This window comes from Vibrio sp. 10N.222.54.A3 (assembly GCF_041474095.1).
Lineage (GTDB): Bacteria > Pseudomonadota > Gammaproteobacteria > Enterobacterales > Vibrionaceae > Vibrio > Vibrio crassostreae_C.
In genome coordinates this window covers 1-41,949 of record NZ_JBFRTN010000059.1, presented here as the reverse complement: position 1 = coordinate 41,949, position 41,949 = coordinate 1, and the positions used below count along the sequence as shown (strand labels likewise).

The 41,949-nt window shown below is 41.9% G+C and carries 33 protein-coding genes and 1 pseudogene; 16 read left to right on the top strand and 18 right to left on the bottom strand.

Annotation, left to right across the window (positions count from 1 at the left end; all coding sequences use genetic code 11):
• Positions 1 to 45: 45 nt before the first annotated feature.
• Positions 46 to 561, bottom strand: a complete 516-nt coding sequence (locus AB4507_RS13180; protein ID WP_372182815.1) for a cytochrome b — start codon at positions 559 to 561, stop codon at positions 46 to 48.
• 276 nt (positions 562 to 837) lie between these two features.
• Between AB4507_RS13180 and AB4507_RS13175 the strand changes: the two genes are divergently transcribed.
• Positions 838 to 1,677, top strand: coding sequence for a tetratricopeptide repeat protein (locus AB4507_RS13175; protein WP_017069419.1), 840 nt, complete (start codon positions 838 to 840; stop codon positions 1,675 to 1,677).
• A 161-nt stretch (positions 1,678 to 1,838) separates the two neighbouring features.
• Positions 1,839 to 3,095, top strand: coding sequence for a peptidoglycan DD-metalloendopeptidase family protein (locus AB4507_RS13170; RefSeq protein WP_372051136.1), 1,257 nt, complete (start codon positions 1,839 to 1,841; stop codon positions 3,093 to 3,095).
• 106 nt (positions 3,096 to 3,201) lie between these two features.
• Here the strand turns inward: AB4507_RS13170 and AB4507_RS13165 are convergent, their stop codons facing one another.
• Positions 3,202 to 3,522 carry a heavy metal-binding domain-containing protein gene (locus AB4507_RS13165; protein WP_004730185.1) on the bottom strand — a complete coding sequence of 107 codons (321 nt, stop codon included), beginning with the start codon at positions 3,520 to 3,522 and terminating at the stop codon, positions 3,202 to 3,204.
• 36 nt (positions 3,523 to 3,558) lie between these two features.
• Positions 3,559 to 4,506 (bottom strand): LysR substrate-binding domain-containing protein, encoded by a 948-nt coding sequence (locus AB4507_RS13160; protein ID WP_017064800.1) that lies wholly within the window; start codon positions 4,504 to 4,506, stop codon positions 3,559 to 3,561.
• 91 nt (positions 4,507 to 4,597) lie between these two features.
• On the opposite strand from AB4507_RS13160, the gene AB4507_RS13155 reads away from it, so the two are divergent.
• Positions 4,598 to 5,623 (top strand): DMT family transporter, encoded by a 1,026-nt coding sequence (locus AB4507_RS13155; RefSeq protein WP_017059531.1) that lies wholly within the window; start codon positions 4,598 to 4,600, stop codon positions 5,621 to 5,623.
• 42 nt (positions 5,624 to 5,665) lie between these two features.
• Here AB4507_RS13155 and AB4507_RS13150 read toward each other — a convergent pair whose 3' ends face one another.
• Complete coding sequence (locus tag AB4507_RS13150; protein ID WP_372182814.1) at positions 5,666 to 8,689, bottom strand: HD domain-containing phosphohydrolase; 3,024 nt, start codon at positions 8,687 to 8,689, stop codon at positions 5,666 to 5,668.
• A 321-nt stretch (positions 8,690 to 9,010) separates the two neighbouring features.
• Here AB4507_RS13150 and AB4507_RS13145 point away from each other — a divergent pair, with 321 nt between their 5' ends.
• The 4 genes from AB4507_RS13145 to AB4507_RS13130 all read left to right on the top strand — a co-directional run bounded on the left by AB4507_RS13145 (position 9,011) and on the right by AB4507_RS13130 (position 12,596).
• Positions 9,011 to 9,757, top strand: coding sequence for a phosphatase (locus AB4507_RS13145; protein ID WP_017059533.1), 747 nt, complete (start codon positions 9,011 to 9,013; stop codon positions 9,755 to 9,757).
• 144 nt (positions 9,758 to 9,901) lie between these two features.
• Positions 9,902 to 10,297, top strand: coding sequence for a cytochrome b562 (locus AB4507_RS13140; protein ID WP_017059534.1), 396 nt, complete (start codon positions 9,902 to 9,904; stop codon positions 10,295 to 10,297).
• 301 nt (positions 10,298 to 10,598) lie between these two features.
• Positions 10,599 to 10,949 (top strand): hypothetical protein, encoded by a 351-nt coding sequence (locus tag AB4507_RS13135; RefSeq protein WP_372182813.1) that lies wholly within the window; start codon positions 10,599 to 10,601, stop codon positions 10,947 to 10,949.
• A gap of 111 nt (positions 10,950 to 11,060) precedes the next feature.
• Positions 11,061 to 12,596 (top strand): PepSY-associated TM helix domain-containing protein, encoded by a 1,536-nt coding sequence (locus AB4507_RS13130; RefSeq protein WP_372182812.1) that lies wholly within the window; start codon positions 11,061 to 11,063, stop codon positions 12,594 to 12,596.
• A gap of 78 nt (positions 12,597 to 12,674) precedes the next feature.
• Here the strand turns inward: AB4507_RS13130 and AB4507_RS13125 are convergent, their stop codons facing one another.
• Together AB4507_RS13125 and AB4507_RS13120 are read right to left on the bottom strand one after the other, a co-directional pair.
• Positions 12,675 to 13,058, bottom strand: coding sequence for a VOC family protein (locus AB4507_RS13125; RefSeq protein WP_136978002.1), 384 nt, complete (start codon positions 13,056 to 13,058; stop codon positions 12,675 to 12,677).
• On the bottom strand, positions 13,058 to 13,990 hold the full coding sequence (locus AB4507_RS13120; protein WP_372182811.1) for a LysR family transcriptional regulator: 933 nt from the start codon (positions 13,988 to 13,990) through the stop codon (positions 13,058 to 13,060). Before AB4507_RS13120 ends, AB4507_RS13125 begins: the two co-directional genes overlap by 1 nt.
• Before the next feature lie 455 nt (positions 13,991 to 14,445).
• Here AB4507_RS13120 and AB4507_RS13115 point away from each other — a divergent pair, with 455 nt between their 5' ends.
• From AB4507_RS13115 to AB4507_RS13105, 3 genes are all read left to right on the top strand, one after another.
• Entirely contained in the window at positions 14,446 to 15,639 is a 1,194-nt protein-coding gene (locus AB4507_RS13115) for a glycine C-acetyltransferase (RefSeq protein WP_372182810.1), read from the top strand.
• 110 nt (positions 15,640 to 15,749) lie between these two features.
• The gene (gene tdh, locus AB4507_RS13110) at positions 15,750 to 16,781 is read left to right on the top strand and encodes an L-threonine 3-dehydrogenase (RefSeq protein WP_017059546.1); all 1,032 of its coding nucleotides are present in this window, start codon (positions 15,750 to 15,752) and stop codon (positions 16,779 to 16,781) included.
• A 196-nt stretch (positions 16,782 to 16,977) separates the two neighbouring features.
• Positions 16,978 to 17,838 carry a hypothetical protein gene (locus tag AB4507_RS13105; RefSeq protein ID WP_372182809.1) on the top strand — a complete coding sequence of 287 codons (861 nt, stop codon included), beginning with the start codon at positions 16,978 to 16,980 and terminating at the stop codon, positions 17,836 to 17,838.
• 86 nt (positions 17,839 to 17,924) lie between these two features.
• Here the strand turns inward: AB4507_RS13105 and AB4507_RS13100 are convergent, their stop codons facing one another.
• The 3 genes from AB4507_RS13100 to AB4507_RS13090 form a co-directional block, all read right to left on the bottom strand.
• Positions 17,925 to 19,148 carry a DUF819 domain-containing protein gene (locus AB4507_RS13100; protein WP_372182808.1) on the bottom strand — a complete coding sequence of 408 codons (1,224 nt, stop codon included), beginning with the start codon at positions 19,146 to 19,148 and terminating at the stop codon, positions 17,925 to 17,927.
• Positions 19,149 to 19,688: 540 nt separating this feature from the next.
• Entirely contained in the window at positions 19,689 to 21,611 is a 1,923-nt protein-coding gene (locus AB4507_RS13095; protein ID WP_136982967.1) for a monovalent cation:proton antiporter-2 (CPA2) family protein, read from the bottom strand.
• Positions 21,611 to 22,228: an NAD(P)H-dependent oxidoreductase gene (locus AB4507_RS13090; protein WP_102319831.1), complete on the bottom strand. Its 618-nt coding sequence runs from the start codon at positions 22,226 to 22,228 to the stop codon at positions 21,611 to 21,613. The genes AB4507_RS13095 and AB4507_RS13090 overlap by 1 nt, the downstream gene beginning before the upstream one ends.
• A 302-nt stretch (positions 22,229 to 22,530) precedes the next feature.
• On the opposite strand from AB4507_RS13090, the gene AB4507_RS13085 reads away from it, so the two are divergent.
• Positions 22,531 to 23,607, top strand: a complete 1,077-nt coding sequence (locus AB4507_RS13085) for a low specificity L-threonine aldolase (protein WP_102319832.1) — start codon at positions 22,531 to 22,533, stop codon at positions 23,605 to 23,607.
• A 136-nt stretch (positions 23,608 to 23,743) separates the two neighbouring features.
• Here the strand turns inward: AB4507_RS13085 and AB4507_RS13080 are convergent, their stop codons facing one another.
• On the bottom strand, positions 23,744 to 23,869 hold the full coding sequence (locus AB4507_RS13080) for a hypothetical protein (protein ID WP_017075772.1): 126 nt from the start codon (positions 23,867 to 23,869) through the stop codon (positions 23,744 to 23,746).
• A gap of 247 nt (positions 23,870 to 24,116) precedes the next feature.
• Here AB4507_RS13080 and AB4507_RS13075 point away from each other — a divergent pair, with 247 nt between their 5' ends.
• Entirely contained in the window at positions 24,117 to 24,551 is a 435-nt protein-coding gene (locus AB4507_RS13075; RefSeq protein WP_004730224.1) for a YccF domain-containing protein, read from the top strand.
• A 367-nt stretch (positions 24,552 to 24,918) separates the two neighbouring features.
• Here AB4507_RS13075 and AB4507_RS13070 read toward each other — a convergent pair whose 3' ends face one another.
• From AB4507_RS13070 to AB4507_RS13040, 7 genes and pseudogenes are all read right to left on the bottom strand, one after another.
• Complete coding sequence (locus AB4507_RS13070) at positions 24,919 to 25,842, bottom strand: hypothetical protein (protein WP_372114241.1); 924 nt, start codon at positions 25,840 to 25,842, stop codon at positions 24,919 to 24,921.
• A 195-nt stretch (positions 25,843 to 26,037) separates the two neighbouring features.
• Positions 26,038 to 26,754: pseudogene (locus AB4507_RS13065) on the bottom strand (iron-containing alcohol dehydrogenase); the annotation flags it as partial.
• A 189-nt stretch (positions 26,755 to 26,943) separates the two neighbouring features.
• Positions 26,944 to 27,468, bottom strand: a complete 525-nt coding sequence (locus AB4507_RS13060; RefSeq protein WP_372182807.1) for a hypothetical protein — start codon at positions 27,466 to 27,468, stop codon at positions 26,944 to 26,946.
• A complete protein-coding gene (locus AB4507_RS13055) occupies positions 27,468 to 29,489 on the bottom strand; it encodes a hypothetical protein (protein WP_372182806.1) in 2,022 nt (673 codons plus the stop codon). Before AB4507_RS13055 ends, AB4507_RS13060 begins: the two co-directional genes overlap by 1 nt.
• The gene (locus tag AB4507_RS13050; protein ID WP_372182805.1) at positions 29,438 to 29,689 is read right to left on the bottom strand and encodes a hypothetical protein; all 252 of its coding nucleotides are present in this window, start codon (positions 29,687 to 29,689) and stop codon (positions 29,438 to 29,440) included. Before AB4507_RS13050 ends, AB4507_RS13055 begins: the two co-directional genes overlap by 52 nt.
• Before the next feature lie 7 nt (positions 29,690 to 29,696).
• On the bottom strand, positions 29,697 to 32,036 hold the full coding sequence (locus AB4507_RS13045) for a hypothetical protein (RefSeq protein ID WP_372182804.1): 2,340 nt from the start codon (positions 32,034 to 32,036) through the stop codon (positions 29,697 to 29,699).
• A gap of 15 nt (positions 32,037 to 32,051) precedes the next feature.
• Positions 32,052 to 33,686, bottom strand: coding sequence for a site-specific integrase (locus AB4507_RS13040; RefSeq protein ID WP_136982841.1), 1,635 nt, complete (start codon positions 33,684 to 33,686; stop codon positions 32,052 to 32,054).
• A gap of 354 nt (positions 33,687 to 34,040) precedes the next feature.
• On the opposite strand from AB4507_RS13040, the gene AB4507_RS13035 reads away from it, so the two are divergent.
• The 3 genes from AB4507_RS13035 to AB4507_RS13025 all read left to right on the top strand — a co-directional run bounded on the left by AB4507_RS13035 (position 34,041) and on the right by AB4507_RS13025 (position 38,744).
• Positions 34,041 to 35,534, top strand: coding sequence for a hypothetical protein (locus tag AB4507_RS13035; protein ID WP_372149667.1), 1,494 nt, complete (start codon positions 34,041 to 34,043; stop codon positions 35,532 to 35,534).
• A gap of 426 nt (positions 35,535 to 35,960) precedes the next feature.
• Positions 35,961 to 37,166, top strand: coding sequence for a hypothetical protein (locus tag AB4507_RS13030; RefSeq protein ID WP_372182803.1), 1,206 nt, complete (start codon positions 35,961 to 35,963; stop codon positions 37,164 to 37,166).
• A gap of 555 nt (positions 37,167 to 37,721) precedes the next feature.
• Positions 37,722 to 38,744, top strand: a complete 1,023-nt coding sequence (locus AB4507_RS13025) for a calcium/sodium antiporter (RefSeq protein WP_372182802.1) — start codon at positions 37,722 to 37,724, stop codon at positions 38,742 to 38,744.
• A gap of 415 nt (positions 38,745 to 39,159) precedes the next feature.
• Here the strand turns inward: AB4507_RS13025 and AB4507_RS13020 are convergent, their stop codons facing one another.
• Complete coding sequence (locus AB4507_RS13020) at positions 39,160 to 40,326, bottom strand: DNA sulfur modification protein DndB (protein WP_372182801.1); 1,167 nt, start codon at positions 40,324 to 40,326, stop codon at positions 39,160 to 39,162.
• 137 nt (positions 40,327 to 40,463) lie between these two features.
• Between AB4507_RS13020 and AB4507_RS13015 the strand changes: the two genes are divergently transcribed.
• Positions 40,464 to 41,702 (top strand): hypothetical protein, encoded by a 1,239-nt coding sequence (locus AB4507_RS13015; protein ID WP_372182816.1) that lies wholly within the window; start codon positions 40,464 to 40,466, stop codon positions 41,700 to 41,702.
• Positions 41,703 to 41,949 lie beyond the last annotated feature (247 nt).

The following is a 41,949-nucleotide window of genomic DNA, read 5'->3' as shown; positions in this document are numbered from 1 at the left end:
CTCCTCCTACTCGATTTTGTGCAAATTGTCTTGAATTCTTTGAATCTAGAGCATCATCTTCAATACATAGTTCCTAGAGACAAAGTGGTGTTTAAGCGCGGCACTGATATGCAGCACAATTAAACAGGCTAGGGCAATACAACTGGCACGATGTAAATAGAAAAAGAAGCCGTTGATTGCAGAGTCGGTAATTAGATTATTTACGCTCACTAACCAAAATAAAGAGTACGGTTCTTTTAGCATTAAGTAGCCGGTGCTGAAAACCATAAACATCACAAGATACATCAAAGAGTGTGCAAGCTTGGCAACGCATTTTTGCCCTTCAGGCACAGAGGTTGGCATGCTTGGCGACGAGCGAAAGTGACTCCAGATATAACGAACCACAAGCAATGGTGTCGCAACGGTCGCCAATGACATGTTGAGCATTGACAGAAAAGAAAACAGCTCTGGATGATTGGTGACATAGTGCATCACATACCCTGCGATTGTTGCATAGATGATTACAGAAGCCATTACCCAGTGCAGTACACGGCTTACTAAATCGTATCGTGGATTATTCAAATTAACCTCGTTCTGATCGTTATTAATATAAGATTCATCTCGATGCAATAAATCAATTCTCGGTATATTCGCATCGCGAATTAATTATATAGAACAGTATTACGCGGTATTTTTATAATTTAGAAATTAATGATGTTGCTTCAGGTGTTTTATAATTATCAATGATGTTTTAGAGTGTTAATTCCAATATGGACATAGCAAACTTGTCGACTTCCTAGCTTGTATGCCTATTACGAGATACAGTTAGTCTAAAGATAAATATATAAGGAATGTATAATGCTTCGAATCTTATTGATTGCAGTTATCTCGGTGTTCAGCACGATGAGTTTTGCAAGCGAAGAGGTTAAGTACTCGGAACAAGAGTATTTGGATAGACCGCTGATGGAACGCTATATCTTGGATGAGTTGAAGCAGCTTCGAATGGAACAGCAGGATCTTGAAAGACGCTTGACCATTCAGATGACTGACCGGGAACTGACTGTGGCAGACAAGTCTCTGAATTACGCCAATGTAACCGTAACCTACTTCTTCTACATTATTGCTGGTGTGGCCTCTCTTATCGCGCTGGTGGGTTGGCAATCCATCAAAGAGCTTAAACACACAACTCAAGACATGGCTGATAAGCGACTTAATTCTATCGCTCAAGACTATGAGAAGAAGTTTAATGTTCTTGAACGGGATCTTAAGCGCAAGACCAGAATCATTTCCGACAACAACCGCGAAATTGAAATTATCAATGAGATTCATAACCTATGGTTGAGAGCACAGAACGCACAAACGGCAGAGCAAAAAATTGAAATCTACGATGAAATACTGAAGGTTCGTCCTGGAGATTTAGAAGCACTTACTGCCAAAGCTGACGCTGCTATGGATATACAGGAATACCACTGGGCAATGAGTCTTTGTAACCGTGTATTAGAAGTCGATGACCAAAATGCTCATGCCTTGTATCAACGTGCTTGCGCCTATGCTCGATTAGGGGCAGAAGGTCAAGCTATCGATGACTTAGAGCGCGCTATTGAAGCCAGTGGGTCCATGAGAGAGCTGCTAACTGAAGAGCCGGACTTTGAGATGCTGCGAGGCTTAGAACGCTTCGAAGTACTTCGTGAAGAGTAATATGAGGTAAAGATCCGTGTTAACTAAGGTGGTGGGCTTTGCATGCTCACCATACTTTCACACCTATCGCGCTATGGTTTCTTACATTTCATTTATTTTTTTGATTTAATTGTTATGTTATAACACTTTCTAAGTTCCTCGTTATAACCGCTAAGTATTTTATGAAGTTCCTCCGTATTGGTCTGATCGTTACTGCGATCAGCGCATTTTCCCTTGCTGCTTTGCTCTCTTTTCACTCCAAACCAGCACCAGAAATCTCTATCAAAATAACACCTTACCAAGGTTCTCAACCTAATGATAAGGAAGTCATCGACTCGCAAGCGACTCCCAACTCTTTGGTTAAGGTCCATTATTTTGTGAAAGTTGGCGATACGCTAAGCAACATCTTTTCGTCATGGCAACTGCCATATGGAACCGTTCAAAAGGTGATGGAAGCTGATCTGGAGTCTTTGAAACTCGACACAATAAAACCTGGTGACCATCTAGAGTTGCTTTTGGATAGTGACTCAAAACAGCTTGTGGAGCTGATTTATCACGAGAGTTTGGTTGAGCAAGCAGCCTTTACTCGAAACGATGATGGTAGCTTCACCTATAAATTCCACGAGATCCCAGGCGAATGGAAAGAAAAACTCTATGCGGGTAGTGTTCACGGTAGCTTTTCAACGTCAGCCTACAAAGCGGGGTTAACTACTAACCAGATAGCCAATATCACCCGCACACTAAAAGACAAAGTCAACTTCGCTCGAGAGCTGAGAGCTGGTGATAGCTTCAATGTATTGGTCAAAGAGCAGTACACGGATGATCACCTAACGGGTAAAACAGAAATTCAAGGTATCTCAATTCAATTAAGAAACCGAGAAGTCTCAGCTTTTCTAGCACCAGATGGTCTTTTTTATGACAGAGAGGGAAATAGTCTAGAGCAAGCCTTTGATAGATACCCAGTCGACAGAAAATTCCGAAGAATCACTTCTTCGTTTAATCCGACACGAAGACACCCAGTAACTGGGCGAATCTCACCGCACAATGGTACCGACTTTGCGACACCTGTTGGTTCACCTATCTACTCAACTGGTGATGGTCGTGTGGTGGCACTTCGTGACCACCCGTATGCTGGTAAATATTTGGTGATTGAACACAACAGCGTATATACGACGCGTTATCTTCACTTGAGCCGCTTCTTAGTTAAGAAAGGTCAGCAAATTAAACGAGGTCAGAAAATTGCGCTATCGGGTGCTACTGGCCGTATTACTGGCCCGCACTTGCACTTTGAGGTATTGGTTCGTGGTCGCGCCGTCGATGCGATGAAGGCGAACTTACCAATGGCAAGCTCAATTATGCCTAAAGATAGAAAAGAGTTTTTGGCTCGAATTGCCTCTTTTGATGCCATGATTTCTGAGCCAGAAGATCGTGCGAGTTAGAGATATTCAAGCCTAGTTTGGCAGCGAATACAATAACGCCCCTTAGCTAGCGATTCAGCTAAGGGGCGTTTTTCTAGGTAATCGCATGATTTAGCGAGTGATTCAGTTAAGCAACCACCACTGCCGTGCCACTAGCAGAGACCATCAACATGCCATTACCTGTTCCCAAGACTTCGTAATCAATATCTACGCCTACCACCGCGTTGGCACCCGCTTCAATCGCTTTCTGTTCTAACTCTTTGAACGCGTAGTTACGTGCTTTTTCCAGTTCTTTCTCGTAGGTGCCAGAACGTCCACCCACAAAGTCACGAATTCCTGAAAACATATCTTTGAAAACGTTCACCCCTAGAATGGCTTCTCCGGCAATAACCCCTTTGTAATCGACAATGCGCTTGCCTTCGACTGATTGTGTGGTGGTAATAATCATAATGGCCTCTTGTAAGCTTGCTGAGCTGTCACTCGCTTATTGATTGATAGTTTGGTCTTGCTCTTGAATGTCATCGTTCAGTGCTGTCTCTGAGCGTGTGAATTCATGTCTTAACCATGTTCTCAGTTTTAGCACACTTTCTTGTTTTAATTTGTTTTTTGGGCAAACAAAGTAAAAATCTTGGTGCGGGTTAGCAACCGGTTTACCCAGTTCGACAAGCATCCCATGGCTGATATCATCTTTCACAAACAAGCGATGCGTTACTAGTACGCCTAACGAACGAATTGAAGCTTGCACCGCTTGAATGGAGACATCGAATGTCAGGTTGCTATGGAATGTGGGCATTGGGATTTGGTAATTGTCGCACCACACTTGCCAGTCGTGTTGTCGCCTGAGGTTAAAAACGCCAATGGTCGGGTTTTGTTTGACGAGTTGTTCGACGCTCAATCCGGTCTGGTTTTTTAATATCGTAGGGCTACACACCAAGACTAGGTCATCGTCGCCCAGTTTCTCGCTGTAATATTGTTCCCACTCGTTGGGTTTGCCATGTACAAGCGCAACATCGACCCCTTCCTGCTCGATATCGAAAGGGCCAGTTAGCGTCGAAATGCGGATATCAAGTGAGGGAGCGAAGGCTTGGAAGTCGGGAACTCGTGGGATCCACCAGTGCATCGCTAGCGAATTGACCATGTTGAGGGTAATGCGGTGGTCGTTAGGCGTTCTGGCAAGCTCTTCGGTCGCCTCTATCACTTGCTCAAGTGCGGGAGCAACTTTGCGGTAATATCGCTTACCTGCGGCATTAAGAACAACACGACGACCGACTCGTTGAAACAGAGGCTTGTTGACCAGTTGTTCTAACGACTTTATCGCTTGGCTTACCGCAGAGTGACTGACGTACAATACCCGCGCGGCGTCGGTCATGCTGCCAGTCTCAGCAACAGCAATGAAAGCATAAACGGATTTAAGCGGAACGAGTTTTTTCATTGGTAAGTTTTCCTTACAGTTATAGTTAATATTACTCGCTATTTTTCATTACGTCACGCCTCTAAAATAGATGTCATAGGAGGTGATAATTATGTCTGATATTACCAAGGCGACGACTTTCATGTTGTTGTCGACGTTCAGTTTGTCTTTAAGTGGCTTGATGGCCAAGTATCTATCTGAAGTGATGCCCACTTCGTTACTCAGTTTTGTGCGTTTTTTGTTACCCAGTCTGTTTTTATTTCTTTTCCTGACCTTTTACAAAATCAGCAAGCCGACACGAGAAATGTGGAAACCTTTGGTGATGCGGGCGATCTTTATGGTGGCGTGTCAGTGGTGTTTCCTTACTTCACTGCAAACCTTAACGCTTGTTGAAGGGGTTGTGTTGTTCAGTACGGGGCCTCTGTTTATTCCATTGTTAGAAAAGTTAATATTTAGAACCAAGATTCATACAACGACGATAGTGTGTTTAGCTGTCACCTTTGTTGGCGTAGTGATGATGGCGGGGGATTGGTCGCAGTTTGAGTTGGGTTCGGAGTTCTTTAGACCTGCGCTTCTGCTTGGGCTTCTCGCGGGGGTTTTTAATTCTGGCTCGCAAGTGAGTTTGTACCGAGCGTCTAAAACCAGCCTGACTCCGGCAGAGCTTAACGCGTGGACCTTTTTAGTTGCGGCAATTATTGTGATACCAATGGTGGTGTTTACTTCTGTTTCTGCGGTGCCTGATGTACTTGAAAGTGCAGAGAAAGGAACCTTGTCGGCGTTGCTGTCTTTTGACGATTTACGCTGGATTGTTCTCGGATCACTTGGTCTTGCACTGTTTACCATCAATACCCAAATCTTCCGTTCCAAGGCGTATAAGCTTGCAGACAGTGGCTCCCAGTTGGCACCTCTGATTTTTACTAACATGCTGTTTAGCGCGCTTTGGCAGGGCTTGTTCTTTGATGATGTGTTTTCTACACAGCAGATGATTGGCATTAACCTGATTGTCGTGGCGAGCATCACCAATACATTGCTGGCAAAAAGACACAGCAAGGCGAAAGCCAAACAAAAACCGCACACCACAGTGGCTGTAGCGACTGTAGTGGACGTTGCGGTATTGGACTCGGCAGCTAAAAGCTAACCATTGAGTTATGGCTTATCCTCTGAATGGTTAATTTAAAACTTAGAACAATGAGCGTATGTATTCTTTTACTCGGTCGATGTGTTCGTGCGGGTCAATCTCGCAGCGTTGGTTCATTTCTAGGAATCGCTCAGCGTATTTATCGTAGATTTTGTTTTCCAAAAACAGTAAATACAACTTGGGATCGATATGACCGCTGGTGGCCATGTCGGTCATGATGTTGAGTGATTCGCTTAAGAGTTTACCTTTCTTATAAGGGCGATCACTAGAGGTGAGTGCTTCAAAGACATCAGCAATTGCCATTGCTCTAGACGGCAGAGGTAACTGGTCTTCGTTTAAGCCTCTTGGGTATCCCTTACCGTCGATACGTTCGTGGTGTCCGCTGGCGATATCCGGAATGTTTTGAAGGTAAGGCGGGTAAGGCAACTTGTTGAGCATGGTGAAGGTTTGGATAATATGATCGTTGATCATGAAACGTTCTTCATCGTTTAGCGTACCACGGCGTACTTTCAAATTGTGCAGTTCACCTTGGTTGTATTTAACTTCTCCGGGCTTAAGTACAAACGCTTCTTGCCATACATCGGCAGGGTTAAAGCCATTGTCCCAAGGTACTTTATGCTCCGGTTTGTCTGCAAGCAGAGGCTCCATGACAGGCAAACCCTTTTCCTGACTTGTTGGCTCAGTTCTCTCTTTCTCAACCGACTCTTTTTGGGTGTTAAATCTCTCTTTTTCAGACCAAGACAAACCCAATTGATCATCCAGTGTACGTTTCCATTGGCGTTTGGCTATTTGATCTAAGCGTTCTAGCTGCTCTTCCGTCATAGATTCGCCGCCAAGATTACACTCAGCAACGAAGGCAAACTCCTCATCCAGTTCAGACAGGCTTTGTTCGAGTATTTTGAGTTGTTCTTCTTGTAGTGCACCGTTCGCCATCGCTTTCCAGTAATCGGTTTCCGCTTGCTGTTTCAACAACTCAAAACGCATTCGCACTTCGTGGATTCGGTCGTAAATGGTTTCCAGTTTTGTTGCCTTATCTACCACATATTCAGGCGTGGTCACCTTGCCGCAGTCATGAAGCCAAGCGGCGAGCATCAACTCTTCCCACTGTTTACTGTCCAATGAGAATTGCGGGTAATAGCGGTCATCATCTATGGTTGCTTGAGTTAGCCATTTGGTGAGCTCAGGCACTCGTTGGCAATGCCCGCCCGTATTAGGTGACTTGGTATCAATCGCCGATGCAATCAGCTCAATAAAGGCATTAAGCATGTCTTTTTGTTGCTGCATTTGGTCGATGTTGTCTTTCGCTATTTCCGCAAAGCTGAGCAACTCTCTTAAAAAGGCGTGCTTGTCTGCCTGCATCTTGGTAATTGGTCTCTCATAGCCAATTGCCACAATCCCTACCAACAGTTTCTCTCGGTTTAATAGTGGAAATAGGTACAGGTCTGAATTGAAGATCGAATCTTGGTAATAGTTGAGAACATTGTCTTTTCGGTTCAAATGGATCGTCTCACCAGACTTAAGCTGACACAGCAACCAAGGCGTGTGTTTGATGAAGTCATTGATGTCGGCTTTAAAAGGGAGAATGGCAAGGTTAGCTGCCGTATCAAACACGTCTTTCTCTTTGGACTGAGTGAAAAGGACAATGGTTTCTGCTTTGGTGATTAAATAGCTTTGATGAGCAATGTTCTTGGCTAAGATCGAAAACTCCTGATTCCCGGCGGTGTCTCGAAGTAGGGTAATCAGATCATGAAGCGTGTGTTCCATTAGCTCAATCGAGTGGGCAAGGTTAGCCACTTCTTGAATCATGCTTTTGGGATAATGAGTACGCCTGAAGTCAAATCGAGCGATGTTGTCGGTGAGTTGCATCAGCGTATTGAGTGGCTGAGACAGTCGATTAGCAACAAACCATACGATAGCGAAGCAGATGAACAACATCCCAATCGCGACCGCAACTTGCTTGTCTCGCATCGAGATAAGATCAGCGAGCAGCTCATTGTGTGGCGTCGCTTCTGCCAAGTGTAAGGTGACATTTTGAGTCAGTTGAACCGGCGTTAGCGTTAGTGCCCAAGTGTTTAAGTTGTACTCAACGTTTTTTAGATTGAGGTTAAACTTCTCTTCATCAGAGATAAGCGGCGCAATAACGGACGCTTTCAATGCTTCCATCTGTTCACGTTTGGGCACATTAAAGAAGCTTTGGTCTTGCTCACTGCCAGAGAGATTCCCCGTCGTTTGGTTGTTCGTTTGCTCAGTTTTACTTGTGTCATCAGATTGGGAGTCAGGCTTGGGTACTGATAGCTCAAGTTGATGCTGACCGAGAAGATTAAAATGTTGATCGAACAAGGCGAGTCGGGTTTGCGGAGAATAAGCTAATTCACTGATCTGAGAAGAGAGGGAACTCAACGTAAAGTCGGCACCAACCACATGCTTGCCATCGGCAGAACGCCTAGAGAGTGTAATGCCATTGGTTTGCAGGAAATAGAATAGATAGGGCTCAGAGAGTTGTATTGAGCCATCAGGCTTTGCGTTACGAAACCAAGGACGAGTGGTGGGGTTGAACTTACTCTCTGCTTGTCGAGTACTGATCACTTGATGTGCGCCATCAAGATAGGTAATAAAGTTTTCACCGTCTAGATTGGTGCTGCTAACCATCATGGTCGCTTTAGCGGGCGCGCTGTTTTCGGCTCTCTGTTTATTGGTGCTTAATGGACGAAAGATTCTGAAGTCACCATCTTCAGAACCATAAAATAGAGCGACCAAATTGGTGTTTTGCTTGAAGATGATATCGACCGAAGCAAGCCAAGAGTCTTTTTCGACAGCGGAAGCTTGATGAGCAACAAACGGGCTCACCGCCATCACATTTAAGGTTGTGATAACAGGGGCAATGGCTTGTTTAAATACTGATTCCAGTTTGTCGCGGTGCTCATTACTGATCTCGCGCACTGTGCCTAGCAGCAGCTCTTGGGAGTGCCGATAACTAATCGAAATCAATACCGCACCGACAAGTGTTGTCAAAATTAGGAAAAGGCTAGTGATGTGGATACTCAGCGGATATCGTCTTCTTCTCATCTAACACTCCAGTTTGTAGGCTGGTTTAAGTATTGACGAACTTGGGTAGGTTGCAAAAAATTGGCGCAATTACCGAGTGTGTGCGGTTCGACTTAGATAAGACCAAGCGCTGGCTGGCTCTGGTTAGCCACGTATTCCCGTGTCGTGTAAATGAACCAGTAATAAACCTTTATGTTTGGGTGCTAATTGTCACTTTCAGCTGATAAACTGGCCGAATTGTTGCCATTAGGCATTCATTTTCTGAAGTATTCTTTTCCTGAAAGAGATTCAGAGTTACTTTCTGAAAAACGTATTTTGACCGAGCGAAGAGGGCATTGATTCATGGAACTCAAAGTAGATACTCACACCCACACATACGCAAGTGGTCATGCTTACAGCACATTGATCGAAAACGCCAAGTCGGCAAAGCAAAATGGTTTAGCCATGTTTTGTACTACTGATCATTCAGAATCAATGCCGGGCGCGCCACACTATTGGTTCTTCAGCAATCAGCGTGTGCTCCCTCGTTTTATTGAAGATGTCGCAATTATTCGAGGTGTTGAGTCAAACATCATGAACACACAGGGTGAAATCGACATTCATCCGAGTGTGGATAAGAACTTGGATTGGGTGATCGCGAGTTTTCACGAGCCAGTATTTCGCCCATCGGATGTCGCTACCCATACAGAAGCATTGTTGAATGTGATTAAGGGCGGTCGAATTGATGCGCTTGGTCACTTAGGCAATCCTAATTTTGATTTCGATTTCGAAGCCGTTATTCAATGTGCGGTTGAGAACAACGTGGCGATTGAGATCAACAACACCACACTCAAAGGCAATAGCCGAGTTGGCAGTGTTGACCGCTGCTATGAGATTGCAAGAATAGCGAAAGCGAAGGGTGCATTTATTACAACAGGCAGCGATGCGCATTTCTGTTTAGATGTCGGTGGCTTAGACTTAGTCGCAGCATTGTTAGATGAAGTGGGCGTAGATTCGAGTAAAGTGATTACCCATTCGCCAAAGCAGTTCCTAGCCTTTTTGGCCTTGCGCGGTCGTAATGAAATCCCAGAATATTCAGATCTTGTTTAAGAGAATATCGGCGGGTTTGCATTTCGACACAATCAATTTTTGTGCCTGAAAGATTTTTGTATACACTAGCCGAAAATAATAAAGTCGAAGTGCCACAGTAATGACGGCTCTAACTTCAAAGACACCGCTTCACTTGGAGAAACAATGAAAACTCGCTCAATCCTTTTATCTGGCTTAATCGCTGCTTCAGTATTGTCTGGCAACGCATTTGCTAATGTAGACCTTAAGAAAAACATGCAAGAAATGAAGCTTGCGTTCAAACAAGCGGCAGAAGCTCAAAGCATTGAAGAGATGCAAAAGCCTATCGTTCGTTTAGATACGCTAGTGGCAGAGCTGAAAACGGGTGTTTACCCAGTCGAGAAAGAAGACAACTTCATGGAAGGCTTCAAAAAGATCAGTGCATCACTGGATAGCATTGAGCAGAAGCTAGACCAAGGTGACTTAGCGTCGGCACAGCAAGAACTTCGTACTATTGATGGCCTTCGTGAAGAGTACCATGAGAAGCGTAACCCAAGCATCTGGAGCAAGATCTTCGGTTAATTCGTTAATCATGAACGTTTGCTAGATAGGTAACAAAGAGCAAACCTCAAGATTCGATTTCTAAAACGCCGCCTTACATTACCCTCTTTCGAGGAAGGTGTAAGGCGGCGTTTTTATTGTCTCTTTTATCGAAAGCCTGCTGCAAAGAGATGAGTATTACTTTCTTAGTTTTAGTGTTGTAACCAGTATTTAACGAAAAAGAGTGTGCGTTAGCTTCAATTTTTTAACTTGCTGTTAATCTTTACGTTTACCTATATTCCAAGTCCCTCATAATAAGGGAAATTTATAAAGACTTGGAATAATGCGCCGAACCTCGTTCAACTTCTTCATGTTACTTGCAACAGCATTAAGCTGGGCGCTAGTGACATTAATGCCTGTTATCAATGCTCATGGTAATAGTGCGGGAGTATGGGCGTCGTTATGTACGGTCAATGGCTTTGAATTGGTTCAAATCGAAGAAGGCGAACCTAATACTCATAAAGGAAAGCCGTGTCCGTTTAGCCATTTTTCCACGTTTCACCAAGATGAACTTCCCACTACACCACTGACAACTCGACTGAGTTCTATTGTCTCCGACAGCTACGCTTTTTTGGCTCTAAGCGAACGCTACACGAGGCAAGCCCCGCGCGGCCCTCCCTTTGTTATTGCTTAAACCTAACCCATTAAAATAATTAAAAAATAAAGTATTAAGTAAAGTTAAACATGCTCAGATTACTTTCTGATTTTTCAGAAGGTATGTTTGCGTGTGTCAAAGGAAATTATAATGTTGAGAAATGAATCTCAAACCCCTGCGAAAGCACAAGCAACTTCGCAGTCTAAAAGCAGTGCAACAACCGGTTCGGAAACCAATATAAAAAGCAAAGACCGCAATAAAACCCTCTATTTCCTCACATGGCGCTGGCACTTCTATGCTGGGCTATTTGTTATCCCGTTTATGTTAATGCTGAGCATTACAGGTTTGGTGATGCTGTTTGATGATGAAATCGAGTTAGCTTTTCATCACGAAGCCATTGAGATTGTTGCATCGGGCGATCCGATTAAAGTGTCACAACAGTTAACTGCAGTGCAGAATCAATACCCACAAGGCTCGGTGACGCAGTTTGTTCCGAGTAAAGCCCCTGATCTCGCTAACCGCTTTTCGCTATCACTTGAAGACGGAACATCTGTTTTCGCCACTGTGAATCAGTACACTGGCGAAGTGGTCGGAGAAATTCCACGCAGCGATAGCCTGTACCAACTAGCGAATGATATTCACGGCACTTTGTTGATTGGTGATTGGGGTGATTATCTAATTGAAGTCGCAATAAGCTTGTCTATTCTGTTGCTCGTCAGTGGCATTTACTTATGGCTACCGAGAGACAACGCAAGCCGCGCTGGTTTTCTCAAGCTGAGAGTGTCATCCGGGCCACGTGTTCTCATGCGTGATCTGCATGCGAACATCGGTGGTACCTTATCGCTTATTCTGTTGTTGTTTATTCTATCTGGATTGGCATGGACAGGTTTTTGGGGCGGTAAGCTTGTTCAAGCATGGAGTACTTTCCCTGCTCAAATGTGGGACGATATTCCATTGTCTGATAAGACGCACGCTTCCCTCAACCATGGATCAGAAGAAGAGCTCCATTGGAACTTGGAGCAAACACCACTGCCTTTGTCTCAAGATAAGCCAGCAGAGCACGTTCATCATGTGGAAGAGGCTACTGAACCTCACGACCATTCTAAGATGGGTGAAGATCACTCTCAACATATGTTGTCAGCAAGCAACTTCGACATTGATGACGTTACTGAAAAAGCATACTCACTTGGCTTTACGCAATACAAGGTCAATTTCCCGCGTTCAGAAACGGGCGTTTACACGGTCACAGCCAATACAATGGGTGGCGATATCATCGATCCAACGCAGGATCGTACCACGCACCTCGACCAATATTCTGGTCGTATACTGGGTGAGGTGACATGGCAAGATTATAACTTCATTGCCAAGACGTTAGCGGTTGGTATTTCATTGCACCAAGGTGACATCAGTATCATCAATAAGCTTCTAAATGCCTTGTTTTGCTTGGCGTTCATTGTTGTGTCTGTGACTGGCGGTGTGATGTGGTGGATGCGCAGACCTTCAGGTCAACGAAAGCTTGGCACGCCACCGAAGTTTGGTGATGCAGGGCTTTGGAAAGCAGGCTTAGTGACGGTGATAGTTATTTCAGCGCTGTTTCCACTGGCGGGTGCGACGATCGTGACAGCCATGCTATTGGATTGGTTACTGTTCTCGCGTGTCGAGAAATTCAAGACAGCATTGAGTTAATTGATACACAAACTGACCTTCTGTTTGAGGAGGTCAGTTTCATTAATCAGATGACATGCTCTGTTTATTAAGAAGACGTTAGACTTGATAAAGCTCTAACGGAAGCCCGTCAGGATCGGCAAAAAAGGTAAATGCTTTACCTGTAAACTCATCAACTCGGATCGGTTCGACTTCGATTCCTTGTCCTTCCAAATAGCTTTTGACTTGTTGAACTTCATCGACACAAAAGGCTAAATGTCTCAGCCCTTGGGCTTCTGGAAAGCTAGGTCTTTCTGGTGCGTTAGGGAAGCTGAATAGCTCTATCTGAGCACCATTAGGTAGCGCTAAATCAAGTTTGTACGACTGGCGAGCCTCTCGATAGTTTTCGGCAATTATCTCGAGTTTCAAAATCTCAGTGTAAAAGTGTTTCGACGCGTCGTAGTCTGAACAGATTATGGCCGCGTGGTGTATTCCTTTCAGCATCAGTTTATTTCTCCTGCCAACTTGTCACCTAAGTGCTTCATGGCGTAATCAATGAATACACGCAGTCGAGCGGGCATGTACTTGGTTTGAGCAAACTGCATCGCAATCGCACCATGGTAATTACTCTTGATGGTCCAATCTTCCAACACTTGTACTACAGACCCTTCAGCCAACGCATCTTGAATCACGAAGTCATGGAAAATACCGACGCCTAGACCTTCTTTCACACCTTTCAGTCGCATCTGCGAGTGGTTAACTGCGTAACGTCCACTGACGGGTACTGTGTGAAATTCATCATCTTTAAGAAAATCCCAAATGTGATCTTTGTCTGTCTCTGCAAGATACAAACAGTCGTGTTCAGACAGCTCGGTAGGGTGGTGAGGAATCCCCTTGGCATCTAAATAGTCAGGGCTTGCACACAACACGAGGTTTGTTTTTCCTAACTCTTTCAATACTAAGCTTTCGTCGGGCTTATCAGTCAGGCGGAAAGCAATGTCGATGCCTTGACGTAAAATATCGATGTCGCCGTCAGCCGCTCTCAATTTAAGTTGGATTTCTGGATACTGATTTAAGAATGGAACAACGAAAGGCTGCAATACCGAATTCAAGAAGGCTTCAGGCGCCGCTACCGTTATCGAGCCTGCAGGTTCGGTATGGTCGGAGGTAGACAGTTCAACGGCTTGTTGCGCTGCGTTGATCATCACCACACTCTGATCATAAGCCAATTGACCCGCTTGCGTAATGATAAGGGTACGAGTGGTACGCTCAAACAGTTTCACCGATAGCGCTTTTTCCAAGCGGGTGATGAGCTTACTCAAGGCTGATGGTGTCACGCCTAACTGTTTTGCTGCAGCCGTAAAACTACCTTCGTTAACCACCAAAATGAACGAGGCGAGATCCGGAAGCAGGGCGATGAGTTTTGGGTTAATCATAAGTATCCAGTTAAGCTAGTTTCAACGATGAACTTAATGGTAATTGTGAGCGATTTACTTTGATTTGTGAATCAATTTCATTAATTGATTGACGTGATTGCTCTGATAGGTTGTTGTGTTTGAAGCTCATCTGTATAGCGGCGTTGCTGCTGCGCATTCTGAGATGAAAAATTGAGATTTGATATGAAAGCGAAATTAGACGGAAATTATAGCTAATTTGGCGTTTAAAAAAGCAGGTGAAGGGCGTTAATGTGCCCTATGTCACTGGGATGAACTATTATTAGTGCCTGTGATTCATTAATGTTTTTCCAACTAAAGGGATAATCGGAACGGGGATGTTCAACTAGAATATAGGCATAAGTTTTACAGTGTAAATGATCGTGTTGAGATCGTTTACATCCCTACATAAAGCGGCGCGCGATGCTGCTAAATAATAACTAGGAAGGAATGAGACAATGTCTTCTGCATTTTACCAACAGATTCAAACTCAAATCGAAGAAGTTAAAGAAGAAGGTCTTTACAAGTCTGAGCGCATTATTACTTCTGCACAAAAAGCAGCGGTTTCTATCTCGACTGGTGAAGAAGTACTAAACTTCTGTGCAAACAACTACTTAGGTCTTGCTAACCACCCAGCTCTTATCGAAGCAGCTAAAGATGGTATGGATCAGCACGGTTTTGGTATGGCTTCAGTACGTTTCATTTGTGGTACTCAAGATTCTCACAAAGAACTAGAGCAAAAGCTTTCTACGTTCCTAGGTAAAGAAGACACTATCCTTTACACATCTTGTTTTGATGCAAACGCTGGTTTGTTCGAAACAATTCTAGGTAAAGAAGACGCAATCATCTCTGACGCACTAAACCACGCATCTATTATCGATGGCGTTCGTCTGTGTAAAGCAATGCGTTTCCGTTACTCGAACAACAACATGGAAGAGCTAGAGCAGCAACTTATCGCTGCTAAAGAAGCTGGCGCTCGTCACACACTAATAGTAACTGACGGTGTGTTCTCAATGGACGGCGTAGTGGCTAACCTTCCTGCTATCTGTGACCTTGCTGACAAGTACGGCGCACTAGTTATGGTTGATGACTCTCACGCAGTGGGCTTCATGGGCGAAAACGGCGCGGGCACTCACGAGTTCCACAACGTTGTACACCGTATCGATATCATCACTGGCACGCTAGGTAAAGCAATGGGTGGCGCTTCAGGCGGTTACACTTCTGGTAAGAAAGAAGTGATCGACTGGCTACGTCAGCGTTCTCGTCCATACCTATTCTCTAACTCTGTTGCACCTGCAATCGTATCTGCGTCTATCCGCGTTTTAGATCTTCTAGCGGAATCTGGCGACCTACGTACTCAACTATGGGAAAACTCTGCTCACTTCCGTACTCGCATGGAAGAAGCGGGCTTCACTATGGGTGGTGCTGACCATGCAATCATCCCAATCATGCTGGGTGATGCAAAAATAGCGGCTGAGTTCGCAGAGCGCGCACTAGAGAAAGGCATCTACGTTGTAGGTTTCTCTTTCCCTGTAGTACCAAAAGGTCAAGCTCGTATCCGTACGCAAATGTCTGCTGCACACTCTCGTGAGCAACTAGACCGCGCAATCGATGCGTTCATTCAAGTTGGTAAAGACATGGGTATCATCTAATTTTAAAGGGATGCCACGAGCATCCTTTAATTAGATAGAGCAACACCCAGTAGAATATATAGATTTTTGATTCTCGCCTTACAGTTAGGCGAGATGAACTAGGTAACATTATGAAAATTAAAGCACTTTCTAAGCTAAAGCCTGAAGAAGGCATTTGGATGACCGAGGTTGAAAAACCTGAAATGGGTCATAATGATCTTCTTATTCGTATTAAGAAAACCGCAATTTGTGGTACTGACGTACATATCTACAACTGGGATGAGTGGTCACAAAACACAATCCCAGTACCTATGGTAGTAGGTCACGAATACGTGGGTGAAGTTGTTGGCATTGGCCAAGAAGTTCGTGGTTTTGAAATCGGCGACCGTGTATCTGGCGAAGGTCACATCACATGTGGTCACTGTCGTAACTGTCGTGGCGGCCGTACTCACCTTTGTCGTAACACAACAGGTGTTGGTGTTAACCGCACTGGTGCGTTCTCTGAGTTCCTTGTGATTCCTGCGTTCAACGCATTTAAGATCCCTGCAGAAATCTCTGACGATCTAGCTTCAATCTTTGACCCGTTTGGTAACGCAGTACACACAGCACTTTCTTTCGACCTAGTTGGCGAAGACGTGCTAATTACTGGTGCTGGCCCAATCGGTATCATGGCTGCAGCTGTTGCTAAGCACGTTGGTGCTCGTCACGTTGTAATCACTGATGTAAACGAGTACCGCCTAGATCTTGCTAAGAAAATGGGTGTGACTCGCGCAGTAAACGTGATGGAAGAGAAGCTTGAAGACGTAATGTCTGATCTTGGCATGACAGAAGGCTTCGATGTAGGCCTAGAAATGTCTGGTAACCCATCTGCGTTCAATAGCATGCTAACTAACATGAACCACGGCGGTAAGATCTCTCTACTAGGTATTCCACCATCAGACATGGCGGTAGACTGGAACCAAGTAATCTTTAAAGGCTTGGTTATCAAAGGTATCTACGGTCGTGAGATGTTCGAAACTTGGTACAAGATGGCTTCATTGATCCAATCTGGCCTAGATCTAACACCAATCATTACTCACCACTACAAAGTGGACGACTTCCAGAAAGGCTTCGACATGATGCGCTCTGGTATGTCTGGTAAAGTAATCCTTGATTGGGAATAAGCAAAAGGAGTAAACACTCCCGAGCTTCCTGATTAATTGAAAATGCCTCAAAGCGATTTGGGGCATTTTTGTATCTAAATTCTAACTAGGGTTAACTTATCTCTCTGTCACTTAATGGCCATTTTACTGCCCAGTAATCTCTAAAATACTCAATAAGCAGTTACATCTTATTGTTTTACTATTGAAGAGAGGGCTCATGGCTTGTAAACCACTTGCACTAATAATAACTGGACTATTATTAACGCCGAATTTTGCTAGCGCTAGGGACGATATTTCGAAATCTGAAAGCGATCAAGCAGCAGAACAGGCAGCAAAGGAACTTGCAAACCCAAACACAGCTTACGCTAGCCTTAATTTAAAGCTCCAGTATTCAGGTGGTTACGATGGTGGAGGGGACAGTTTCGCTACAGTATTACAGCCGACACTGCCGTTTCCCATGGATAACGGCGACAAAGTGATCTTCCGCCCGGCCATCTCTTATGTACAGAACGATTTCCATGTGGACGCACCAGCAAGCTCGCAACACACGGAGCAGTCAGGCTTTACAGACATCTCATTTGATTTAGCTTATGCGCCTAAAATGGAGGGCGGTACTATTGTCGCGTTCGGTATCTTTGCTTCGTTGCCAACGGGCAGCAGTGACTTAACAGCGGATCAATTTGCTGTCGGACCAGAGTTTATGGTCGGGAAAGCGAGTAGCGAGCGAGTTGTCGGTATGTTCCCAAATCACTTGTATGGTGTTTCTGGAGACGGAGCCGACCATTCTGATACTCGAATCAACAAGACATCGACACAAGTGTTTTGGGTAGAGATATTAGGAGGTGGTTGGACGGTGGGCTCTGCACCAACATTCTCGTACGACTGGAATAAGGATCAGGCGGAAATTCCGTTAAACATCAGTGTTAGTAAAACAACGGTTCTGAATGGACGCCCTTGGAAGTTTGGCATTGAAGCGAACTATTACCTTGAGAAAGACGAAAAAACGCGTCCAGATTTTATGTTGAGCTTTAATATCAGCCCTGTGGTGGAAAATAAACTGACATCTTTGTTCGATTAAGCCGTTATTTGAAATACAGTTTTAGAAACGAAAAAGGCTGAACGATCATCGTTCAGCCTTTGGTGTTATTGGATTAAGCGATTCTATTAACCAGCAGCAACTTGCATGATGAGGCCACAGATGTAAGCGCCGTATGTACCGAGAGCGTAACCCAATACCGCCATTAGGATACCTACTGGTGCCAATGCTGGGTGGAATGCAGCCGCGACGATAGGTGCCGATGCAGCACCGCCTACGTTAGCTTGGCTACCTACAGCCATGAAGAACAATGGTGCACGAATTAGCTTCGCCATTACAATCATCAGAAGGGCATGGATAGTTAACCATGTAATACCAATGAAGAAGTAACCTGGGTTGTCTAAGATAGCTGTCACATCCATTTGCATACCGATAGTTGCAACTAGGATGTAGATGAACGCTGAACCTACTTTAGACGCGCCGCTGTGCTCAAGGCTGCGCGTTGATTTAAAGCATGAAGCGATCAGCGCGAACGTTGTTACCATTACGATCAGCCAGAAGAAGCCAGATGTTAGGCTGTATTTCGCAAGCTGTGGCGCGTTGGTTGAGATCCATGGTGCAATCATGTCACTGAATAAGTGAGCCAACCCTGTTAAACCAAAGGCAATTGCCGTGATCTTCATGAGATCGGTTGTGGTTGTTGGGCGAGCGTTCTCTTCTTGGTATTTAGAAACTGTCTCTTTTAGCTCTTCGATAGATGATGTGTCTGCTTTTAACCATGCATCAATCTTCTTCTGACGACCAGCCATGATAAGCAAAACGGCCATCCAAATGTTCGCACAGATAACATCAACCGTAATCATTGCAGAGAAGAGTTGGTCATCAACCTCGAACACTTCTTTCATTGCAGCTTGGTTCGCACCGCCGCCGATCCAAGAACCAGCCACAGTTGTAAGGCCTCGCCATACATCGCCAGATACGAGGTCAGGGTTAACTTGGTCAATAATCAGAATCGCTAAAGGGCCACCAATGATGATGCCAACCGTACCCGTTAGGAACATGATGACGGCTTTTGATCCAAGGCCGAAGATTTTGCGTAGGTCAGCTGAGATGATCAGTAGAACGAGTGCGCTTGGTAATAGGTAACGACTTGCAACAAAGTACAGCTTTGAGTTTGATGCGTCGATGATGCCTAGGCTGTTCAATAGAGAAGGAACAAAGTAACAGAGCAATAGACCCGGAACGAACGAGTAGAATTTTTTCAGTGCGCTATTTTGGCTACTTTCCGTGATAAAAACACCGCCAAGAATAACAGCTAACATGCCCATTATTACAGCATCATTAGTAATCATTATTATATCTCCTTTAAGGTGAGCGCAAAGGTCTCACTTTTTGAATTGCAGGACTATACCGACAACCGCCATTCGTTACAAATTGTAACGATAGACATATTTTGAAATGTTTATGTTAATTTTGATGGTTTGAATTTGTGAATGTTGTGCGTTATTTATTTGATTGATGAATGGGTTTGTTGGGGCTTTTGCGGCGCATTTCGATATATGCAATGTAATTCAAGCCTTAGTTAGTGGTCGCTATGAATTGGGTGGGTGCTTGAATGGTAGGAATGAGTGCATATATAGCCATGTTTATGGTGTGGTTTATGCAGGGGTGGAATGTTTCAATAATGTAAAAATTGAATCCACTTTTGCTATGTGGTCAGAAATTAAAAATTTTAGCTAGATCACACAAATCTCTCGGATTACGAGTTTCAGCACCCGCTACTTATGCTCATTTGACGTTTTGTAGGGGGTAAATGAAAGAAAAAGCGGCTTAAATAGCCGCTTTTGATGGTTGAATTGCATGGTTATCTAGAGCTGAAGTCTAGATGCCGTTTAAGACTCTTCTTCCTCAAAGCCATCTGCATAGCCTTTTGGTGGTGGTGTCCAACCACGTTCAGAGCGAGAGTGTTTGTCTGAACGGTCTTTTTTCATATCTTCTTTCATTGCTTCTTCAAGGTGAATGAAGATTTGTCGGTAGTTGTTGTCGTAGCGTGGGTTCTCTTCCGCTTCAGACCAAGCTTGGTAAAGCTTTTCAGACTTACGGCTCTCAACGCGTTGATAAGTCGATTTTTGCTGCTCGACGAAGAATGGGTGATGACCCAAAGAACGCAAGGCTTCAGCGCCCATTTCAAGAGCAGAATGGTAGGTCTCTGATTCAACAAAGTCTGCCCCCGCTTCTCTTAGGCGATAACTATGACCACGGTCAAATGCACGCGCCAAGATTTTAACTTTTGGATACGTGTGTTTTACGTACTTCACTAATTCGACGCTAGAATCTTGATTATCGATAGCAACAACAAGCATCGCGGCTTCTTCGATACCCGCGGTATGCAACAAGTCGTGACGAGTAGCATCACCAAAGTAAGATTTAATATTGATGGAGCGTAATAAGTCCACTTGGTTTGCTTGATGATCCAATACTACGGTATTGACGTCATTTGATACCAACAAGCGGTTTACGATCTGACCAAATCGGCCGATGCCTGCAATGATAACGGTACCTTTCTCTTCTATTTTGTCTTCTTCTCGATCGTTCGATTTTTGCTCGTAACGGGGCAGAATGACTTTATCAAACAGAATGAACAGACCAGGAGTTAAGAACATAGAGAGGGCAACAACCAGTGATAGTGTTTGAACAATATCCGCAGGTAATACATGGTTCTGTGCTGAGAAGCTGAGTAGTACAAAACCAAATTCCCCCGCTTGAGCCAAGCTCAATGTAAATAGCCAGCGGTCGCTGTTTTTGATTCTGAAGATTAAAGCCAGTGTAAACAACACCAAGGCTTTCAGCGCCATCACGCCAAGAGTTAAGCCAATGATGAGTGCGAAATCGTTAAATAGAACGCCAAAGTTGATACCTGCGCCTACCGTGATAAAGAACAATCCAAGCAATAACCCTTTAAACGGGTCGATGTTAGATTCCAGTTCGTGCCTGAACTCACTGTTGGCAAGTACCACACCTGCTAAGAAAGTACCTAGGGCAGGCGACAAACCAACAAGGCTCATTAGCGCGGCAATACCAATCACCAACATCAGTGCAGTTGCAGTGAAGATCTCGCGTAAGCCAGAGCTCGCAACAAAACGAAACAGTGGCCGACTTAGATAATGTCCACCGACGACCACAATCGCAATTGAAGCCGTAATAACAAGTCCGTATGCCCAACTTGGCAAACCTGCAACTAAACTGAGTTCATCATGGTGTGCAGCGGTTTGGGCGGCACTTTCTGCCAAAGCAACCAATTCAGGAAGAGCCAACAAAGGGATGAACGCCAGCATTGGGATAACGGCAATATCTTGGAACAAAAGTACCGAGAAAGCGTTTTTACCGCCTTCCGTTTTAGACAGGCCTTTCTCATTGAACGTTTGTAGAACAATGGCTGTCGATGAAAGCGCAAAGATCAAACCGATAGTTAAAGCAATCGTCCAAGGTTGACCAAAGAACTGTGCAATTCCCATCACGATAGCGGTCGTGCCACCAACTTGCAGGCCACCCAGCCCCATCAGTCGGTTTCTCATTGCCCAAAGCATCTTAGGCTCAAGTTCAAGGCCGACCAAGAACAGCATCATAACCACGCCGAACTCGGCAAAGTGTTGGATGGTTGTGGTCTCTTCACCCACTAAGCCGATGATTGGGCCAATCACAACACCAGCAATGAGGTAACCTAATACAGAACCAAGACCAAGTCTTTTGGCAATAGGCACGGCAATAACTGCTGCGACTAAGTAGATAAACGCTTGTAGAAAATATCCCGTCATTATTTAACCTCTGCCATTAGTTCTTCTACGTAGTGGTTGAGTTTTTCTGCTTTGCTGGCTTTCTTAATATTGATCTTGCCGGCAACCAAGGCCTGTAAAAGCGTTCTGTAGCTATCGACATGTTGTTGAATACGGTTTTCTTCTAAAGCGGTACGAGATCCAAAAAGCGCAAAAGGCGCAAGATAGTTCATCCCACATAAAGACGCGGTTTGTTCAATTGGGTGAAGCAGTTCTCGAATAGTGAAGTGGTTGTAGCCATCACTTTGGTAAGCATCCTTTTTACCGCCAGCAGTGATGCAACACAGTAAGCTCTTACCTTGTAACTCGTTGCCATCGGTTCCATAGGCGAAGCCATACTCTAGAACGAGATCTTGCCACTCTTTGAGAATTGCCGGTGTGGAGTACCAATATAAGGGGAACTGAAAAATGATGATGTCATGGTCCAATAGGCGTTTTTGCTCACGATCGATGCTGATCTTGAACGTTGGATATTCGGCATAGAGGTCGACGCACGTGACACCGTCAACGCGTTTTGCTTGCTCAAATAACGGTTTGTTTGCTTCAGAACGATGTTGAGAAGGGTGGGCGAATAGCACCAAGACTCGATTTTTCGACATATAGCCCTCTTTGTCCATTAACGAATAATATTTATTGGAATTATAGTTATACAATAATAGAAGAATGGTTGAACAACAACGAATTAGCCCATACTTCTTTGTTTAGATACGTGTGCTTTCTGCGTTTAATTATATAAGACACCAGTCATTTTGTGTCTTTCAGGCACAAGTAGCCGATGACTGAGTAAAACTAATTATTCACGAATAGTAAAAGCGAATGTGGGCATTTTATGTCACCGTTGGTGGGTAACGTAAATAATCCAATAACCCTACATAGAACGATAATGAATAAAGGAAAAACTATGAGCATGGACTTGCGTCAACAATGTGATTTGTTGCTTTCTGGTCATCTAGAACCGACACCAGCACAAACATTCGCTCAGATGGCTGAATGGTGTGAAACACACAATGTGAGCCATGATAGCTACGGTGATGGCGAGTTTATCGAGAGCTTTGAAAATAAGGTCGCAGAGCTGCTTGGTTATGAAGCCGCCGTGTTTGTTATTACCGGCACCATGAATCAACCCACAGCATTAGAAATTGCCTGCCAAGAGAAAAGAAACCCGGTAGTAGCGATGCATGAGTCGAGTCATATCATTCGCCATGAACGCCAAGGGTATCAGCTCCAAAATCGTTTCAACGTGCTTCCGGTCGGCAATGTATTTCGCACTTGGAATGTTGATGACTTAAAGGCATGGCCTGATGAGATTGCAGCCGCTCTTTATGAATTACCGATGCGCGAAATTGGCGGTCAATTGCCAGAGTGGGAAGAGCTTGAAGCTATAAAGCAATACTGCAAAGAACAATCGATTCACCTTCATATGGACGGTGCACGTTTGTGGGAATGCGGCGCGTATTATCAAAAGCCATACAGCGAGATTGCTCAGGGCTTCGATAGTGCTTATGTTTCGCTGTACAAAGGTCTCAATGGCCTTGGTGGTTCGTTATTGTTGGGCGATAAAGCCTTTGTCGCGAAAGCATCGGCGTGGATGAAGCGCCAAGGTGGCAATGTTTATCACCGAACGCCTTATGTGGTTTCAGCGGCAATGCAGTTTGATGAGCGATTAGAGCTGATGCCTGCTTTATACGAACGAACCAAACAGGTTTATCAAATCTTACAAGATTACCCTCAGTTTACGGTTAACCCACAACAACCGCAGGTCAACATGCTTCATCTCTATTTACCTGTGAGTTACGAAGACGGCATTATCGTGAGAGATAACATCGCGAAGAAACACAAGGTTTGGATAGGAAACCCAGCGATCAGCGAACTGCCAAACCAATGTAAGATTGAATGGTATGTAGGGGATAACTTACTGAATCTGCCTGATCATGAGCTGATCGACATTCTTGATTTTATTAACGAAGAGCTGATTTGATTAACTAAGGGTTAATTTGATTGCGGAAGAGTTGAGTTGATTACAGAAGAACGGACTGCAGAAGAGCGGAGCTAATGGAAATGGATACAAGAAATCGGTCCGGTATCCATTTATGCAGCTAGGATGACAGGCTCTGTTACATATACTGGTTGATGTACACATCAACTAAGAACATGAACACTGGAACCGTGCTGAGAAGTCCGAAGAAGACGATTGGCACCCAGTTTTTGATTTTCTTTTTAGGTTGCTCAGTGTTATTCATAAATTCGGCCTTAAATTCGTTGTTGAGTCTGTTTAGCTTTTTGGTACTAAAAATCTAAGTGCATGGTATCAAATAAATGGGTTTAGCCCTAAGTGGATTTAGAGAATCGTGGCGTGAATCAATCACATAAAATGTAAGTGATTCATAAACGGTTCATAAAGGTTCAACAATAATGAACCTATTAGAACAAGCATTGCCTTACTCGGCATATCAAATAAACAGCATTTAAAGATTTGGAGAATACAGAATGAAAACAATAGGAAACATCATTTGGTTTCTGTTCGGTGGCGTATTTATGGGACTAGCTTGGTGGTTCTTCGGACTGCTCGCATTCCTAACCATCGTTGGTATTCCATGGGGTAGAGCGTGTTTCGTTATGGGTAACTTCTCATTCTTCCCATTTGGTCAGGAAGCGATTTCGCGTGACGAGCTAACCAATGAAATGGACATCGGCACGAGCCCGCTAGGTGTGATTGGTAACGTTATTTGGTTCTTATTTGCGGGGATCTGGCTTGCGATTGGTCACATCATGTCAGCTGTGGCGTGTTTCATTACTATTATAGGTATTCCGTTTGCGATTCAGCACCTTAAGCTCGCGGTTATCTCATTGGCGCCAATCGGTAAAACCGTTGTCGACAAACGTGAAGCAGAAGCGGCGCGAGTAAGAAATTACAAAGGTTGAGATTACACTTTCAGCCTGATTGAACTGAAAAAGCACATCGCATGATGTGCTTTTTTGTGCCTCGTTTTCTATCTAACGATGCCCCAATCTCACAAACACTCACTAGGGCGTGTTGATCTTTCGAGCTGATTTTTGCAGCGAGTTGCTGGGTATTTATACAAGGCAGAGACTTCGATGTGTAGCTAGCCTACATGAGAAGCCGATAACGTAGTAGGAATGACCAGCAAACGCTGCCCGAAGGGTTCGGCTAAAAGCGTTTTACTCTTTGTTGAGGGGGATTTGCTTAGAATGACTAGGCTACTTCCCCTCGCCGCGATTAAAACGCTTTTATTTCGAACAAAATTTAACCGCGAAAGGTCAACACGCCCTAGACATTGTTGAACAAGACTTCAAGCCTAAGGGTGATGTTGGCTTCTTCGGTGTGTTTCTCATGAGGTTCTCGTTCCCATTGATAACGAGGGATGAGTTCGTAGAACAGCCACTCTTTCCATACGTTTTGTCGGTAGGTAACCGAAACCTGAGCGTATTCGTAATGATTATGAGGCTCATCCGTTGCATTAATCGTGGCGCTATATTGAAGTGCTTGGTCTTGAGAAAGGTAATGGTACAAGGTAATGCCCGTACCATACTCCCAGCCTTTGAGGTCATCGTTATAGCCAGCAAAGTTAGACCAACGCGCTAAGAAATCGTCACTCAAAGAGAGGTCAAAATCGATATCAGTGATCTCTCCCGTCTCTTTCTTCTCTTGATACACACGTTGGGTTAGCCGGAATACTGCATCTGTGGTGAGCGGGTAGGTAAAACGATAGCGAGCCTCTATTCTTGGGCGTAATGTCGCTTTGATATTGAAACTACTGTAACCCTTGGCATAGGCGTCATAACGAAGGCCAAGTGCATTTTCTAACTCTTCAGAATCTTGTGGGAAGAAGTCTAAGAATTCTTCATCGCCAACAGACTCGTAGATTAGCTTAAGCCTTTTGCTGACAAAGGGTAAATGCAGGCGTGCGTTGAGCTTGGTGGAATAATCCACGTCACCGCCCTCAGAATAGATGAAATCATTATACCAACGTACAGAGGTTCCGGCTCTGGCGTCCTCGGTAATACGGTCATCCACAAAGAAGTTATCGAACCATATTGCGGGCTGACAAAACTTGCTGTTTAGGTAGTGGTAAGCTTTTTCGACGCGCGTGTCTTCTAACGGTTGGCTGTGACACTCATCCTGTTCCTCCGCGAAGGCAGAGTGGGAAACGAGCGATGCTAATAATGAGGAGTTAACTATCCAACGACTCAATGGAACCTGTTTGTCATTCTATGTATCAATAGTTTGACTATAACTAAGCAGTTATGACAATGCGACTTTTAAAGAGATTTATCTTAATCAGTGGCTATTCAAAACAGAGACTTGAATAACATATGGCAGGTAAAGAAAACGGGCTCAGTAGGTGAGCCCGTTTGTCGATAAGTTTATAAGTGACTTAATGGCAGATTACATTGCCGCTTCGAAAATCGCAGAGATTTCTTCGTGGGTCGCTTGTTTAGGATTAGTAAAACCACATGCGTCTTTCAGTGCGTTGTCAGACAGAGTAGGGATATCTTCTAGCTTCGCACCAAGTTGCGCGATACCTGTTGGGATGTTCACGTCATTTGCTAGTTGAACAATTGCTTCGATCGCAGCTTCTGCACCTTGCTCTGGTGACATACCTTCAACGTTAACGCCCATTGCTTTTGCAACATCACGTAGACGCTCAGGACAAACTTGCGCGTTGTAGCGTTGAACGTGTGGTAGCAAGATAGCATTACACACACCGTGTGGAAGATCGTAGAAACCACCCAGTTGGTGCGCCATTGCGTGAACATAACCAAGAGAAGCGTTGTTGAATGCCATACCCGCCATGAACTGTGCGTAAGCCATTTGTTCACGTGCTTCAATGTCTTCGCCGTGCGCTACTGCCGTTCTTAGGTGAGCTTGTACAAGTTCAATGGCTTTAATCGCTACAGCGTCTGTAATTGGTGTCGCTGCGATAGAAACGTAAGCTTCGATTGCGTGTGTTAGCGCATCCATACCTGTTGCAGCAGTCAGTGATGCAGGCTTAGCAAGCATTAGTTCAGGATCGTTTACTGAAATAAGCGGTGTTGTGTGCTTGTCAACGATCGCCATTTTAATGTGACGTTCCTCATCAGTGATGATGCAGAAGCGGGTGATTACAATGGGTAACCTATATTGACAAATTATTGGACTTTTGGGTTTCTATATACTATTAATCAGTTAGTTATATGTTCTATAACTTTCAAATCTTAGCGTTCATAGGTCAAAACTAAAACGTCCAATTTTAACGAGAAATGTACGAAATTTGGACGTTTAACATCGTTGAAAACGTCCAACATTGTGTCTCTAAATTTCTTTTAATCCGGCATTAATCGGCCTGACATTGTCTTCGAATTTCTTGATTATCCGCTCTTTCTTAGCATCAGGAATATTGTCCAGCAATACAAAAAACATTTCATGATGTTCTCCTAACCTCGTCTCTAAGGTCTTAGATAAGGTATCAGCCTGTTGCTTGTACATAGTGGCTGCCATACGTGCATTATCTCTTTCTTCCTCAAGACGTTCATTCTCCAATACCTTATCAGTATTTTCTAACTCTGACTTTGTAATAACGCGGCCATTTTCAGGTGACATGAACACTCCATTATCCGCCCAAGCCACTGTAGAATCGGCTTTTTTTGCCTTTATAAAGGACTTCACTTCAGGGAAATGCTTTAAAAACTGTCCTGATTCAATTTCAACATTTTTGTTGTTAAGTGAAAGGGTGTCCATTTTCGATTTCTGTTTTGGATTTCCAGATAAAATGCTATCTATTGCTTTTAGAAAAACCTTAATCTTGGCCTGTCTTCGAGGCGAAATATAAACTTTCATTAGATAATACTCTTTATATTAATCAGGATGTTCTTAACAGCATCAGTAGGTTGATACTCCGTATAATCAACATTTAATTCTTTCATGAGCTTTTCAGCACTTTTTATTTGCACAACGGCTTTTGCGGCGTACGATGGTGATAACTCACCCAGTTCCTCTGCAATAAGTAAATCACGTTGAGCTACTATGCGAATCTGTTCTGCATATTGAGCAAACTCAATAAAATCAAACTCACAATCTAAGCAATCACTCAAATCAATAGCAATACGCATTGAGCATTTATTATTAGTGCAATACATGGCTGGTGCAATTGCGTGGACATGTTGAGTCTTCTTTCGCAAAGTTCTTTTCCAATAAGCCTTGGATAAAAGCCTATCTCCAGTCCCTTCTACAAAATGATTTACGCCTCTTTGAGCGAGATTGTCACTGACAAGTTTAGCTTTACCACCGCCAACTCTTTCTTTGTTTGCGATCTTATTGTAAATTCTGACCATTAAGTTTGCTTGCTGCTCCAAGCGCTCCTCTTCCGTCTCCCGATAAAATCTTGCGTAACTCTTAGCATTCCGTGCATACCATTTGGTCATAGCTAAAGAAAAGTGGGACAGTTGTTGTTTCAATTGAGGATAACTAAGCAGTTCATACCCAATAAGGTAATATGCTAAAGAGCGCCGTAATTGGTGGACATTAAAATGATAGACTGCGCCGAGTTCAGTATTGACTCTTCTTGAAGGGTCTGAGATATTGAGTTGCTTTAGATCCTCAGATGTTAGACCACCATGTTTTTCAGTAATAACGCCTCTTGCCCATCTCGCCACTTTGTTAGCAGATTTAGTCTGGGGAATGTTATGCGACCATTTTTGATGTGAACCAAAGAAGCGGTGTTTATCTTCAGTAAAGAATTCTCTTAATGGTTGGTGGATAGCATTCATCAATTGATATGCTTTTGCTCCAAATTTACTTGTGACATAAACATCATTAATGGAGTTTTTACCTTTAACTATTTTTGATTGGCGAGTTGTCAGTAAATATATCAACTGACCTTGAACTGTTGTAGATTGCAAGCCATACTCTGAGTGCATCCTATATAGCTCATCAGTACGCATTCCCGACATAGCTTGAACCATAAATCGACATGCAGCATCAACCTGATAAAGAAACTTTTTGAACTCTTTTAGCCCCGAAAAACGATGAAATGACAAGTTCAAGTCATACGAAATTGTGCTAGGTTTATATGCATGTGGCATTATATCAAATGACTTGATATTAGGATTGAATGCGTTATATATATCCACCCAACTTTCACCGTCTTTGTAGTTATCAACAAAATCAATACCATTCATTTTGAAATGGTTCATTAATGATTTATATGTTTTTTGATCATAGTTGGCTGATGGAATGCGCACTCCGATTCGCATTTCATGAATATACCTTTGGGTTTCTTCGAATTGAAGTGCTTGTATGTGCCTTATTTTATTCTGTATTTCAATACGATGATTATAATAATTGTCAATCACTTCTTCAGCTTCATCGATCAGAGTTTTGTAAACTGACAAAGGTATAACACAGTGTTGTTCCACTTCTGATTTATTGACTTCTGGAAAATTTTTATTTATATATGAACCTGAATCTTGTGGTCTGAATGGTATATCTTCCATTTTTGAAAACAGGTTTATAACTCCAATTTTCTTTTTATTTATTTCAACAAATCCATTATCTATCGCCTCTCTAAGTTTTCGAGAAGTCAATTCACTAAAACTCCTAATTCCAAAGTCAGATAACTCCATCAATAGATTCTTTAGCTCTTGTGTATAGTTATAAACGGAATCTATTTTAGTGGTTTTTTTTCTTTCAAGAAAAAGAGAGTAGAGCATAAAAACTTTAATCTCATCACGCATTTTACTTGGTAACGTAGTAATAATAGAATAAAACTCGTCGTCAATTGCATCAACTGAAGTAAAATTCATATTTGCTAGATAAAGGTTATCAAAATTTGATTTTTTAAATATTTCCTGAATCCCCAAATGTTATCTTTAAAAGATATAAGTATCTTTCCGTTATCTCCTACTAATATTGGGAAGTCATATAAACTTTTTAAGTCGCCACTTTTTATTGCATCTAGTAAGGCGCTCTTTAATCCTTCAATATGTTTATTTGCATACTTATCCCATCTGGAGAATTTATATGCTGATACTTTACAGGCACTTCCAAAAACACTGTCCATATCCCACCTAAATTATCAATTCAGCTACATCCATACTTCTTACTAGTGGGTGCAATCCCTCAAATAAAAGTCTTTTTTGAGCATTGTTAATAGTTTCATGAGGTATGTTCTCATGAATTATGAGCATTAAGTAATGAGCTGATTTCATTAACTCACTTTCATCATCAGGCTTTTGATCTGCTTTATTTTTTAATATCTCGACGAACGAAATCATCTTATAGATTTGGTTTTCATCATCGGCCATCTTTGCACTATTACAGTAGCAGCATTGATCTAACTGATAGCATGGAATTGATTTTGCTTGTCCGACACCTAAATTTTCAGCTCGCAATGAGGCGGAACGATGTAAGTCTTTAGCTATATCCTTATTAATATCTGGCTTACCATTACATGCAAAGCCGTTTTGATTAAAGTACATCTTATCAGCGATTAGTTTATCGTAAGCTAAAACTTCTTTCTTTAAATATTTAAGTAGTTTTTCTTTGGCCTTTTCCTTTTCTATACCTTTAAATATCAAGGAGGCAACCTCCAAAGCTTGTGAGAATATTAACTGATTAAATTCTGGGTTACCACCTGAATAAGCAACGTCAAAAGCATTAATATCATTATCCAAGATCAGTGAACCCTCAGCACCCATATCCTCGTCTGAATAAAGCATCTCAGCAGTAAAGGACCTAAAACGCCTTGAGGTTAGGTCTAAGTAATAATGACCATGACCTATTCCGAGCCATTTTATCGTTTGATGTAGTGATGGTGGTAGTTTCGGATTGTTCCATACATAAACTTGACGCCCTCGCTGAGCTTCTTTCAATGGAATAAGATATTTATTTTCCTTAAAAGACATTGCCCAAGACTCAAGGTCTCTTATTGTTTGTTCATATTCAGCCGGAATATAAAACTCCCCAGAACCGATATCATTTTCGAATCCAATTGAAAACCCTCCTTCAGTTTTAGTATAAGTAAGTGGAATCTTCGCTCCATAAAATGATTCAGGTTCGTTGTAGCTTGAGATCAAGGCTATTGCGCAGGAACAGACTTCTTTGTAAGCTTTTCCCTTAGTTAAATTAATGGTTTTTTTTGAGACAACTCTTTCACCTTCCTCATTATTCTTGCTGAAAATTTCGAGGAATGCGTTTTTAGTCGCCAATGATAATGCTGCTGCAAATATATGGTTGCAAGGAGTAGTGTCAATTGGTTTAATATTCAACTTTTCTGATAGGAACTTCATCCACCCAATATCAAATTCAATGATCTCACTATTTTTACTCATATTCCAGAATAATGGTGCTCCCTTTTCTGTTGTGCCAAACATTTCAGCAATTTCAACTAGTTTTTCGACAAGATTAACCCCTGTCTTTTTTTCCACATCGATATCAAATTCGTTTTTATTAATATCATGAACTTCATCAGTTAACTCACTAGCTACAAACTTTCCAGATCTTGTTTTCCATAAACTTAACGATATCATTTTAATAGTTTTGTCTTTATAGTTTCTTTTGTCGATGATAATAGGATGTGCAGATTTTAGAATTACACTTTGATTGAGAGCAGTGTAAAAACAGAATAAGGCATAGCCAGAAAGCATGAGAGTATTAATTGGTGATTCACACTGACGGGTATTACCATTAAAGTTAACCTCACCTAATGAAGTTACTTCGACTGTTAAGTCATCTGGAATTGTATTGCCACATTTCAAGTAATGTTCTTTAACCGCGTTAAATAATGAATCAAATACATTTGACAGGCGTTTAACTGCGATTTTTGTTACATCACTTGAATAAGATATTGTTAGTTTTTGATCTTTTTCTGAGAAAGGTTCACGTGCTGAATCCCATAATGGATCAAATGCTCCTGAAAGTTTTAGATATTTTCGTATATGCCCATTGCTGTTTAAAGCATATTTTTCAGTAATTCCAAGCTTATCTCCATCATCATAATCAAAAAGAAATGGTAACGCCTCGTCGTTTTGTTTAATCAAGTTTTTTAGTTTACCATCATCACCTACATACCCTAAATATCCGTCTCTCGAAAATGGGTCTAGTTTATTTTTGTCACACCAATACACATACCTACGAAAACTGTAGTAAGAATTTGTAAATGTGTAAGTAGACCTTTTATCCATAAGCGCAAGATTGATGCCTCTTGCAACGTTTTTTACGTATTCAATTCTCTTAGGTATTTGAATGCCAGATTTATTCCCTGACTTAAAAAATAGCTCAGATAAATTAATAGTTCGCTTTAGGTGCTTGAATTCTAGCCATGATTCATTAAAATCCTTCTCAACCCTAGCTTCCCTTTGAGTTAGCTTAATTTTAGAGTTTCTGGCTAAAATACTTCTTCTTGCCATTTAGGTCACCTAAATTTAGTAAATCACGGATGTGAGGAAAGTATTTTTCTTCCTCGCTTGATTAAAGCGTTTGATTTTTTCATTTAGGAAATTTATATACTTTTCCGTTGATTTATTACTTTTGTGACCCATTAACTCTGCTAATTCATCAATAAGCAGGTCAATTGGACATTTTCGTTCCTTGCTTTCTCTAAGTAACCACCTTGTAGCAAAGGTGGAGCGTAAATCATGAGGTCTGTAATACCATCGTGGTATAGCTTTATGTGTTAGCCTTCTCTTTTCCTCGTGAAAATTTATTACCTCTCTTGATATCTCTTTCAGCTTGTCTTTAACAATTTTTGATAGACCTTTGTTTATCGCATCATTTATATCTGACCTTGAATCACTCATAAACCGTTGAAAGGTACTTTTAGCGTAAGGAAACCCCTTTCTAGTTACAAATAAGCGGCCATGAGCATTATCACCGATTTGATTATCATCTTCACCTAATTCAATTCCTACTTTTTTAAGTGCTTCCATGCGCTTGTTTGATAGCTTGTACTCAAAAAGCTCGCCCATTAAAGATGATGGTATTTCAATAGTTCTGGGCTTACCATATTTCGTTTTACATCCATTATGTAACCCTATATTCACCTTAATGAAATCAAGATCTAGATACTCGTCAGAAATGTATGTTTCAGGAAAAGAAATTAACTCTTGCCCCCTTAAACCAGTTTCTAAAGACAGCTTAGCCATAAGGCTTAATGCTTTGTTAGCTTCATGCTTTAAATAATACTCAAACATCTCTCTATCGTCAGGAGTCATTGGTTTTAGTCTTTTATGTGGTTCGACAGAGTTTGTTAATGGGGAGTTGGCAAAGCGCTGTATTAAATCAGATGTTTCTATCGTAATGATTTTTGCGCTATCTAGGTGAGATAACATACTCTCATTAGTGTATTCGTAACTTTTAGTGAAGTTTATCAATTCCTTTTTGTAAGGCATGTAGTCTTTATTTATTGTCAGGAAATTACATGAAATAAGCCAAGAGTAAAATTTGGCTGCAACCCTTACATACAGCATTGCTGTTGAAGGTGCGTATCCTTTTTTTAAGACAATACCTGTCTCAGGGTCAATCTCTTGCAAACTATCAAACAAATGGTCTCCGTAAAGACTTGGTGCTCCCTGTTCTGTATTTTCAGTCAAACTCCTGTAGGTCATTTGTTCTTTTATATTGGTTACAGGGTGAGACCATTCACTTAAAGAACAGTACCGACAGAAATCCATTAGCGCTAACGCCTCTCTCTCAAGAGTGCTGTATTTGAGTTTTCTAGCTGAGTTAGCTCTCCAATGTATATATGTATTTTCAAGGAAGGCCAGAGTTCCATTGGGTTTTACTATTAGCGGCAAATCTATCTTTTTTGGTTCATCTTTATCTTTTTGGTTCTGTGCATGAATGCTGGCCTTTTGTTCACCATTTATAATTGATATTTTGAGTTTTGGATATTTCGTTACATTAGCTTTTACGACAAGGAAGTCCTTCAATAGACCGCTGTACTTAACCGTGGAGGACTTGTCAGCATGCTTATCGATTTCATCCTGAGTAAAACCGAAGGCATCAATTTCCTCTTGTCTAAAGTGAACCTCATCCATTTTGTCACCTGCTAAATCCATGTGCTATTTGATTATTGTACAATATACAATCTAATCTAAGCATTGAGTCCATCTTTTGTCAAACTTTTAGCCCGATACATATTGAGGCAGTGCAAAAGATTGAGAATAAAGTTGATCTGCTGAGTTAAACACCCATTTAGAAAGAAATCAGTATCGCAAATCAGGACATTAACATGTCATAAATTACGTGAAGTAAGGAAAGGTCGCTTAACTTGGTGTTTAGCATTGATGATGCAGATCACACGAAGTAGGCACACATTGTCTTTGACTTGATAATCTTGTGATAATTAATATGAGATTTATTCCATATTTTGTATTTTTAACCATCACTATTTTTCCAGTGTTGAGGTGTGCATGAGAAGTCGTTCTATTTTTGGGTGGAAGCTAAGTGAGAGTAGAGTTGTTCCTGTTGTTGAGCTAGAAAGTGGCACTCAGGATGACGTTGTCTGTCCTTGCTGTGGAGACTTCATGGTTGCCGCACATAGTAATAAAGGCATAGCTAGCTACTTACGCCATCAAAGTAACGCAGAATGTCGCTATTCGTATGAAACCCAGTTGCATTTGAGTGCAAAGGAGTTCATCGAACGAGAGAAGCTCATTCCTCATCCATATTCCAGTGGCATTTTTGATTCTAGTGATTGCGAAATGGTACGTGTGAAAAATGTCCGTCTAGAGGTCTATCGAGACGGAAGGATTCCAGATGTCGTTTGCCAGATCGGTAGGGAAGAGTATTACGTGGAAGTTACTAATACTCATGAAACCCCACCAGATAAAATAGTGGACTTTCGAAAGCAGGGCAGGAGTGCTCTGGAGTTATTTCTAGTTGGATTGGACTCAGATTCGCTGCTGAACAGTTATGAAAATGTAAAAGTTCAGATAACAGCATTAAATCCGCTAAATCCATTCTGGGATTTTATTGAGCAGCAAGCCGCGATGAGTATCAGCAAAGAAAGAAGTATGTTGTTGAGAAAGATAGCAAGGCATCGCAAACAAGTTCAAAGAATTACTGAAAACATTTCTGAGCGTGAGGAACAAGCTAAGGAAAGGGTCGACCGAATAAAACAAAGGGTTGGAAAGTGGCAAGAAAAAGAGCGGGAGCAAAAAGAGCTCTATAAGCAGATAAAGTCCCTAGCGAATGACCTTCAAGTTGTGGTACTGCGGCTTGAAGAAGAGAAGTCATCTTTAAATCAAGAATTAGAACAACTCAAGCAAGCCATCTATCTTAACAAGTTAGAGGCGGGAAGAATTATTGACAATGCGAGAGTTGAAGCAGAACAACAACGTGAAAAGGTCAGAGTAGAAGTTAGAGATGATGTTCTAGCTGAGTTAGCTTCGGAAATAGAAGATACTAGAAATAATGCTCAAATGATTACCGATAATGCTCTAAAACAAGAGTTATCAATGGTTGAAAGCGCTCAAAGAACAGCGCAACAAATATTGGATGGAGCACATTATAAAATCACGAGTGAACTTGAAGCCGCACTTGATAGAAAAGGTGTATCAAATGAAGCGTTAACCGAGTTAGAAAACCGTGTCAAACGGCTAAAACAAGAAACGGAGAGTCTAGAGGGAAAGAAAGCTGAGTTAGAGAGTGGTGTTAATTTAGATAGACTTTGGAGTAAACAACAAGACTTGCAGAGAGCGATTAGTAAGGAAACAAACCGTTTGAATGATCTTAAAGAAGTCGGCGATAAGTATATCAAAATCATTAACAGTATCGCTCTAGATTTCAAGCAGCTAGATACGGCAGAGTATTCCTCTCTTTTTCCTGAACGTATTCAAAAGAAAATCAAAGTTAATCGAATGATCTTAGAGATGCAAAACTCAATAGAATACGAGCCGCTGTAACTGACTGAATACGTTGTGGATTTTATGACTGTTACTGACATTCGAGCAGAAGAGATTTGTCGAAGTCGAAGTGAATGCAACCTACATGCTAGACAGATACAGACCGACTTATCATATTGAATTATTATAAAAATAGGTAAGTGAGTGACAAAAAATGAGTTCTGAGTCATAGGCTAGAACGTTTTGGGGCACAAACGTTTTAAAGTCGTAGCACTAAGGCGTTCTTGTCCCAAAGTATGGTGTGGTAACACATCTCTGGACAATTCCGTGTCAGTGACTTTTCTAAATTAGTATTTAATGAATAACTACAGGTATAACAAAGTAATTGTTGAGCGCTAATGGGAAGAATTGGTTTATGGTGCGAAAGCAACTGAATTCATATAAAATAGCATAACTAATTGATTCCTATATTTATCAGAGGCAAAGATGAAAAAAACTTTAATTGCAATCAGCTGTACAGCGATCATCGGTGGTGGTGCCTTGGTTGCCAATAACATGTTGATTAAGAATGCAGTAGAAACTGTGACCAGTGAAGTTGAAAGCTCACTAATTGGACTAAAAAACCAATTCATTGATGCCCAACTGATCGATACGGAAATCAACAATAACAATATCAAGCAGAATTTCGCTATCTACATAAACAATGGTTCAAAAAGACTTCCTGAACCAATCTACCTAAGCCACACAGCAACGGTTGCGCCATTCGGACTTAGCGTTGAAGGTAATTTTAGTCTCCCGAAGGATAAAGGACTTACCTCAACGTTAATCAGAGAGGTAGCAAGCTTAAATGAAAGCATAAAATACACATTCGATACCAGCAATCAGTCTTTAGATCTACAAAGCAACTTCTCACTTGGAGAAATCAATACAGGCCGCTCAAGCAACTTCAAACTTGGCGATGTTGAGATTCTGTTTAAAGGCAATAAAGAAGCCTTCACTACATCCACAAAAATTGACGGAATTAGAATCTCTGAAAGAAGAGAACAGGCCTATATAAACGGCATTGAGCTTAAGTCAAATATCACTAATGACACCCATAATACTGAAATAATTGCAAATGATGGAGGTTTCAACGATCGATCTGGTGGATTTAGCTTCAAAGACGCGAAGTTTCATTCAGCAATTACAATTGAAGACAATACGAGCCTGAAGCTTGATTGGAAAGTTGACTCACTAGATCTTCAATCTCCAAACATCACCCAACTATCGAACAAACTTGGCTTAAGTGGTGAGATTAAAGGAGTTAATACTCAAGAGCTTAATAGCTTCATCGGTTTGATTGAAAGAAATCCTACAGAGGAAACAATTGAGGCTGCTTTTAAATCCATAATAGGTAATGGGATCAAATTCGAGAATATCAACATCTTCGTTAATGACTCAAGTTCCGATGGAGAAATTGAAATAATGCCTAAAAATTATAAAGGCTTAACTAACCGAGAATCAGAAGAGGCATTTGAGAAGTCCCTTAAAGTTGACTTCAATGTCACTATCACACCAAAGCTAGTTAAATTACTTGAAATCAACCAAAACGCATTGGACAGACTGTGGAACGAAGAAGAGTCAGGTAACTACACCACAACGATCAAGCAATCACTTGGGAAGACATTCATCAATGGCGTCGAAGCGAACTAACATTTCGTTCAAAAGTCTATTGCCGCCTTGCTATTTGAACATGCTAGGCGGCATGAATTCTCAGCTAAAGTACCAAAAGTACTCCATATATAGTAACGCCTTTCTTCACCGCATAAAATTAACTCAAAAGTTTTAAATATCCCTATGGTCGATACTGCATATCTGAGAAATTCTGAAGGGTAGACTCGGTCGGATTACCTCTTATAGGGTTAATATATATAAACACGATATTTACTATCTCGAACTCTAACCAACAATGGGGCATTTTCGTGTTTCATACCCCGCCATCACATCTCTGGACAAAAGTGTGTCAACGGTTTTGCTAAATTAGCAAATTACGGATTAGTCTACGTACTGCAAATTGCTTTTCTAGCTCTATGCGTTTATAGTCTTCACCAGTTTGAGGGAGTAGCTATTTTGCTTTGCTAGCATTGCAAAAGGTTGTGTCAACATATTTGACTAGACGTCATGGTGCAACCAGTAGTTTTTAGTACCTACCCAGCGAGACTCGAACAACTTACACACTTTATGCGAGGGCTAAGTGTGGGGTTGTTCGTGTTTGTTATAAGCCCTCTGAATACTTTTTCTATGACTGTTTTTTTACTCCCATCGTTAGCGTTATCAATCGGCTTAGTTTTAGTGGCATTCAGTGCAGATCGGCTTATTTCTGCATCTGCAACCTATGCCAAGCATTGCAACATATCATTGATTTTTATAGGTATGACTGTTGTTGCGTTTGGAACATCGGCCCCCGAATTACTCGTATCCGCCGTTGCTGCTTTAAATAATGCAGGAGAGTTGGCTGTAGGCAATGGTATTGGTTCTAATATTATTAATATTGGTCTTGTGCTTTCCATTGCTGTGTTAATGGCTCCCATCCAAGCTAACAAGCGCTTTATCAAAAAAGAGTTTCCGATATTGGCAGGATCAATGCTGATCTGTAGCGCACTGATGTCCACAGGAAAGCTAAATATTACAGACGGTCTATTATTGGTGATTTTTCTAGCCGTATACTGTTTCTATTTAGCTAAGTCCGTAAGACAAGGTGAGGTTTCTGAAGATGATCTCGAGTTCTTGCCATTAACTAAAAAACGAGCCGGGTGGGAAAGTTTAGTGATGTTGTTACTGCTGTTAACCTCATCGCGGTTAATGGTCTGGGGAGCGGTTAACTTGGCTCAACTAGCTGGTTTGAGCGAGCTTACCATTGGATTGACTATAATTGCATTTGGGACAAGCTTACCCGAACTGGCGGCTGCGATTGCTGGAGTGCGCAGAGGAATGTACGACATTGTATTTGCCACTGTAATAGGCTCGAATATTTTCAATTTATTGGGAGTAATCGCTATACCTTCGATAGTAGGTCAAGAGTTGATCATTCCAGAGCAAGTCGTAAGCCGAGATATTCCTTACATGATTATTTTAACAGGGGTATTAGGTGTAATGCTTGCTGTTCCCTTGCTTAAATCACAATCATCGAGTAACAAACAAGCCACTTACACTCTTCATCGTTGGGGAGGTACTTTGCCATTAATGATATTTATAGCTTACCTAACAAAAGTAGCTAATTCGGCATTTTAGGACCTCGAAGAACATAGTTTCGAATTCTGTTAACTAACATCCGAAAGACAACATTCACCTTTATATCCTCCCCAACAGTTAATGCTGTTGGGAGATAATCTTACTATTTCTGCCAACATGTTTAGGTTCAATACCCAGAGTGTTTATCCGTTTCTAACATTAGAAAATTTTGGATAATCTCAGCAGACTCGCTTAACGAAGAGCAATTACTCTAAGTGAGAATGGGGCACAAACGTGCTAGAAAATGCCACGGGTAAACACATTATAGCTAACTCATTGTTGGAAATGGTTTAGAGCGTATACATCATGTACTTCGGAATTCTATTTCTCTGACCTGAACAAGCTAACAATTAACATAAGCTCAAACGTCTCTGCATACATCTATTTCTTCGTGAGCTACTAGTAGGTTCATGAGTCAAAGTAGCGAAATGAAATATTTTGCTATTCCATCTCTCAAACTTCTTCCTCCCCCTGTCGCATTAATATAGTACTTACCAGTAGCATCAAGCTTTAACGCACTACAGTTACTCCAATGCTTTGCAGCCTTATCATAGTCTAGATGAGCAAGAACCTTTGCTGATTCACTTACGGAATCAGCAACATCAACTTCGTGTAAATGATGAATAACCAGACCTAGCGCTTGCCAAACTTGAGAAGAGCAATGAAAGCCGTCAGGGTCTTTCTCAAACTGCGTCCCAAGAGTCGATAACCAGACTTTCAAAAAATCGATAATTAACTGTTTGGTTTCATTGATGAGTTCTTCTGTAATTATCTTTTTGTTTGGAAGTTTTTGGGGTAAAGGAGTAGTCAACCTTGCGCTTTTTCCGCCAATGGCGGCTAGTACCAATCCGGCCATCGATGTTTGAGTCGTTACATATGAATCATTTTTTGTAAGCCGAGAGGATATCGACATCCCCCCGAACTTCTCTATATTGATCGCTCTAGCTATATCCGTTACAGCTAACATAATTGGATGAGTTTCGTCCTCATATACTCCGAGTGACATTGAATGAATTCTAGTATCAAGGTTGTTGTATGAGTTAAGTAGTGAAACTATCTCGCGCTTGCGTATATTTTCATTGCTTCTGTAAATGACGTTAATAAGAGTCGGCAACATAGCGATCTTAGAGTTAAGGCTTTCAGCTTTTTGTTCGTCAATACCTAGGGCTGGAGATCTAACAATTTCAGATTCGTATTTGGTAATCGAAGTGTATGCGGCTATCGTTTGTATATCATTGATTATATACGCTTTTTTTGGAGAGTAGGTTATTGATACTAAACCCGGTGTCTCATCTATAACCTCTTTAAAACACTCTTCTACTGCAATTGTTACAGTCAATAACGGATTCATACCAGTGTTATTCAATAAGCCTAATAAGTAGCTTTGAACTCGCTTAACTTCTGATAAGTTGACTGGTCTTGACATATCAGCAATTATGTTTTGTGCCCCTTCCAACACGTCAGGTAGCGAACAAAATTCAGAGATCTCAGAAAGAGGGAGCGTACACTGAAGAGAACTAGCCTCTCGACCAAAAGGGGCGACACCAATTCCTCTTAACGTTACAACGTCTTTTTTTATCATTATTTAAAATTCTTACAGTTCTTATCCTCATAACTTTACCAAAAAATTTAAAAAAACATTTGATCGGGGCTTCGCCCCGATCAATAATTCGTCACCTTCTTAAAAAACTAAACAAATATGAGGCAATTAATTTGGAAATGACTATCCCTGCGCCAACTATGCGACATGGAGTCACTAGAAAACTAGTATATGGTTCATCCAGTGAAGGCAGTTTCAATGGTGTTAAAACTTTCTTAGCACATATGACATTATCTGAACTATTGAGGAGTTGTTCGTTAGACCTTACCCCCGAACACCTAAGACCAATATATGATGATATTCAGCGAGTTGCGACACCAAGACGTCGAAATGGATTTGAAGATTTTTGCTACAAACATTTAAGTGGTACAACTGATATTGGTAGTGTTATTCCACCTGTTTTAGTGGGCTGCATGCATGGCGTTAGTTTTGAAAAATCTGGTCAAATTAACTTAAGTGATTGGTTAGAAATAGAGACTGAGAATACATTTGTCATTGATGGTATTGGAAGGCTTAGTACTGGCGGGGCAGTTATCGGGGGGTTCGATAACTTCTTGCTTCAGGTAAGTCGAGATTCAAGCGCACGCCTTGCTCGACGAGCCGAAATCCGAGACCAAATGGCATCATTAGAAATCCCGGTAATGTTCATTTTCAAAGATTCTGGAGGAGCTTTAACAGAAGATGAATTTGCTCAGATGTTTGTCGACGTTAACGGCCAACAACAACCGCTAACAATGAACAAACTAATGAAAGTGCTTCGCTCAGATCCAGTAACCAACCTCGCTCGTGAATTAGGTGAGTTACCTGTTATTGTCTCTCACGGCGGAATGTCGATAGAGGGAGAGAAGATTACAGAGTCTAGCGAATACATTATGACCTTAAACTCATTAACTCGATTTGTGCTTGGAGGTATTGGTGGGTTTAGTATGCAGAGTCGATTAAAAGGAACCAGAGAAATGCCTGACGGTGCACTTTTGGGAGATACACATGTCAATACAATTAAGAGCGATCTGATACTTTTTCTCGAAACATGGATCTACGAGCAAGGAGATGACTTTTCAATGAATAGAAACGGTTTTCAACTTGTTACGACACTGATTCAGTCTTTGGGTTTGGTGTTTCATCAGGTATGGAATAATTGTATTGACCTCACTCCTGCGAGTCGCACCAATCATATTTATTCTGTAGCTGAAAAATTAGGTCGTTTGGACTATTCGAGAAGAGCTCGACATTGGTCAGAGTGTTCGTTTCTTGCTTTATCTGAAGACGGAACATATAAAGTCGCTTCTGGTGGTTCAACTACGAGGAAGTATTTTGCTCAACATCTATGTAAAAAAGCTGGATTATCATACACCTAAAATTATACTCATTAATTAGATCTTTTGTGCCACAAAACTTTATTATAGACTGAGAACGTGTTGGAGGGGTCATACCCCTCTAACACGACTAATCAGGTTTCATACGTTCAATGTCAAACTTAGCCGCTATAAATAGTAGCTAAGACTCGATCTGACATATCGATGAAAAATCATGGTTAGTTAGTATAGGTTAACTTGCAAGCGACTTACGACATTCGCAGAAACACCTTTGTCGAGTAGACGACAC

What these genes read in the sequence shown, in the direction of transcription:
- AB4507_RS13175 (WP_017069419.1), top strand. Translation starts at nt 838, where the DNA reads ATGCTTCGAATCTTATTGATTGCAGTTATCTCGGTGTTCAGCACGATG.
- AB4507_RS13170 (WP_372051136.1), top strand. Translation starts at nt 1,839, where the DNA reads ATGAAGTTCCTCCGTATTGGTCTGATCGTTACTGCGATCAGCGCATTT.
- AB4507_RS13165 (WP_004730185.1), bottom strand. Translation starts at nt 3,522, where the DNA reads ATGATTATTACCACCACACAATCAGTCGAAGGCAAGCGCATTGTCGAT.
- AB4507_RS13160 (WP_017064800.1), bottom strand. Translation starts at nt 4,506, where the DNA reads ATGAAAAAACTCGTTCCGCTTAAATCCGTTTATGCTTTCATTGCTGTT.
- AB4507_RS13155 (WP_017059531.1), top strand. Translation starts at nt 4,598, where the DNA reads ATGTCTGATATTACCAAGGCGACGACTTTCATGTTGTTGTCGACGTTC.
- AB4507_RS13150 (WP_372182814.1), bottom strand. Translation starts at nt 8,689, where the DNA reads ATGAGAAGAAGACGATATCCGCTGAGTATCCACATCACTAGCCTTTTC.
- AB4507_RS13145 (WP_017059533.1), top strand. Translation starts at nt 9,011, where the DNA reads ATGGAACTCAAAGTAGATACTCACACCCACACATACGCAAGTGGTCAT.
- AB4507_RS13140 (WP_017059534.1), top strand. Translation starts at nt 9,902, where the DNA reads ATGAAAACTCGCTCAATCCTTTTATCTGGCTTAATCGCTGCTTCAGTA.
- AB4507_RS13135 (WP_372182813.1), top strand. Translation starts at nt 10,599, where the DNA reads ATGCGCCGAACCTCGTTCAACTTCTTCATGTTACTTGCAACAGCATTA.
- AB4507_RS13130 (WP_372182812.1), top strand. Translation starts at nt 11,061, where the DNA reads ATGTTGAGAAATGAATCTCAAACCCCTGCGAAAGCACAAGCAACTTCG.
- AB4507_RS13125 (WP_136978002.1), bottom strand. Translation starts at nt 13,058, where the DNA reads ATGCTGAAAGGAATACACCACGCGGCCATAATCTGTTCAGACTACGAC.
- AB4507_RS13120 (WP_372182811.1), bottom strand. Translation starts at nt 13,990, where the DNA reads ATGATTAACCCAAAACTCATCGCCCTGCTTCCGGATCTCGCCTCGTTC.
- AB4507_RS13115 (WP_372182810.1), top strand. Translation starts at nt 14,446, where the DNA reads ATGTCTTCTGCATTTTACCAACAGATTCAAACTCAAATCGAAGAAGTT.
- tdh (WP_017059546.1), top strand. Translation starts at nt 15,750, where the DNA reads ATGAAAATTAAAGCACTTTCTAAGCTAAAGCCTGAAGAAGGCATTTGG.
- AB4507_RS13105 (WP_372182809.1), top strand. Translation starts at nt 16,978, where the DNA reads ATGGCTTGTAAACCACTTGCACTAATAATAACTGGACTATTATTAACG.
- AB4507_RS13100 (WP_372182808.1), bottom strand. Translation starts at nt 19,148, where the DNA reads ATGATTACTAATGATGCTGTAATAATGGGCATGTTAGCTGTTATTCTT.
- AB4507_RS13095 (WP_136982967.1), bottom strand. Translation starts at nt 21,611, where the DNA reads ATGACGGGATATTTTCTACAAGCGTTTATCTACTTAGTCGCAGCAGTT.
- AB4507_RS13090 (WP_102319831.1), bottom strand. Translation starts at nt 22,228, where the DNA reads ATGTCGAAAAATCGAGTCTTGGTGCTATTCGCCCACCCTTCTCAACAT.
- AB4507_RS13085 (WP_102319832.1), top strand. Translation starts at nt 22,531, where the DNA reads ATGAGCATGGACTTGCGTCAACAATGTGATTTGTTGCTTTCTGGTCAT.
- AB4507_RS13080 (WP_017075772.1), bottom strand. Translation starts at nt 23,869, where the DNA reads ATGAATAACACTGAGCAACCTAAAAAGAAAATCAAAAACTGGGTGCCA.
- AB4507_RS13075 (WP_004730224.1), top strand. Translation starts at nt 24,117, where the DNA reads ATGAAAACAATAGGAAACATCATTTGGTTTCTGTTCGGTGGCGTATTT.
- AB4507_RS13060 (WP_372182807.1), bottom strand. Translation starts at nt 27,468, where the DNA reads ATGAAAGTTTATATTTCGCCTCGAAGACAGGCCAAGATTAAGGTTTTT.
- AB4507_RS13050 (WP_372182805.1), bottom strand. Translation starts at nt 29,689, where the DNA reads ATGGACAGTGTTTTTGGAAGTGCCTGTAAAGTATCAGCATATAAATTC.
- AB4507_RS13045 (WP_372182804.1), bottom strand. Translation starts at nt 32,036, where the DNA reads ATGGCAAGAAGAAGTATTTTAGCCAGAAACTCTAAAATTAAGCTAACT.
- AB4507_RS13040 (WP_136982841.1), bottom strand. Translation starts at nt 33,686, where the DNA reads ATGGATTTAGCAGGTGACAAAATGGATGAGGTTCACTTTAGACAAGAG.
- AB4507_RS13035 (WP_372149667.1), top strand. Translation starts at nt 34,041, where the DNA reads ATGAGAAGTCGTTCTATTTTTGGGTGGAAGCTAAGTGAGAGTAGAGTT.
- AB4507_RS13030 (WP_372182803.1), top strand. Translation starts at nt 35,961, where the DNA reads ATGAAAAAAACTTTAATTGCAATCAGCTGTACAGCGATCATCGGTGGT.
- AB4507_RS13020 (WP_372182801.1), bottom strand. Translation starts at nt 40,326, where the DNA reads ATGATAAAAAAAGACGTTGTAACGTTAAGAGGAATTGGTGTCGCCCCT.
- AB4507_RS13015 (WP_372182816.1), top strand. Translation starts at nt 40,464, where the DNA reads ATGACTATCCCTGCGCCAACTATGCGACATGGAGTCACTAGAAAACTA.